49 protein-coding genes and 1 tRNA gene (1 of these 50 cut by a window edge) are annotated in these 55,713 nt (G+C 64.4%); 29 read left to right on the forward strand and 21 right to left on the reverse strand.

The window, feature by feature from the left end; translation table 11 throughout:
* Positions 1-65, reverse strand: the start of a protein-coding gene (locus tag A0U87_RS00795; RefSeq protein WP_048937102.1) for an SDR family oxidoreductase. Its footprint begins 670 nt before the window's first position; only the first 65 of its 735 coding nucleotides appear in the window; it begins with the start codon at positions 63-65; its stop codon lies beyond the left edge, outside the window.
* A gap of 136 nt (positions 66-201) precedes the next feature.
* Between A0U87_RS00795 and A0U87_RS00800 the strand changes: the two genes are divergently transcribed.
* The 15 genes from A0U87_RS00800 (at position 202) to A0U87_RS00865 (ending at position 18,518) form a co-directional block, all read left to right on the forward strand.
* On the forward strand, positions 202-1,107 hold the full coding sequence (locus tag A0U87_RS00800) for a dihydrodipicolinate synthase family protein (protein ID WP_048937101.1): 906 nt from the start codon (positions 202-204) through the stop codon (positions 1,105-1,107).
* 14 nt (positions 1,108-1,121) lie between these two features.
* Positions 1,122-2,297, forward strand: a complete 1,176-nt coding sequence (locus tag A0U87_RS00805; protein WP_048937246.1) for a mandelate racemase/muconate lactonizing enzyme family protein — start codon at positions 1,122-1,124, stop codon at positions 2,295-2,297.
* Positions 2,298-2,343: 46 nt separating this feature from the next.
* Positions 2,344-3,066: a helix-turn-helix domain-containing protein gene (locus A0U87_RS00810; RefSeq protein WP_048937100.1), complete on the forward strand. Its 723-nt coding sequence runs from the start codon at positions 2,344-2,346 to the stop codon at positions 3,064-3,066.
* A 169-nt stretch (positions 3,067-3,235) separates the two neighbouring features.
* Complete coding sequence (locus A0U87_RS26545) at positions 3,236-4,141, forward strand: TonB-dependent receptor plug domain-containing protein (protein WP_240700488.1); 906 nt, start codon at positions 3,236-3,238, stop codon at positions 4,139-4,141.
* On the forward strand, positions 4,142-5,881 hold the full coding sequence (locus tag A0U87_RS26550) for a TonB-dependent receptor (protein WP_276609677.1): 1,740 nt from the start codon (positions 4,142-4,144) through the stop codon (positions 5,879-5,881).
* Positions 5,882-5,888: 7 nt separating this feature from the next.
* Positions 5,889-6,839 (forward strand): 2-dehydro-3-deoxygalactonokinase, encoded by a 951-nt coding sequence (locus A0U87_RS00820; RefSeq protein ID WP_234415566.1) that lies wholly within the window; start codon positions 5,889-5,891, stop codon positions 6,837-6,839.
* Entirely contained in the window at positions 6,836-8,071 is a 1,236-nt protein-coding gene (locus tag A0U87_RS00825; protein WP_048937097.1) for an MFS transporter, read from the forward strand. The genes A0U87_RS00820 and A0U87_RS00825 overlap by 4 nt, the downstream gene beginning before the upstream one ends.
* Positions 8,072-8,090: 19 nt before the next feature.
* Complete coding sequence (locus tag A0U87_RS00830) at positions 8,091-9,512, forward strand: BNR-4 repeat-containing protein (protein ID WP_048937245.1); 1,422 nt, start codon at positions 8,091-8,093, stop codon at positions 9,510-9,512.
* 12 nt (positions 9,513-9,524) lie between these two features.
* Positions 9,525-10,481, forward strand: coding sequence for an alpha/beta hydrolase (locus A0U87_RS00835; protein WP_048937096.1), 957 nt, complete (start codon positions 9,525-9,527; stop codon positions 10,479-10,481).
* 122 nt (positions 10,482-10,603) lie between these two features.
* Entirely contained in the window at positions 10,604-12,823 is a 2,220-nt protein-coding gene (locus tag A0U87_RS00840) for a S9 family peptidase (protein WP_048937244.1), read from the forward strand.
* 157 nt (positions 12,824-12,980) lie between these two features.
* Positions 12,981-14,006 carry an aspartate-semialdehyde dehydrogenase gene (locus A0U87_RS00845; RefSeq protein ID WP_004207185.1) on the forward strand — a complete coding sequence of 342 codons (1,026 nt, stop codon included), beginning with the start codon at positions 12,981-12,983 and terminating at the stop codon, positions 14,004-14,006.
* Between the two features lie 8 nt (positions 14,007-14,014).
* Positions 14,015-14,698: a DUF2238 domain-containing protein gene (locus A0U87_RS00850; protein ID WP_048937095.1), complete on the forward strand. Its 684-nt coding sequence runs from the start codon at positions 14,015-14,017 to the stop codon at positions 14,696-14,698.
* Complete coding sequence (locus tag A0U87_RS00855) at positions 14,695-15,456, forward strand: alpha/beta fold hydrolase (protein ID WP_122928053.1); 762 nt, start codon at positions 14,695-14,697, stop codon at positions 15,454-15,456. Before A0U87_RS00850 ends, A0U87_RS00855 begins: the two co-directional genes overlap by 4 nt.
* A 58-nt stretch (positions 15,457-15,514) precedes the next feature.
* Positions 15,515-17,338 (forward strand): M2 family metallopeptidase, encoded by a 1,824-nt coding sequence (locus tag A0U87_RS00860; protein WP_137405181.1) that lies wholly within the window; start codon positions 15,515-15,517, stop codon positions 17,336-17,338.
* A 31-nt stretch (positions 17,339-17,369) separates the two neighbouring features.
* Positions 17,370-18,518: a GGDEF domain-containing protein gene (locus A0U87_RS00865; RefSeq protein ID WP_048937092.1), complete on the forward strand. Its 1,149-nt coding sequence runs from the start codon at positions 17,370-17,372 to the stop codon at positions 18,516-18,518.
* Between the two features lie 36 nt (positions 18,519-18,554).
* Here the strand turns inward: A0U87_RS00865 and A0U87_RS00870 are convergent, their stop codons facing one another.
* Together A0U87_RS00870 and A0U87_RS00875 are read right to left on the reverse strand one after the other, a co-directional pair.
* Positions 18,555-20,009 (reverse strand): AMP nucleosidase, encoded by a 1,455-nt coding sequence (locus A0U87_RS00870; RefSeq protein WP_010338771.1) that lies wholly within the window; start codon positions 20,007-20,009, stop codon positions 18,555-18,557.
* 93 nt (positions 20,010-20,102) lie between these two features.
* On the reverse strand, positions 20,103-20,585 hold the full coding sequence (locus tag A0U87_RS00875) for a peroxiredoxin (protein WP_048937091.1): 483 nt from the start codon (positions 20,583-20,585) through the stop codon (positions 20,103-20,105).
* Positions 20,586-20,729: 144 nt separating this feature from the next.
* Between A0U87_RS00875 and A0U87_RS00880 the strand changes: the two genes are divergently transcribed.
* The 10 genes from A0U87_RS00880 (at position 20,730) to trxA (ending at position 35,012) form a co-directional block, all read left to right on the forward strand.
* Complete coding sequence (locus A0U87_RS00880) at positions 20,730-21,290, forward strand: YqgE/AlgH family protein (protein ID WP_048937090.1); 561 nt, start codon at positions 20,730-20,732, stop codon at positions 21,288-21,290.
* A gap of 170 nt (positions 21,291-21,460) precedes the next feature.
* Positions 21,461-22,066, forward strand: a complete 606-nt coding sequence (locus A0U87_RS00885; protein ID WP_048937089.1) for a hypothetical protein — start codon at positions 21,461-21,463, stop codon at positions 22,064-22,066.
* Positions 22,067-22,185: 119 nt separating this feature from the next.
* Positions 22,186-23,604 (forward strand): adenosylhomocysteinase, encoded by a 1,419-nt coding sequence (gene ahcY, locus A0U87_RS00890; protein ID WP_010338767.1) that lies wholly within the window; start codon positions 22,186-22,188, stop codon positions 23,602-23,604.
* Between the two features lie 179 nt (positions 23,605-23,783).
* Positions 23,784-26,132 carry a PAS domain-containing sensor histidine kinase gene (locus A0U87_RS00895; protein WP_048937088.1) on the forward strand — a complete coding sequence of 783 codons (2,349 nt, stop codon included), beginning with the start codon at positions 23,784-23,786 and terminating at the stop codon, positions 26,130-26,132.
* Positions 26,125-26,583, forward strand: a complete 459-nt coding sequence (tsaE, locus tag A0U87_RS00900; RefSeq protein ID WP_048937087.1) for a tRNA (adenosine(37)-N6)-threonylcarbamoyltransferase complex ATPase subunit type 1 TsaE — start codon at positions 26,125-26,127, stop codon at positions 26,581-26,583. The genes A0U87_RS00895 and tsaE overlap by 8 nt, the downstream gene beginning before the upstream one ends.
* The gene (locus tag A0U87_RS00905) at positions 26,580-27,566 is read left to right on the forward strand and encodes a phosphotransferase (protein WP_048937086.1); all 987 of its coding nucleotides are present in this window, start codon (positions 26,580-26,582) and stop codon (positions 27,564-27,566) included. Before tsaE ends, A0U87_RS00905 begins: the two co-directional genes overlap by 4 nt.
* A complete protein-coding gene (locus A0U87_RS00910; protein ID WP_048937085.1) occupies positions 27,563-28,270 on the forward strand; it encodes a nucleotidyltransferase family protein in 708 nt (235 codons plus the stop codon). The genes A0U87_RS00905 and A0U87_RS00910 overlap by 4 nt, the downstream gene beginning before the upstream one ends.
* Positions 28,263-31,241 (forward strand): double-strand break repair protein AddB, encoded by a 2,979-nt coding sequence (addB, locus tag A0U87_RS00915; RefSeq protein WP_048937084.1) that lies wholly within the window; start codon positions 28,263-28,265, stop codon positions 31,239-31,241. The genes A0U87_RS00910 and addB overlap by 8 nt, the downstream gene beginning before the upstream one ends.
* Entirely contained in the window at positions 31,222-34,632 is a 3,411-nt protein-coding gene (gene addA / locus A0U87_RS00920; protein ID WP_048937083.1) for a double-strand break repair helicase AddA, read from the forward strand. The genes addB and addA overlap by 20 nt, the downstream gene beginning before the upstream one ends.
* Positions 34,633-34,664: 32 nt before the next feature.
* A complete protein-coding gene (gene trxA, locus A0U87_RS00925; RefSeq protein ID WP_257011054.1) occupies positions 34,665-35,012 on the forward strand; it encodes a thioredoxin TrxA in 348 nt (115 codons plus the stop codon).
* A 52-nt stretch (positions 35,013-35,064) separates the two neighbouring features.
* Here the strand turns inward: trxA and A0U87_RS00930 are convergent, their stop codons facing one another.
* Genes A0U87_RS00930 through A0U87_RS00945 form a run of 4 tightly spaced genes read right to left on the reverse strand, consistent with a single transcriptional unit; the run spans position 35,065 to position 39,299 of the window.
* Positions 35,065-35,676 carry a glutathione S-transferase family protein gene (locus A0U87_RS00930; protein WP_048937082.1) on the reverse strand — a complete coding sequence of 204 codons (612 nt, stop codon included), beginning with the start codon at positions 35,674-35,676 and terminating at the stop codon, positions 35,065-35,067.
* A gap of 17 nt (positions 35,677-35,693) precedes the next feature.
* Positions 35,694-36,491, reverse strand: a complete 798-nt coding sequence (locus A0U87_RS00935; RefSeq protein ID WP_048937081.1) for an inositol monophosphatase — start codon at positions 36,489-36,491, stop codon at positions 35,694-35,696.
* Positions 36,492-36,503: 12 nt separating this feature from the next.
* Positions 36,504-37,730, reverse strand: a complete 1,227-nt coding sequence (gene argJ / locus A0U87_RS00940) for a bifunctional glutamate N-acetyltransferase/amino-acid acetyltransferase ArgJ (protein ID WP_048937080.1) — start codon at positions 37,728-37,730, stop codon at positions 36,504-36,506.
* A 51-nt stretch (positions 37,731-37,781) separates the two neighbouring features.
* Positions 37,782-39,299, reverse strand: a complete 1,518-nt coding sequence (locus tag A0U87_RS00945) for a glycosyltransferase family 39 protein (protein WP_234415564.1) — start codon at positions 39,297-39,299, stop codon at positions 37,782-37,784.
* A 254-nt stretch (positions 39,300-39,553) separates the two neighbouring features.
* On the opposite strand from A0U87_RS00945, the gene secA reads away from it, so the two are divergent.
* Entirely contained in the window at positions 39,554-42,286 is a 2,733-nt protein-coding gene (gene secA, locus A0U87_RS00950) for a preprotein translocase subunit SecA (protein WP_048937078.1), read from the forward strand.
* A gap of 160 nt (positions 42,287-42,446) precedes the next feature.
* Positions 42,447-42,959: a glycine zipper 2TM domain-containing protein gene (locus A0U87_RS00955; protein WP_164488868.1), complete on the forward strand. Its 513-nt coding sequence runs from the start codon at positions 42,447-42,449 to the stop codon at positions 42,957-42,959.
* A gap of 252 nt (positions 42,960-43,211) precedes the next feature.
* On the opposite strand, the gene A0U87_RS00960 is transcribed toward A0U87_RS00955, so the two are convergent.
* From A0U87_RS00960 to A0U87_RS01005, 10 genes are read right to left on the reverse strand one after another with little or no spacing between them, the layout of a single operon-like run.
* Positions 43,212-44,516: an MFS transporter gene (locus A0U87_RS00960; protein ID WP_080993537.1), complete on the reverse strand. Its 1,305-nt coding sequence runs from the start codon at positions 44,514-44,516 to the stop codon at positions 43,212-43,214.
* A complete protein-coding gene (locus tag A0U87_RS00965) occupies positions 44,513-45,172 on the reverse strand; it encodes a TIGR02281 family clan AA aspartic protease (RefSeq protein ID WP_137405182.1) in 660 nt (219 codons plus the stop codon). Before A0U87_RS00965 ends, A0U87_RS00960 begins: the two co-directional genes overlap by 4 nt.
* Positions 45,172-45,960: an MBL fold metallo-hydrolase gene (locus tag A0U87_RS00970; protein WP_048937075.1), complete on the reverse strand. Its 789-nt coding sequence runs from the start codon at positions 45,958-45,960 to the stop codon at positions 45,172-45,174. Before A0U87_RS00970 ends, A0U87_RS00965 begins: the two co-directional genes overlap by 1 nt.
* Positions 45,957-46,745, reverse strand: a complete 789-nt coding sequence (locus A0U87_RS00975) for a TatD family hydrolase (protein WP_048937074.1) — start codon at positions 46,743-46,745, stop codon at positions 45,957-45,959. The genes A0U87_RS00970 and A0U87_RS00975 overlap by 4 nt, the downstream gene beginning before the upstream one ends.
* Before the next feature lie 4 nt (positions 46,746-46,749).
* Positions 46,750-48,318 (reverse strand): methionine--tRNA ligase, encoded by a 1,569-nt coding sequence (gene metG / locus A0U87_RS00980; RefSeq protein WP_048937073.1) that lies wholly within the window; start codon positions 48,316-48,318, stop codon positions 46,750-46,752.
* Positions 48,319-48,361: 43 nt separating this feature from the next.
* The gene (locus A0U87_RS00985) at positions 48,362-49,333 is read right to left on the reverse strand and encodes an AAA family ATPase (RefSeq protein WP_048937072.1); all 972 of its coding nucleotides are present in this window, start codon (positions 49,331-49,333) and stop codon (positions 48,362-48,364) included.
* A complete protein-coding gene (gene tmk, locus A0U87_RS00990; RefSeq protein ID WP_048937071.1) occupies positions 49,330-49,956 on the reverse strand; it encodes a dTMP kinase in 627 nt (208 codons plus the stop codon). The genes A0U87_RS00985 and tmk overlap by 4 nt, the downstream gene beginning before the upstream one ends.
* Positions 49,953-51,116: a D-alanyl-D-alanine carboxypeptidase family protein gene (locus A0U87_RS00995; protein WP_048937070.1), complete on the reverse strand. Its 1,164-nt coding sequence runs from the start codon at positions 51,114-51,116 to the stop codon at positions 49,953-49,955. The genes tmk and A0U87_RS00995 overlap by 4 nt, the downstream gene beginning before the upstream one ends.
* A 47-nt stretch (positions 51,117-51,163) precedes the next feature.
* A complete protein-coding gene (locus tag A0U87_RS01000; protein ID WP_048937069.1) occupies positions 51,164-52,135 on the reverse strand; it encodes a septal ring lytic transglycosylase RlpA family protein in 972 nt (323 codons plus the stop codon).
* Positions 52,119-53,171: a lytic murein transglycosylase gene (locus A0U87_RS01005; protein ID WP_137405183.1), complete on the reverse strand. Its 1,053-nt coding sequence runs from the start codon at positions 53,169-53,171 to the stop codon at positions 52,119-52,121. Before A0U87_RS01005 ends, A0U87_RS01000 begins: the two co-directional genes overlap by 17 nt.
* Positions 53,172-53,469: 298 nt before the next feature.
* Here A0U87_RS01005 and A0U87_RS01010 point away from each other — a divergent pair.
* Together A0U87_RS01010 and A0U87_RS01015 are read left to right on the forward strand one after the other, a co-directional pair.
* Positions 53,470-53,559 (forward strand) — tRNA-Ser (locus A0U87_RS01010).
* Positions 53,560-53,576: 17 nt separating this feature from the next.
* Entirely contained in the window at positions 53,577-54,239 is a 663-nt protein-coding gene (locus tag A0U87_RS01015) for a DUF6602 domain-containing protein (RefSeq protein WP_137405184.1), read from the forward strand.
* Positions 54,240-54,242: 3 nt separating this feature from the next.
* On the opposite strand, the gene A0U87_RS01020 is transcribed toward A0U87_RS01015, so the two are convergent.
* The 4 genes from A0U87_RS01020 to A0U87_RS01035 are packed head-to-tail and all read right to left on the reverse strand — an operon-like array spanning position 54,243 to position 55,526.
* Complete coding sequence (locus tag A0U87_RS01020) at positions 54,243-54,476, reverse strand: hypothetical protein (protein ID WP_048937067.1); 234 nt, start codon at positions 54,474-54,476, stop codon at positions 54,243-54,245.
* A gap of 4 nt (positions 54,477-54,480) precedes the next feature.
* Positions 54,481-54,810: a hypothetical protein gene (locus A0U87_RS01025; protein WP_048937066.1), complete on the reverse strand. Its 330-nt coding sequence runs from the start codon at positions 54,808-54,810 to the stop codon at positions 54,481-54,483.
* Positions 54,800-55,216 carry a hypothetical protein gene (locus A0U87_RS01030; protein ID WP_048937065.1) on the reverse strand — a complete coding sequence of 139 codons (417 nt, stop codon included), beginning with the start codon at positions 55,214-55,216 and terminating at the stop codon, positions 54,800-54,802. Before A0U87_RS01030 ends, A0U87_RS01025 begins: the two co-directional genes overlap by 11 nt.
* Positions 55,217-55,226: 10 nt before the next feature.
* On the reverse strand, positions 55,227-55,526 hold the full coding sequence (locus A0U87_RS01035; RefSeq protein ID WP_137405185.1) for a hypothetical protein: 300 nt from the start codon (positions 55,524-55,526) through the stop codon (positions 55,227-55,229).
* Positions 55,527-55,713 lie beyond the last annotated feature (187 nt).

Genomic DNA, 55,713 nt, shown 5'->3' on the forward strand with positions numbered 1-55,713 from the left:
ATGGCCGCGCCGATGCCGCCGGCGGCACCGGTGACGAGAGCGATCTTACCGGACAGGCGGGGCATATCTTCTCCATTCGTATTTATAAAAGCAACATATCATCTAGAGATACGCTCGCAATGGCATAATTCTGACAATTTCAGATTGACGTGTTGCTAAATGAGCGATAATTGAAGCGGAAACAGGAGAGGAAGGGGTTCCATGAAGGTCAGTGGCGTATATCCGGTTCTGCCCACGCCGTTCGATGCGTCGGGCGCTATCGACGATAGCGGCATGGATGCGATTGTCGATTTCGTCGTCGATTGCGGTGTCGATGGCGCAGTCTTTCCGGGCCTCGCCAGCGAATATGACATGCTCTCGCTCGACGAGCGGATCGACCTGATCGGCCGGATCTCCGCGCGTATCGATGGCCGCATCGGCTTCATCATCGGCGGGTCCAGCCCGGACGTCGAAGAAAGCCTGGCGCTGATCCGTGCGGGCAAGGCGGCGGGTGCCGCCGGCGCGATGGTGATGACGCCGGGCGCGCTGGCCGGCGACAATGACGCGCTGGCCGCCCATTATCGCAAACTTGGCGAGGCTGGCCTGCCGTTGATGCTGCAAAATGCGCCCCGACCGATGGGGGCGGGCCTGAGCGCCGAGGATGTCATCGCCGTCGTCGGTGCCGTCCCCGCCATCCACTGGGTCAAGGAAGAGAATATGCCCTGCGGCCAGCGGATCAGTGCGATCCGCGCGGCCGCGCCCGATCATCTGCTGGGCGTGTTCGGCGGTGCCGGTGGCCGCTACATCACCGACGAACTGGCGCGCGGCGCGATCGGCACCATGCCGGCGGCCGAACTGCCCGAGGCGCATGTTGCGCTGATGGCCGCCCATCTGGCCGGCGACGGTGATGCGGTGCGCACCCATTATGAACGGATGTTGCCGCTGCTGATGATGCAGGCGGTGTTCCGCTGGCGGCTGACCAAGGAAGTGTTGCGTCGGCGCGGCCTGATCGCCGACGCCTTCACCCGCGCGCCCGGCCCGGAACTGGACGAGGGCGACCAGCGCGAGCTTGACCGCATCCTCGCGCGGATCGACGATTGGACCGGAATCGGCGTGGTGCAGGGCTGAAGGATATGGGCGCGATGGACGATGTGATCGAGCGGCTAGACGTCTTCACCGTCACCATACCCCGCGACGTGCCCTATCTGGGCGCGCTGGGGCCGGGCGAGGAAGTCAACGCGGCCGGCTATATCGTCCGGCGCCGCAATGGCACCATCTATCCGACGGTCGACCGATCGGTGGTGGTGCGCGTCACCAGCCGGTCGGGACTGGTCGGCTGGGGCGAAACCTATGGCCTGGTCGCGCCGGGCGCGATCCACGAACTGGTCGACGATGTCATCGCGCCGATCCTGATCGGCCGTTCGGCCCATGATGTCGAGGTGATCTGGGAAGATCTTTACGACCTGATGCGGGTGCGCGGCTATCAGGGCGGTTTCTGGCTGGATGCGATGGCGGCTGTCGACATCGCGCTGTGGGATATCCATGCCCGCGCCGTCGGCCTGCCGCTCTGCCGCATGCTGGGCGGGCAGCGGCGCGAGACCATTCCAGCCTATGTCTCCGGCCTGCCCGAACCGACATTGGAGGCGCGCTGCGCGCTGGCGAAGCGCTTCGTCGACCAGGGGTTCGACGCGATCAAGTTCGCCGGCGTGGTCAGCTTTGACGGGATCGAGGCGGAAGCGAAGGCGTTGCGCGCGGCGATCGGCCCGGACGTCAAGCTGATGGTGGATCTTCACTGGATGTATTCGGCGGCCGAGGCGGTGGCGCTTATCCGCCGGCTGGAACCGCACGACCTTTATTTCGCCGAAGCGCCGGTCAAGCCCGAGGATGTCGCGGGGCTGGCCGATGTCGCCGCCCGCGTCGCGACACCGATCGCGGCGGGCGAGGAATGGCGTAGCGTGTTCGATGCCCGCCCCCGGCTGGAAGCGCGGGCAGTGTCGATCGTGCAGCCCGAAATGGGCCATACTGGCATCACCCAGTTCATGCGCATCGCTCGTCTGGCCGAGGCGCATCATGTCCGGGTGATGCCGCATGCGACCATCGGCGTCGGCATCTTCGCGGCGGCCAGCCTGCATGCCGCCGCGGCGGTGCGCGACCTGCCCTATCATGAATATCAGCATTCGATCCTGCCGCGTTCGGCGCAACTGCTTGACGGGCGCCTGTCCTGCACGGCCGGCGCCTTTGCCTTGCCCGAAGGGCCGGGGTTGGGGGTGGCGCCGAACGCAGCCTTCTGGAACCATGTAACGCGGGGGCGGCAATGAAAGATCTGGGCTGGCTAAACGCCATGGTCGGACGCTAGAAACGGCCATGCGCACGAAAATCAACGCCCAGCCCAACCAGAGCCTGATCGACGGGATCACCACGCTTCAGGCGCTCGCTTCCTCGCCCGAGCCGATCGGCTGTCGCGAACTGGCGCGACAGCTGGATTCCGATCCGACCAAGATCAACCGCCTGCTCAAGACGCTGGCCTATCTGGGCATCGCGCGACAGACCGCGAACCGCAAATATACCGCCGGGCCGGGCATGCATGTGCTGGCGGCGCAGAGCCTGTTCGCGTCGGGCCTGATCCGTCGCGCCCTGCCGGAACTGGAGCAGCTGCGCCGCTACGGCCATACGGTGGCGATGGGCGTGCTGTGGAATGACAGTGTCTCCTATCTCTTCCACGCCCCGCCGGGGATCGAGGCGTCGCGCGGCCTGGGCCGTATCGGCCTGTTGCCCGCGACGACCAGCGGCATCGGCATCGCCCTGCTCGCGGAACTGGAGGATGCCGATGTGCGCGAACTGTATGAAGGGCGCGACATTCCGATGTTCCCCGACGGCATCGACAGCCTGCTCGCCAAGCTGAGCGAGGTTCGTGCGCTGGGCTATGCGCGCGTCCATGTGGCGGATGAGCGCGACCATCATATCGTGTCCGTGTCGATGGGCGATCCGGTCCATGCCGGCATCGCCATGTCGGGCTGGATTCCCGAGGGGGCGACGGCACCGCTGGTCGAGGCCCTGCGCGAGGCGGCGCAGCACATCGGGGAGTAAGTGTTGCTTCATGTGATACAAATATGGCGTGCTATCGATTTTATTCCGCAAAATTGGCCAATTAAATCGATATAGAAGCAACAAATTTCAGATTTCGGGATTGACACGTCGCTAATTGTGCAACAATTTCCCTCTCAGAAGCACAATGCTCGCACAGGAGGGGATGAAGATGCGCAAGGTAGCAAAATGCGCGAGCCTGTTGGTACTGGCCACTACGGCCGCGTTTCCGACGATCGTAGCCGCCCAGGAAACTGCAGAGCCGCAGCCAGCCCAGGCGGCCGACAGCGCGGTCGCCGATATCGTCGTCACCGGCATTCGCCAGAGCCTGAGCAAGGGCATCGAGACCAAGCGCCAGGCTGTCACCTTCGTTGACTCGATCGTGGCCGAGGATGTCGGCAAGCTGCCCGACCAGAATATCGCGGAATCGCTCCAGCGCGTGTCGGGCGTGCAGATCCGCCGCTCGCTGGGCGATGGCACCAGCGTGTCGATCCGCGGCCTGCGTCAGAACCGGACCGAGGTGAATGGCCGGTCGCTGGTCAGCCCCTTTGGTCGTGGTCCCGGTGTGCCGGCCGATGCCGATTTCAATCCGCTGTCGCTTTATCCCGCCGAACTGATCAGCCGCCTGGAAGTCACCAAGCTGCTGTCGGCCGACCAGATTGACGGGTCGCTGGGCGGCACGGTCAACATCATCACCCGCAAGCCGCTCGACGCGCCGAACACGATGGTCGCCGGCCGGATCGAGGGCAGCTATGCCGACATGCTCGACCGCAAGGGTGTCAGCGGTTCGCTGCTCTATTCGCGCAATTTCGATGACCGGTTCGGCGTGCTGGTGAATGTGACCGCGTCCGACCGGCCGATCCAGGAAGACAGCTTCAACAGCTTCGCCGGCTTCCTGCCGCTGACCGGCGCGTTCGACCCCAATGGCGATGGCGTGGCCGACAATGATCCCAATGGCGACGGCCTGGCCGGCACCTATATTGCCGACCTCCGCTATCAGCGGCTGCGCGAACGCCGCAAGCGACTGGGCGCCAATGTCGTACTGCAATGGCGGCCGACCGACGAACTGGAGCTGTAGCTGGACACCGTCTATGCCGCCGGCAAGGCCAAGCGTCGCCGCAACTGGTTCGCCGTCGCGCTGACCAGCAATGGCGCGGACTATGTCGACTACAGCTTCTCGCCCAATGAGGTGCTGGTCGCGGGTACAGTCCGCCGGCCGCTGCAGGGCAATGACGAGCGGCTGACGATCAAGGATGACTCGCTCTCCAGCGCGCTCAACCTGCGTTATGAGAAGGGGCCGTGGACGATCAAGGCGGAGGGCAGCTATTCGGACGCCCAGCTCAATTACAACCAGACCTATGTCCGCACCCAGACGCGGGCATCCTATCTGACCTCGTTCGATTTCACCGGTGGCGGCGTGCCGCAACTGACCCTGCCGTCGGGCGTCGACCTGCTCGATCCGTCGCTCTACAATTATTCCAACTTCTTCGATAACCGCTTTGAATCCAATGCGAAGGAATATGCCGGCCGGGTTGACCTGCGCTATGCGATCGAAAGCGGCGTGCTCGACTCCTTCGAGGTCGGCGGCCGTATCGCCAAGCTCAAGACCGCGCGCAATTCGCTGCTGTCACAGCTCACCTCCTCGGTCCGCCTGACCGATCGGGATGCGGCGCTCTATGAGGTCGGCAGCTTCCCCGATCTGCTCGGTGGCAAGGCGCCCTTCGCCCAATCCTATCTGGTCGGCAATCCGTTTGGCACCGGCGCGGACTTTGCCTGCGAGGCAATATTGGGCAGTTGCACACCGCGCGTGCTGGACCCCACCGCCTCCTACAAGCTCGATGAAGTAACCAAGGCGGGCTATGTGAAGCTCAATCTGAAGGGTGACCTGGGCAGCATTCCCTTCTCCGGCAATATCGGCCTGCGTTACACCCGCACCGATCGCGATGCGGTATCCGCGCTGCGCCGCGCCGACGGGACGTTCCAGCCGGTCACTGCCTCGCCCTCCTATGAGGACTGGTTGCCGAGCGCGGTGCTGAAATTCGACCTGACCGACAAGCTGGTCGCCCGTGTCGGCGCGGCCAAGGTCGTCGGCCTGCCGGACTCGCAGGATCTGAGCCCCGGCTTGCTGCTCAACCGCATCGTCTACACCGGGACCGGCGGCAATCCGAACCTCAAACCCTTCCGCGCGGATCAGTATGACGTGTCGCTGGAATGGTATTTCCGCCAGGGCTCGGCGCTGACGGTCGGCCTTTTCTACAAGGATATCGGCTCCTTCCTGACCACCCGCTCGACCTTCGAGGATGTGCCGGGCGAGACCCAGCAATTCCTGGTCACCCGCAAGGTCAATGGCGAGGGCGGCAAGCTCAAGGGCGCGGAAGTGATGCTGCAGTTGCCGTTCAACTTCCTCGATGGCTTTGCCAGCGGCTTCGGCATCCTGGCGAATTACAGCTATATCGACAGCAGCACGCCGTTCGTGAATGCCCGCACCGGCGCTACCCTGCCGCTGGAAGGGCTGTCCAAGCATAATGCCAATCTGGTCGGCTATTATGAAAAGGACGGGTTCGGCCTGCGCGTCGCCTATAATTATCGCTCGGGCTATCTCGACAGTGTGACGGCGGGTGGCGAAGGCTCCTTCTTCAAGCCCTATGAGACGATCGACGCATCGATCCGCTATGATTTTGGCGCCTTTGGTATCTATGCCGAGGCCGGCAACCTGACCAACGAGAAGCAGATCCGCTATACCGGCGCGCCCGAAGCGATCGCCCTCTATGCCGAGCAGGGCCGCCGCTTCGCCATCGGCGCCAACTTCAAGTTCTGAGGACGGGATGACTATGCTGATCGCGGGCGATTGGGGATCGAGCAACATGCGCCTCCACCTGTGTCGGGTGGAGGAGGGGCGGCTGATCCCGGTCGAGACGGTGCGTGGCAAGGGCGCCAAGGATGTGGCCGATCATGAAACCGCCTTCCGCGCGGCGGCAGGGGACTGGATCGATCGTCATGGTCCGATGCCGGTGCTGCTGTCGGGCATGATCGGGTCGACCATCGGTTGGCGTGAGGCAGCCTATCTGCCTTGCCCGGCCGGGCCAGAGGCGATGGCCGGCGCGCTGTTGCGGTTCGAGGTGGCGGGATGCCCTATCGCGATCGTGCCGGGCCTGTCCTGTCGCAACATCTTCGGCCAGCCCGATGTGATGCGCGGCGAGGAAGTGCAATTGTTCGGCTGGCTGGCGGGCGTGACGGATGATGACACCGAACGCCTGATCTGCCTGCCGGGCACCCATGCCAAATGGGTGCGGACACAGGGACGGACGGTGCTGGATTTCGTTACCTCGATGCAGGGGGAAATGCGCGAGTTGCTGCTCGCTCATGGCCTGCTCGGGCGGTCGTTGGCAAAACCCTATGATCCGGCCGCGCCGACGGACATCGCCGCCTTCGATGTCGGTGCCGGGCTGGTGATCGAAGATCCGACGCTGGCGATCGAACATGCGCTGTTCGCGCTGCGCAGCCGCATCCTGATGGGGGAATTGACCAGCGAAACCGCGCCATCCTTCCTGTCCGGATTGATGATCGGTGCGGAGGCCCGCGACGCGGTCGCCGCCCATCGCGCGCGCGGCATGGCGGTGGAAACGATCGTCCTGGTCGGCGCGGAACTGCTGGTCGATCTCTATGGCCGGGTCTGCGATCGGCTGGGGATCGCGACCGAAAAGGCGGCGGGCGATGGCACCGCGCTGGCCGGTCTGTCGGCGATCGCCGCGCGCATGGAGGCTGCCGCCGCATGATCGAGGGGAAGGCCCGCAAGATCAGATGGGCGATCCTGGCGATGCTGTTCGCCTCGACCGTGATCAACTATCTCGACCGGCAGGCGCTCTCGATCCTGGCGACGACGGTGCAGCAAGACCTGCATATGGATGACATCGCCTATGCGCGCGTCGTCCAGGCTTTCCTGATTGCCTATACCTTCGCCTATCTGATGGCCGGCCGGGTGACCGACTGGCTGGGCACGCGCCTGTCTTTGGCGCTGTTCGTGGGCTGGTGGTCGCTGGCGAACCTGCTGACCGGCTTCGTCCGGTCGGCAGGGGAACTGGGCGCGACGCGCTTCGCGCTGGGGCTGGGCGAGGCGGGCAATTATACCGCCGGTCCCAAGGCGGTTTCGGAACATTTTCCACCCAGGGAACGCGGCATTGCGCTTGGCATCTATACGGCCGGCGCGATGATCGGCGCAACGCTGGCGCCACCGCTGATCGCCGGCATCGCGCTGCATTTCGGCTGGCGCGCGGCGTTCATCGCCACCGGCGCGGCGGGCCTTGCTTGGCTGGTCGTCTGGTTGACAATCTATCCGCGCAGCGCGCCGGAAGCCAAGGAAGAGCGGATCAGCGAAGGCACGCTGTGGGGCCGTATCCTGCGCGACCGGTCGGTCTGGCTGCTCGCCGGCGCCCGCGCGGTCGCCGATCCGGTCTGGTATTTCTACCTCTTCTGGTTCCCCAAATATCTGACCGATATCTATGGCCTGACCCTGATCGCGGTCGCCTCCATGGCGTGGATCGTCTATCTCGCGGCCGACCTTGGCAGCATTGGGGGCGGCTTCTTCTCCAGCCGGTTGATCGCGCGCGGCGTGGCGCCGGCAACCAGCCGCATCATCGTGATGGGCGCGGCCGCGCTGGTGGCGCCACTGGGCGCGATCGCGGCCAGCCATCCGGCTCTGCCGATCCTGTTCGCGCTCGCCTCTGCCGTGGCCTTCGCCCATCTGGTGTTCCAGATCAACATCAGCACGCTGATCGTCGATCTCTATCCCACCCGTATCGTCGCCACCGTGTTCGGCGTGGTGGCGGCGGGCAGCGGGCTTGGCGGCCTGCTCTCGACCCAATTGGTTGGCCAGCTTGTCGCGGGCGGCGCGTTCGAACGCAGCTTCCTGCTGATGGCGCTGCTTCATCCGATCGCCTTTCTGCTTGCCTTCCTGGCGCTGCGCAGTGCGCGCCGATCCAATGGGGAAGGCCAACTCGTCCACGCATAACAACAAGTGGGAGAGGAAGATGAAGCGTTTCTATGGACTGGCAGGGGGACTGGCCCTTGCCGGAACGGCGTCGGCCGCGCTGCTGCTGAGCGATGCGACAACGACGGGCACGGGTACGGCGGCGACCAGCGCCATCGCCAACTGGGTCAGCCTGGGCAGCCCGCTCCAGGCAACGGCGGAAGAACCCATGGCCGCTGCGCTCGCCGCCAGCATCAGCGTCGAGCGGGTACCGCGAGACGCGGATTCCTCCAACCAAGCCGCCTGGTGGGTGCCGATTGCGCTGGCCCCCGACGGCACGCTCTATGTCGCCTTCGACAGCCCGCCCGCGTCCGGCGCGGCCGGCAGCCACGAGGTCAAGATCGGCAAGCGCGACACGAGCGGCATCTGGACCTTCGCCGTGCTGCGCAATCCCGATGGCACGGTCTGGACCGAGGCGGACGATATCGGGCACAAGCAGCCGACCATCGCGGTCGACGGCGCGGGCGTGCTGCATGTCTGGGCCGACATGCACAATCTGTCGGATGGCATGCGCTATTTCCGCGCCGATGCGCCCGGTGGCATGAGCTTCACCCGCCAGACCGATATCCCCGCCACCGGCCTCTATACCTATCCGGTCGCCAAGCGGGCGCCCAATGGCGACATCTATCTGATGATCCGCAGCTATGACGCGGCAACCTATGATGGCGAGGGTGAACTATATCGCTGGGCGATGTCGGGCGGCAGCGGCGCTTGGAGCCATGTCGGCACCTTTGCCGCCGCCAATGATGCGGTCGTCTATCCCGACGACATGACATTCGGCAGCGACGGCAGCGTTCATCTGCTGTGGGAATGGGCCAAGTCGCTGCCCCGGTCGCTGCGCCATTATGGCAGCTATCTGCGCTATTCGCCGACCGGCGGCGGCTGGAGCTATGCCGATGGCACAGCAGCGACGCTGCCGGTGGGCCTCGCCAATGCCAAGCTCTTCTTCCTGCCGCTCCAGTCGGGCGAGGTCTTCACCACCGACCAGACGCTCAAGGGGTTGCAGAGCGCTAAGCTGGCGCTTGACGATTATAATCAGCCGACCATCGCCTATCGCTATCGCCCGACCGATGGCAGCGGGGACGCCAATTTCGACGTCTGGCGCGTGCGCTGGAGCGGCACCGGCTGGACCAGTCGGGAAAAAATCTTTGCCGCCAGCAACAATGTGCCCGCGGCGCTGGGCATATCGCGCACGGCGGCGCAGGTCCGCGTCTATTTCGCCACCACCGGCGAAGGGCTGCGCCAGGGGCTGAAGACATCGACGGCGTCGGGCTGGACGATTACCGACCTCGCGCCCGGCAAGGCGATAACCCGGCTTGCCACGGTGCCGCTGTCGGCCGACACCGACATCATCTATGGCGCCGCGCCGACCGATGTGAACAGCACCACCGGCAGCGTCTATCTGACGCAGGTCACGAACTGAAAGGGAGACGGGATGATCGGCAGTCGACGCGAATTTCTGGCGGCGGTGGCAAGTTCACCGTTGTTTGGCCGCTTTTCTGCGGCCACCGACGAGCCGACGCAGATCATCCCGCTCTGGCCCGACGGCGTGCCGGGCGGCAAGATACCGGCCATCACCGAAGTGGTGGACGACCAGATCGACACGCTGGGCTATCGCTATCGCGTTGGGATCCATGTGACGCGGCCGACCCTGTCTTGGTTCGCGGCGGCCAAGCCCACGGGCGCGGCGGTGCTGATCATTCCTGGCGGCGGCTATTCGCGAGTCGGCATCGATCGGGAAGGCTATGAATGTGCGCGCTGGATGGCCGACATGGGCATCCATGCCTTCGTCCTGCGCTATCGCCTGCCGGCCGATCGCTGGGCGGCGGGAGCTGATGTCGCTCTACAGGATGCGCAGCGGGCGATGCGGCTGATCCGGGCCGGGCGCAGCGGCGGCTGGACCGTCGATCCGCAGCGCGTGCTGGTGCTGGGGGGCTCCGCCGGCGGCCATCTGGCCGGCAGCCTGTGCATGCGGCCCAACGACCGCATCTATCCGATGGCGGAAAGTGCGGACCATCTGTCGGCCCGGCCGGACGGGGCGATCCTGCTCTATCCGGTAGTGACGATGGCCGGCGCCACCAATGGCGGGAGCCGAAGGTCGCTGATCGGCGACGATCCGACTGAAGCGCAAATAGCTGCCTATTCGCTGGACAAGATCGTGGCGTCGACCACGCCGCCGATGATCCTGTTCCATTCGGTCCATGACCGCACCGTACCGGTCGACCAGTCGCTGACCTTGTTCGGCGCGGTGCGCGCGGCGCAGGGGGCGATCGACATGCATTTGTTCGACGAGGGCAGTCATGGCGTCGGCCTGCGCGGCGACCCGGCCCAGCCCTTCGCCGACTGGCCGGTGATCGTGCGCAAATGGCAGGTGCGGAGCGGGCTGGTCTGAGTGTCAGGGGCTCCCGCGGAAGGGGGACATATTCTTCCAACCGATTGATCTTTTCCGTCGCATCGCGCTAAGCCCGGCCGATATTGTGGCGCCCGATCGGGTGCTGCCCGGAAAGGATGAGCATGTCCCCATATCTGAAGGCCGGCGCTGCGTTGGGCGCCTTGCTGCTGTTTCCCGTCACAGCCGCGCAGGCGCAGCAAAAGCTGACGCTGGAGCGGGTGTTCGCAAGCCCCGACCTTGCCGGCCCGCAGCCGCGTGCGCTCAAGCTCTCGCCCGACGGCAAGCTGGTGACCCTGCTCAAGCCGCGTGCCGACGAGAAGGAGCGGCTCGACCTGTGGGCGATCGACACCGCAACCGGCGCCGAACGCATGCTGGTGGATTCGAAGAAGACCGGCAGCGGCGCGGAACTGAGCGAAGCGGAAAAGATGCAGCGCGAACGCGACCGCTCGGTCGCTGGCAGCACCGGCATCACCAGCTATGACTGGTCGCCCGATGGCAAGACCATCCTGGTGCCGGTCGATGGCGATCTCTATCTCGCCGCGCTCGACGGCAAGGTCACCCGCCTCACCGACACGCCGGACGGCGAACTCAATGGGGTAGTCAGCCCCAAGGGCGGCTTCGTGTCCTTCGTGCGCGGCGGTAACCTGTTCGTGCAGCCGATGAACGGCAGCGAGAAGCAACTGACCCAGGGCGCCAGCGATACGGTCAGTTGGGGCGTGTCGGAATTCGTCGCGCAGGAGGAAATGGATCGGCGCACCGGCTATTGGTGGTCACCGACCGACGCGATGATCGCGGTCGCGCGGGTTGATGAAAGCCCGGTCGGGATTGTCACCCGCACCGCGATTGGCGGGGAGGGCACCAAGGTTTATCAGCAGCGCTATCCGGCTGCCGGCACGCCCAACGCCATCGTAGACCTTTTCGTCATGAAGGCGGACGGCTCAGGCCAGGTCCAAGTCGATCTCGGCGCGGACAAGAACGTCTATCTCGCCCGTGTCGACTGGTCGAAGGATGGCAAGACCCTCTATGTCCAGCGCGAAAGCCGGGACCAGCAGCGCCTCGACCTGCTTGCGGTCGATCCGACGACCGGCAAGGCCAAGATCGTCCTCACCGAAACGTCGAAAAGCTGGATCAACCTCAGCAACAATTTCATGCCGCTGAGTGACGGCAGTTTTCTGTGGTGGTCGGAAAAGACCGGCCATGGCCATCTCTATCATGTGCGGGGCGGCAAATGGACTGCGCTGACCAGCGGCGAATGGGAAGTACGCGATATCGTTGGTGTGGATGAGGGCAAGAGCCTGGTCTATTTCACCGGCAATCGCGAGACGCCGCTGGAGCAGCAGCTCTATGTCGCGTCGCTCGCCAAGGCCGGTCCACTCAAGGCGCTGACTGCCAAGGGCTGGTGGAACGATGCGGTGATGGATGGTGCGGCGAGCCGGATCGTCGTCTCGCGCCAGAATGCCGACCAGCCCAAGCAGGTCTATCTGGCTGATAGCAGCGGCAAGCAGTTGCAGTGGATTTCGGAAAATGCGCTGAAGGGCGATCATCCCTATGCGCCCTATCTGGCGAGCCATGCCAGGACCGTTTTCGGCACCGTCAAGGCGGCCGATGGCAGCACCCTCTACACCAAGATGCTGACCCCGCCGATGCAGCCGGGCAAGCGCTATCCCGTCTTCATGATCCATTATGGCGGTCCGGGTGCCGGGCGCCAGGTGACCAACACCTGGAGCGGCGCGCTCAACCAATATCTGGTCGACCGGGGCTGGATCGTCTTCTCGATCGACAATCGCGGCACGCCCGATCGCGGCAAGGCGTTCGAGGACCAGATCCATCGCGCCATGGGCACGGTCGAGGTCGACGATCAGTTGAAGGGCGTCGAATGGCTGAAGGCCCAGCCCTTCGTCGATCCCAAGCGGATTGCTACCTATGGCTGGTCCTATGGCGGCTATATGTCGCTCAAGCTGGCGGAAAAGGCGCCGGGCACCTTCGCCGCGATCGTCTCGGGCGCGCCGGTGACGAAATGGGAGTTTTACGACACTCATTATACCGAACGCTATCTGGGTCAGCCGCAGGACAAGCCGAGCGCCTATCCGGGGTCGGATGCGGTCGATGATGCGGTGAAGATCAAGGATCCGCTGCTGCTGATCCACGGCATGTCGGACGACAATGTCGTGTTCGATAATTCGACTGCGTTGATGGCCAGGATGCAGGGCGCGGCCGTGCCGTTCGAACTGATGGTCTATCCGGGGCAGACGCACCGCGTCGGCGGTCCCAAGATCAGCGTTCACCTCTGGACCACGATCGAGAATTTCCTGCGCGATCAAGGTGTCGATCCGGCCAAGTGAAGGCCGGGCGTGAGGAGTAAGGGATGGGTGGCGTCGGCCGTGCCGGCGCCACCTCCCACCCCGTGACTATCGCTGGCAATAGCCCTTCTTTCTGGACAAATCGCGCCACTGCGCTATGCGCCACCCCGCAATACTGCATGGAGTGGAGTGTTAAGTCATGGGTTATAAGGTCGTCGTCGTTGGTGCCACCGGTAATGTGGGCCGCGAGATGCTGACCATTCTCGCCGAACGCGAATTCCCGATTGACGAGATCGCGGCGGTTGCATCGCCCCGGTCGCAGGGCACCGAAATTGATTTCGGTGACACTGGCAAGACACTCAAATGCAAAAATATTGAACATTTCGATTTCACCGGCTGGGACATTGCCCTGTTCGCGGCCGGCTCCGGCCCGACCGCCGAATATGCGCCCAAGGCGGCGGCGGCCGGCTGCGTCGTGATCGACAATTCGTCGCTCTATCGCATGGACCCGGACGTTCCGCTGATCGTGCCCGAAGTGAACCCGGACGCGATCGATGGCTATGTGAAGAAGAACATCATCGCCAACCCCAACTGCTCGACCGCGCAGATGGTCGTGGCGCTCAAGCCCTTGCATGACGCCGCCAAGATCAAGCGCGTCGTCGTCGCCACCTACCAGTCGGTGTCGGGCGCCGGCAAGGAAGGCATGGACGAGCTGTTCGAGCAGTCGCGGAACATCTTCGTCGGCGATCCGGCCGAGCCGAAGAAGTTCACCAAGCAGATCGCCTTCAACGTGATCCCGCACATCGACGTCTTCCTGGACGATGGTTCGACCAAGGAAGAATGGAAGATGGTCGCGGAAACCAAGAAGATCCTTGATCCCAAGATCAAGCTGACCGCGACATGCGTGCGCGTGCCGGTGTTCGTCGGCCATAGCGAAGCGATCAACATCGAGTTCGAGAATGAGATTTCGGCGAAGGAAGCGCAGGACATCCTGCGTGAGGCGCCGGGCATCATGCTGGTCGATAAGCGCGAGGACGGTGGCTACATCACGCCGATCGAATGCGTCGGCGATTTCGCGACCTTCATAAGCCGCGTGCGTGAGGATTCGACCATCGAGAACGGCATCAACCTGTGGTGCGTCAGCGACAATCTGCGCAAGGGCGCGGCGCTGAACGCGGTGCAGATCGCCGAACTGCTGGGCCGTCGCCACCTCAAGAAGGGCTGAGCCCGAAGATGATCTCCGGCGCTGTCGCGGCATGGAAGGCCCTTCCTGTCGCTCAGCGCCGGATGATCGCCGCCTTGCTGGTGGCAATCGGGCTGGCCAATGTCACGCAGCCCTTTCCCGACCTTGCCCCGTTGCAGCATGGGCCGACATTGCTGCTGACGCTCACGGCGCCCTGGCTGCTGCGGCGCTGGCCGCTCTCGACCGGATCGGTCGGCTGCATCTGGCTGTTCCTGCTGCTCCACACCTTCGGCGCGCGCTGGATCTATTCCTATGTGCCCTATGATGACTGGGCTCGGATGCTCAGCGGTCATGATATTTCCAGCCTCCTCGGGCTGCAGCGCAATGCTTATGACCGGCTCGTCCATTTCGCCTTTGGGGCTTTGCTGACCGCACCGGTGGCGGAGATTGCGCGACGCAGGGGCGGCCTATGCCATGGCTGGAGCCTCGCCTTCGCCTTTGCCGCGATCGGCCTCGGCAGCGCGCTTTACGAGATATTCGAATGGCTGCTGACGGTGATCGCCGCCGGCGAGACGGCGGACTATTATAATGGCCAGCAGGGCGATGTGTGGGATCCGCAGAAGGACATGGCCGCCGCGCAGATCGGCAGCGCCCTTGCCCTGATCGCGCTCTTGCGCCGGCGCGGCGGAGATCCTATCGGCGAGGCCCCAAGCCCCGAAGGACCAGCGCAATGACCGACCTGCAGATCGAACGCCATGATATCAAGGGCCTGGACGGCCTGCCGATCGCGGTGCATGTCGTGGGACAGGGGCGCGATTTGGTGCTGATCCACGGCTATTTCTCCAACGCCTGGACCAACTGGATCCGCTACGGCCATGCCGCCAAGTTGGTGGAGGCGGGTTTCCGCCTGATCATGCCGGACCTGCGCGGTCATGGTGAAAGCGGCAAGCCGCATGACGCTGCGGACTATCCGGCCGATGCGCTGACCGACGACAATCTGGCGCTGGTCGAGCAGATGGGGCTCACTGACTATGATCTTGGCGGCTATTCGCTTGGCGCGCGTACGACCGTGCGGATGCTGGCGCGCGGCGCGACGCCGAGTCGGGTGATCCTGGCTGGCATGGGACTGCGCGGGCTCACGAAGACGCTCGACAAGGGCGGCTATTACAAGAAGGTGCTGACCAATCTGGGCACGTTCGAGCGCGGTACGTCGGAATGGATGACCGAGGCGTTCCTCAAGACCACCAAGGGCGACCCGGTGGCGATGCTGCATATCCTCAATACCTTCGTCGATACCGACGAGGCTACCATTGCCGGCTTCCAGCAGCCGACCGAGGTGATCTGCGGCGCTGACGATCAGGACAACGGCATCGCGCAGGAACTGGCCGATGCGCTGCCCAATGGCCGCTATGTCGAGATTCCGGGGAATCATATGAACGCGGTGACCCGCAAGGAACTGGGCCAGGCCATGGTCGATTTCTTGACTGCTTGACTGTCTCGCCCGCCTAATCCACCTTGGCCCCATAAGAAGACCTGAGGGGCCAAGTTCCATGAAAATCGCCATTTCGATCGCCGCGCTTGCGGCTGCCCTTGTTGCATCGCCGGTGCTGGCGCAGCAGGCGCCGACCACGCAGCAGCCGACCGCTGCCGAGGCAGAAGCCTTCCTGACCAAGGCGGAGAAGGCGCTGTTCGATCAGTCGCTGATCAGCAGCCGGGCCGCCTGGATCAACGCGACCTACATCACCGACGACACCGACGCGCTCGCATCCTATTTCGGTGCGATCGATACGACGATGCGGGTCGACTATGCGCTGGAGGCCGCCAAGTTCGCGACCGCGCTGGGCCTGAGCGAAGAGACCAGGCGCCGCCTGACGCTGCTGCGCACCGCGCTGACCTTGCCCGCGCCGACCACGCCGGGCGCCTCGCAGGAACTGAACGATCTCGCGACCAAGCTCCAGTCCACCTATGGCAAGGGCAAGGGCACGCTGAACGGCCAGCCGATCAACGGCAGCGACATTGAAGAGAAGATGGGCACGGACCGCAACCCGGACGAGCTCAAGGAAATGTGGGTGAGCTGGCACGACAATGTCGGTGCACCGATGCGCGGCGACTATGCCAAGCTGGTGACGATCGCCAACCAGGGTGCCAAGGAACTGGGCTTTGCCGATACCGGTGCGATGTGGCGGTCCAAATATGACATGCCGGCCGATGACTTCGCCAAGCTGACCGACAAGATCTGGGCCGAGGTGAAGCCGCTCTACGATGATCTGCACTGCTATACCCGGACCAAGCTCAACGAGAAATATGGCGATGCGGTCCAGTCCAAGACCGGGCCGATCCGCGCGGATCTGCTCGGCAATATGTGGGCACAGGAATGGGGCAGTATCTATGACATCGTCGCGCCCGCCGGTGCCGGTGACCTCGGCTATGACATCACCGACCTGCTGACGGCCAAGAATTACGATCCCATCAAGATGGTGAAGACGGGGGAGGGCTTCTACAGCTCGCTCGGCTTCGCGCCGCTGCCCCAGACCTTTTGGGACCGTTCGCAGATTACCAAGCCGCGCGACCGCGAAGTGATCTGCCATGCCTCCGCCTGGGATCTGGATAACAAGGACGATATCCGCATCAAGATGTGTACCAAGGTGAATGGCGATGATTTCGTCACCATCCATCATGAACTGGGCCATAATTATTATCAGCGCGCCTATAATATCCAGAAGCCGCTTTATCTGGACGGCGCAAATGACGGCTTCCACGAGGCGATCGGCGATTTCATCGCGCTGTCGATCACGCCCGACTATCTGGTGAAGATCGGCCTGCTCGATCCCGCCAAGGTGCCGGGCACCGACAAGGATCTGGGCCTGCTGCTGCGCCAGGCGATGGACAAGGTGGCCTTCCTGCCGTTCGGCCTGCTGATCGACAAATGGCGCTGGGGCGTGTTCGACGGATCGATCCCGGAATCCAAATATGAGTCGGCCTGGACCGACCTGCGCCGTCAGTATCAGGGCATCGTCCCGCCGGTGTCCCGTGACGAGACGAAGTTCGATGCTGGCGCGAAATTCCATATCCCCGGCAATACGCCCTATACCCGCTATTTCCTGGCGCGCGTGCTGCAGTTCCAATTCTATGAGGCGGCCTGCCGCCAGTCCGGCTGGAAGGGGCCGCTCCACCGCTGCTCCTTCTATGGAAACAAGGCGGTAGGCGAGAAACTTGATGCCATGTTGAAGATGGGCGCATCCAAGCCCTGGCCCGATGCGCTGCAGGCCTTCACCGGCAGCCGTGAGATGTCGGGCAAGGCGCTGGTCAATTATTTCGCGCCGCTTCAGACATGGTTGAAGACGCAGAATAAGGGCAAGTCCTGCGGCTGGTAAGTCGCCGTAAAAATTGGTAAATGGCCGGCGCATGAGCGCGCCGGCCGTTATTCTTTCCCTGCTTTTCGGTACTGCCCTGGTGATGACCATCGCCATGGGTGTTTCATGGCTGCATTTCGGCCGCCAGAGGCATGTGCTGACCTGGACAGCGTCCTATGCGGTCGCCATCCTCCAATGGATCGCCAATGCAGGTGGCTATTTCCTGCACAGCCGCTGGCTGTTCATCCTGACCGGCATCGGCCTCATTGTAAGCGCGTCGTTACTGGCGATCGGCATCCGTCAGCGTTCTGGCCGCCCCTTGCAGTTGCTGGCCTTTGCCGTCCCGGCTGTCCTGGTGAGCCTGGCAATGGCGATTGCGATCGGGCCAGTGGGTAGCCAGATCATGCAGGGGATGATCATTCCCGCCTATGTCGGTCTGCTCATGGCGGTCAGTGCGCTGTCGCTCTGGCCGCGCAACCGGTCCTTCACGCCGCCCGAACTGGCCTTCTTTGCCGCGCTGCTTGCCTTTGCCCTGGGCCAGCTGGCGTTGGCCGCATCGGCAGCCCTGATCCGCGGCCCGGAGGACGGCAAGGAACTTTATCGCGCGATCCTCGGGCTGTTCATGCCGACCGTCTATGTCGGCACGGCGGTCACGGCCGTGCTGGTGGTGGCGGGCGATCTTGCCCAGCAGCTTCGGCAGCAGATGATGCATGACCCGCTGACCAACGTCCTCAATCGACGCGGTATCGAGGAAGCGGCCGAACGGGCGATCGCCAACGCCCGGCGGCAGGGGCGACCGGTCGCGCTGGTCATCTGTGACCTGGATGGCTTCAAGGGGCTGAATGACGGCTATGGTCATATGGCGGGCGATGCAGCGCTGCGCGGCTTTGCCCATCTGCTGACCAATGCGGTGCGGCGCGGCGACGTCGTCGGCCGGCTCGGCGGTGACGAGTTCGGTTTGCTGATGGTCGACACCGGCGCAGAAGTCGCGGCCGACGCCATGGAGCGCGTGCGCGCCGAAATCAGTTGCCTGCGCCTTGGTGAAGCGCCGCACGCGCTGCTGCGGGCGAGCTTTGGCGTTACTGATTTGCGACCGGATGATCGGGAACTGGACGACCTGGTCGCGCGAGCGGATGCGGCGCTCTACACCGCGAAGCGAGAGGGCAAGAACCGGGTCACGGTATCCCGCGCCGCCGCCTGATCCGTCGGATCGGGCGACAGCGCGGACATTTCTGCCTTACCGGAAAGGCGGCTCGTTGAAGGCGCGCAGCTTGCGGCTGTGCAGCTTTGGACCTTCCTGACGCAACAGTTCGCAGGCCATCAGGCCGACACGCAGATGGCCGGCAATGGCTTCCTCATAGAAGCGGTTGGCCTGGCCGGGCAGCTTCAGTTCGCCATGGATCGGCTTGTCCGAGACGCAGAGCAAGGTGCCATAGGGGACGCGGAAGCGATAACCCTGCGCCGCGATCGTGGCGGATTCCATGTCGATGCCGACCGCGCGTGACAGGCTGAAGCGCAAGGCGGAGCTGGAATAGCGCAATTCCCAGTTGCGATCGTCGGTCGTGACGACCGTGCCGGTGCGCAGGCGGCGCTTGAAATCCTCCGGATTGCCGCCGCCCAATATCGCTTCGGCGGCGCTCGCCATCGCGACCTGAACCTCGGCGATCGCCGGCACCGGGATTTCCGGCGGCAGCATTTCGTCCAGCACATGGTCGTCGCGCAGATAGGCGTGGGCCAGCACATAGTCGCCGATCCGCTGGCTGGGGCGCAGGCCGCCGCAATGGCCAATCATCAGCCAGGCTTCCGGGCGGACCACGGCCAGATGGTCGCAGATGGTCTTGGCGTTGGACGGGCCGACACCGATGTTGACAAGGGTGATGCCGCTGCGATCCGGCGCGATCAGATGATAGGCCGGCATCTGATGCTTGCGCCAGGCGCTGTCGGCGATCATCTGGGCCGGGTCCGCCGTTTCAGGCGTCACGAAGACGCCGCCGGCACCGGACAGCGCGGTGAAGCGGCTGTCAGGACGCTGCAGTTCCTTGCACGCCCAGTCCACGAACTCGTCGACATAACGATGATAGTTGGTGAACAGGATATAGCGCTGCACATGCTCGGCCGGGGTGCCGGTATAGTGCTTCAGACGCGCCAGCGAGAAGTCGGTTCGCAGCCCGTCGAACAGGGCGAGCGGGCGGTCGCCTTCGGCATCCGGCGTGAACAGTCCGTCGGCGATCTCGTCGCCGATCTCGGCCAGTTCCGTTGCCGGGAAGTGGCGCGCCAGCTCGGTCGGCGGTGTGCCGTCGAGCGCATTGATGTCGAGCCCGTCTAGGACGTAGGGGAAGGGGATCTGCTGATCCGACAGGCCCGTTTCGACCTCCACGCCATAGTCGCGAACCAGAAGGTCGATCTGTTCGGCGAGATAATCGGCGAACATGGCGGGCCGGGTGACCGTGGTCACATAGCGGCCGGGCTTCGACAGGCGGGCGAAGGAGCGGCCCGGCGGCGGCGCCTGGCTGTCATCCTGATAGGTGACCCGCAGTTCGGGATAGCAGAAGCGCCGGTCGGCCCGCGCCTCGGGCGGCGGGATGCTTCCGTCGCGGGCATAGGCACGCATGGCCTCCCGCAGATTTTCAATGGATGTCTGATAGATGGCGTCGAGTTGCGCGACGATCGCTGTGCCGATGCTCTGTGTCATCACCTCTTGCTACCGCACTTGTGTGACGGAAGGAAGATGCCAGCGAAACAATCGCACGCCCGACCGATCCGGCCGGGCGTGCGACCCGAAAATTCAGAGCTGTTCGAGCATGAAGTCGGCCGAGGAGACCTTGAAGTCGCCCGGTGCTTCGACGTTCAGTTCCTCGACCACGCCGTCCTTGACGATCATCGAGAAGCGCTGGCCACGCTCGCCAAGGCCGAACTTGCTGCCGTCCATGGTCAGGCCCACGGCCTGCGCGAAGCTGCCATTGCCGTCTGCCAGCATCGTCACCTTGTCATCGGCGCCGGCCGACTTGCCCCACGCGCCCATGACGAAGGCGTCGTTGACGGCGGTGCAGGCGATCTCGTCGACGCCCTTGCCCTTGAGGGCATCGGCTTTTTCGATGAAGCCGGGCAGGTGCTTGGCCGAGCAGGTCGGCGTGAAGGCACCGGGCACCGAGAAAAGGGCAATGGTGCGGCCTGCGAAATATTCGTCCGAAGCAACCTGTTCGGGGCCGTTTTCGGTCATCTTCGTGAAGGTCGTGCTGGGAAGGCGATCACCCTTGGCGATGGTCATATCTTGTCTCCTGGCCTGTGGCGTCGCGGAGTTCGTTGCTCGCGCCTTCGCTGTCAAGGGTGCGGGCGCGGAATATGGCACGATGCCCCTTTGTCGCGACGGTCGCCGATTGGCATTGGCGCGTTTCTGCCTATATTCGGCAGCATGACCGATCCGCGCTTTTTTGGCGGCCGCTTCCTACTGGCATTGCCGGGCATGGAAGATGAGCGCTTTGACCATTCCGTGATTGCGCTGTGCGTGCATGACGAGGATGGGGCGCTGGGCATTTCTCTGAGCGAGGAGGTCGAGGGGGTCGGCTTGCGCGACCTGCTCCAGAGTTTCGATATCGACGCTTCGGCCATTCCTGACCAGCCTGTTCTGAAGGGCGGGCCGGTGGAGCCGCGGCGCGGCTTTGTGCTGCATTCGCTCGACTGGGCCGGGCAGGACATGGTGCAGTCCGGGCCGGACTGGGGCCTTTCCGGCTCGCTCGACATATTGAAGGCCATTGCCGAAGGGCGCGGCCCGAGCCGCTATCTTGTCGCACTGGGCTATGCGGGCTGGGGCGCGGGCCAGTTGGAACGGGAAATGGCGGGCGAAAGCTGGTTCCTGGCCGAGGGCGATGCGGCCCTGCTGTTCGACACGCCTGCGCACCGCAAATGGCGCGCCGCCTATGCCGCTGCGGGGGTCGATTCGGCCCATCTGGTGAGTGGCGGCGGGTCGGCCTGACTTTTTGATCCGTTGCGCTGTCGATTTTTGGCCGTTTCAGGGACAGAACAACAACAGCCATTGGCCGCTTGTTCTGTCATCGTAACTGAACCGTTTAGGGTAAATTCGCCTTAACCATAATGCGATAGAATACGGCAATCGGTCCCGCCCATTCTCTGTCTCTGGGGAATATGCGGGGTTATTTCATGAAGAAGATTATCTGTGCGGCGCTTGCCGCAGCGATGCCGCTCGCGCCGGCGTCGGCAGCGACCTGCTGGAAGAAGGATCATGTCGAGGCGGCGCAGGTCCGCAATTTCGAGATGATGCTGATGGTGTCGGCGCTTCGCTGCAACACGAGCGCCTATGATTTCCTGCCGGCCTATAACCAGTTCGTGCGTGAAAAGCGGACGGCCCTGGTCGAGGTTAATGACGCGCTGCGCAGCCACTTCGCGGACGTTGCAGGGCTGGAGGGCGGCCTCGACGCCTATGATGATTATGTCATCATGCTGGCGAACAGCTATGGCGCGGGTGCTGGCGGCCTCGAATGCCGGGATCTTCAGGCGATCCAGGCGGCGGCCAATGCGGTCCCGGCCAATCGGGCTGCGATTTGGAAATTGTCGGAATCTGCCGGCATCGCGCCGCGGATCGATGCGCCCCAGTGCGACATGGCGATCGCCCTCGCCAATGATCTGCTGGCCGACGAAGGCGTGAGTGGCGGCTCTGTGGGCCGATCCATCGCCATGGCCGAAGGGGCTGCACGCCTGCCGTCCGCGCAGGTTCGGGGCCCGGCCAATTAACACATAAAGAAAACTTTATATTGAGTTGCCATGCTTGGCGGCGATTGGTAAAGCCCGACCATCGCCGCCGCCTTCCTTATGCCGGCGGCCGGTCAATTTCTAATGATGGAGACAGGCTCGTGGCCACCGTACCCGCTGACAAGGCGCAGGATTATGTGATCGCCGATATCGGCCTTGCCGCCTTTGGTCGCAAGGAAATCGAGATCGCCGAAACCGAAATGCCCGGCCTGATGGCTCTGCGCGCCGAATTCGGTGCGTCGCAGCCGCTCAAGGGCGCGCGCATCACCGGCTCGCTGCACATGACGATCCAGACCGCCGTGCTGATCGAGACGCTGACCGCGCTGGGCGCGCAGGTCCGCTGGGCGACCTGCAACATCTATTCGACGCAGGACCATGCCGCCGCCGCGATCGCCGCGTCGGGCGTGCCGGTCTTCGCCGTCAAGGGTGAAAGCCTTCAGGAATATTGGGACTATGTCGAGCGCATCTTCGACTGGCACAATGACGACAGCGGCGTCTGCAACCTGATCCTCGACGATGGCGGCGACGCCACCATGTTCGCCCTGTGGGGCGCCCGCGTCGAAGCTGGCGAAGAGCTGTTCACGCCGTCGAACGAGGAAGAGGAAATCTTCTGCGCCGTGCTGAAGCGCGTTCTGGCCGAGCGTCCGGGCTTCCTGACCAAGACCGTCCAGTCGATCAAGGGCGTGTCGGAAGAAACCACCACCGGCGTTCACCGCCTGTATGAACTGTCGAAGAAGGGCAAGCTGCCCTTCCCGGCGATCAACGTCAACGACAGCGTCACCAAGTCGAAGTTCGACAACCTCTATGGTTGCAAGGAATCGCTGGTCGACGCCATCCGTCGCGGCACCGACGTCATGCTGGCCGGCAAGGTCGCCTGCGTCGCCGGCTTCGGCGACGTTGGCAAGGGTTCTGCTGCCTCGCTGCGCAATGGCGGCGCCCGCGTCCTCGTGACCGAGGTCGATCCGATCTGCGCCCTGCAGGCCGCGATGGAAGGTTATGAAGTCGTGACGATGGAAGAAGCCGCCCCGCGCGCCGACATCTTCGTTACCGCCACCGGCAACGAAGGCGTCCTGACCGTCGATCATATGCGCGCCATGAAGAATATGGCGATCGTGTCGAACATCGGTCATTTCGACAGCGAGATCGAAATCGCCGGCCTCGCCAACATGAAGTGGACCGAGATCAAGCCGCAGGTCGACGAAGTCGAGTTCCCCGATGGCAAGAAGATCATCGTCCTGTCGAAGGGCCGTCTGGTCAACCTGGGCAACGCCACCGGCCACCCGAGCTTCGTGATGTCGGCCAGCTTCACCAACCAGACGCTGGCCCAGATCGAGCTGTGGACCAAGAGCGAGACCTACGGCAACGACGTCTACGTCCTGCCCAAGCATCTGGACGAGAAGGTCGCCGCGCTGCACCTGGAAAAGCTGGGCGTGAAGCTGACCCAGCTCAGCCAGCGTCAGGCCGACTATATCGGCGTGCCGGTGGAAGGCCCGTTCAAGCCGGACCACTACCGCTACTAAAAATTGGAAAGGGGGAGGGCCATCCTCCCCCTTTTACCTTATCCGATGCTCGGACCATGCTGTGCCGGGCATTCATCATATCTGAGCGCTTTCCGCCGGCGCCAAGTTGCGTTAGGCCCGTGGCCATTGGTCTGTATGAACGATAAACAACTGGTCGCGAACGGGATGGGAATGGCGCAATGGGGTCTATGAGCCCGCTTGCCACTTTGTTGCTGGGCACGGTGATGGCCGGCTGGCTGGGGGCTGCGATATGGGCGCTGATCACGGGGCAGCGCATGCGCCGCGCGGGGATGCAGGCGCAGGGCAAGCTTGATCGGCTGACGACGCTGCTGGCGTCGGCGCCGGCTGCGCCCGTCATCATTCATCCTGACGGCCGGATGGAGGCCGCCGACCGGCTGGGCAAATGGCTGGGCCGGGACCGCGTGCCGACCTTCGTGTCCGAACTGACGGCGCCCGATGGTGGGCTTGAGCCGGCCGATGCCGCCGCATTGGGGCGCGAGATCGGCGCCGCACAGAAAGCGGGCAAGAGTTTTTCGCTGCCGATCCGGGGCAGCGGTTCGTCGCGCACGCTGCTGGTTCGCGGTGCGCCCGCCGGGCCGGCGCTGGCCGCCAATGGCGGTGTCGTGCTGTGGATCTTCGACGCGACCGACAGCCAGGCGGAAATCCAGGCGCTGAGCGCGACCGTCGGGCAATTGCGCGAGGCGCTGGAGGCGCTCGCCGGACTGGTCGAGGCCGCGCCCTTCCCGATGTGGCACCGCACGCCCGACCTGCGGCTGAGCCTGGTCAACAGCGCCTATGTCCGCGCCGTCGACGGCGCCGGTGCCCATGACGTGATCATGAACGGCACCGAACTGGTCGAGAATGTGAACGGCTTCAGCCCGCAGGACGCCGCGGCACAGGCGCTCGACGAAGGCAATTCGCTTGCCCGTATCGTTCCGGCAACGATCGATGGCGAACGGCGGACGATGCGCGTCGTCGACGTGCCGCTGGGCGCGGCCGGGGTGGCAGGTTTCGCGATGGACCAGCATGAGCTGGAACAGGCGCGGGTCGAGCATCGTCGGCTGGAAGCGGCGCAGCGCGATCTGCTCGATCGTCTGTCGGCTGGTGTTGCGCGCTTTGGTCCCGACCGGGCGCTGCGCTTCTGGAACCAGCCCTTCATCAGCCTGTTCGGCCTGAAGCAGGAAGCGCTGACCGATGCTCCGCTGTTCGAGCGCGTGCTGGATCAGATGCGCGATGCCCGCCGCCTGCCGGAAAATCGCGACTTTCCGGCCTGGCGCGCGGAGCGGCGCGACTGGTTCCTGTCGCCGGATCCGCTGGAGGAAAACTGGCTGCTGGTCGATGGCACGCATTTGCGCGTCTATGCCCAGCCGCTGCCCGATGGTGGCCTGTTGCTGATTTTCGAGGATCGGACCGAACAGGTGCAATTGTCGAGCGCGCGCGACACGCTGCTGCGGGTGCGGACAGCGACCTTCGACAATCTGTTCGAGGCGATCGGCGTCTTCTCGTCGGATGGGCGCCTGCATCTGTGGAACAGCCGTTTCCGCACCATCTGGGACATTAGTGAAGAGGCGCTGGGCAAGCATCCCCGCATCGACGAGTTGATGCGTGCCGTGCAAAGCCGCCTTGCCAAGCCGCAGCAGAGCAATCTGGTGCGCGAACTGGTCCGCGCGGCGACGGTCGAGCGCAAACAGCGTGTCGGCCATGTCGGCTTTGCCGACGGGCGTATCTTCGAATTTGCCGCCATTCCGCTGCCGGACGGCAATGCGCTGTTCACCATGCTGGATGTCACCGACAGCCGGCGGGTCGAGCAGATGCTGCGCGACCGCAACGAGGCGCTGGAACAGGCCGACAAGGTGAAGACCGCCTTCGTCACGAACATGAGCTATGAGTTGCGCACGCCGCTGACGACCATCGCTGGCTTTGCCGAGATGATGAGCGCGGGCTATGCCGGCGAACTCAGCGACAGCGCGGTCGAGTATGTGAACGGTATCCTGCAGAGCACCGGGCGCCTGTCGATGCTGATCGATAATGTGCTCGACCTGACCCAGGGCGAGGCCGGCACCTTGCCGATCGAGCGCAGCGAGGTCGATCTGGCGGCGCTGGTGCGCGCCAGCGTTGCGCGCATCGACGCCGAGGCGAAGGCCAAGGGGATCGATCTTGCCGTCACCCTGCAGGATACGCTGGGGGTGATCCAGGGCGATGCGCGGCGGATCGGCCAGGCGGTCGATCATCTTCTGGAAAATGCGGTGCGCTATTGCGGCGCGGGCGCACGGGTGCTGTTGCATGGCGATGGCGGCCCCGATCTCGCCCGCCTGGTCGTGTCGGACAATGGCCCCGGTATCGATGCCACCCGGCAAGCCACGATCTTCGATGCGATCAGCCGCGCCGAGCAGAACCGCAAGGGCGCGCGCGCGACGATCGGCCTGCCGCTGGTCAAGCAGTTGGCACAGGCCCATGGCGGCACGTTCGAGCTGGTATCGGAGCCCGGTCAGGGAACGATGGTGGTGATCGAGCTGCCCCGTGGCTGAACTGGATATGATCCTGGAGGGCGAGGGCGCCCAGCTCGATCTGGGCCGACGACTGGCGGGCCATGTCCGCATCGGTGACGTCATCGCGCTGGAAGGCGGACTGGGTGCCGGAAAGACGACGCTAGCGCGCGGCCTGCTGGAGGGGCTTGGCCTGGAAGGGGAGGCGCCCAGCCCCAGCTTCGCGATCGTCCAGCCCTATGACATTCCCGATGTCCGCCTGCCGGTCGCCCATGTCGATCTCTACCGGCTTGATGATGCGGAGGAAGCGGCCGAGCTGGCGCTGGACGAATATCTGCAGGACAGCCTGCTGATCATCGAATGGCCCGACAGGCTGGGCGATGGGCTCTGGTCGCACGCCCTGTTTCTGACCATCATGATCGAGCCGGATGGCGCACGGCGCTTGACAGCGCGCGTGCCCGACGCTTGGACGGATCGATGGTCACAGATATGATCCCCCCCGCAACCGCACCCGCTTTCCTCACGCAGGCGGGCTGGGATGGCGCCGCCATCGTTCCGCTCGCCGGCGATGCGTCTTTCCGTCGCTATTTCCGCGTGGTCGACGGCGGTCGCCGCGCCGTGCTGATGGACGCGCCGCCGCCGCATGAAGATCCGCGTCCGTTCATCGCGATTGCTCAGCATCTGCTGGGTCAGGGCTTTGCCGCGCCGGCGATCCTGGCGCAGGATCTGACGCAGGGCCTCGTCCTGATCGAGGATTTCGGTGACGAGCGCCTGAAGGAGCATGTCGAGGAGGATCCGGCGGGCGAACTGGCGGTCTATCGCCGCGCGATCGATCTGCTGGCCGACCTGCACAAGCTGCCCGCAGCGGATGTCCCGCCCTACGACCGCGCGGTCTATCAACGCGAAGTTGGCCTGCTGACCGAATGGTATTGCCCGGCGCTGGCGCTGGACGTCGATGCCGACGCCTATCATGCGGCCTGGGACGCGGTGCTGCCGATCGCAGAGCAGTCGGCAAGCCCGGTCGTCACCGTACTGCGCGACTATCATGCCGAAAATATCATGCTGATCGACCGCCCCGAAGTGCGCGGCCTTGGCCTGCTCGATTTTCAGGACGCGCTGGCCGGCCACCCGGCCTATGATCTCGTTTCGCTGCTGCAGGACGCCCGGCGCGACGTGTCGCCGGAATTGGAGCTGGCAATGCTGGCCCATTATCATGCGGTCGCCAATCCGCCGGCCGATTTCGACGCCGCCTATGCGGTGCTGGGCGCCCAGCGCAACGCGAAGATCATCGGCATCTTCACCCGCCTGTGGAAGCGTGACCACAAGCCGCGCTATCTGTCCTACCTGCCGCGCATGTGGGGGCTGCTGGAGCGCGACCTGGCCCATCCGGCGCTGGCGCCGGTCAATGCCTGGTTCGACGCCAATATCCCTACCGACAAGCGTCATCATGCGCTCGCGGAGTTTGCCCAGGCATGATCGATACCGCCATGCTCATGGCAGCAGGACTCGGCAAGCGGATGCGCCCGCTGACGGCGACCCGTCCCAAGCCGCTGGTGAAGGTCGCCGGCAAGGCGCTGATGGACCATGCGCTCGATCGCCTGGCGGCCGGTGGCATCAAGACCGTGGTCGTCAACGTCCATTATCTCGCCGATACGGTCGAGGCGCATCTCAAAACGCGCAAGGACATGGACTTCCGCATTTCCGACGAGCGGGCCAAGCTGCTGGAGACGGGCGGTGGATTGATCCACGCCAGGCCACTGCTCGGCGACAAGCCGTTCATCTGCGCCAATAGCGACAATCTCTGGATCGACGGGCCGGCCGAGACGCTGGGCATGATGCAGCGGCTATGGGATTCCGAACGGATGGATGCGCTGCTGCTGCTGGTGCCGCTGGCGCGGGCCAATTGCCATAGCGGACCGGGCGATTTCCATATGGATGCCAATGGCCGTCTGACCCGGCGCAAGATCGCCCATGTCGCGCCGTTCGTCTTCACCGGCGTTCAGATCCTGTCGCCCCGCCTGCTGGTCGATCCGCCGGCGGATGTCTTTTCGACCAATATCTTCTGGAACCGCGCGATCGCGGCCGGACGCCTCTATGGCGCGGTGCATCAGGGGCTGTGGTTTGACGTGGGCACGCCGCAGGCCATTCCCGTCGTGGAGTCGATGATCGCCCATGGGTGATCGGGCCAAGCCGGCGCTGTACACCATCCCGGCGCATCGCGCCTTCGCCGACGCGCTGGTCGCCGGCATCTTGGCGCAGCAGGGAAGCGATCCCGTCCGTCTGGCGCAGGGCATGATCCTGCTGCCCAGCAATCGCGCCGTCCGGGCCGTGAGCGACGCCTTTGTCCGCCGGGCCGAAGGCGGCCTGCTGCTGCCCCGCCTGGTTGCGCTGGGCGATCCGGAACTGGGCGAGGAAGTGGGCGGTGCGCTCGATCCGCTGTGGGAGGGCGATGCGGTTCCCGCCGCCATCCCGCCGATGCGGCGGCAGATGATCCTGGCGCGTATGGTGCAGGATGCGGGCGGCGCGGCCGATGCCGGCCAGGCGCTGCAACTGGGACAGGCGCTCGGCGCCGTGCTCGACCAGATGCAGGTGGAGCGGGTGCCGCTCGATGCGCTGTCGAAGCTCGACCTGATCGAGGGGCTGTCGAGCCATTGGGAAAAATCGCTCGACCTCTTCTCCATCCTGATTGCGCGTTGGCCGGCCGAGCTGGCGCGGCTGGGCTTCATCGACCTTGCGGATCGGCGCAACCGGTTGTTCGATCGGGTTGCCGCGCGCTGGGCGGAGGCTCCACCGCCGGGCTTCATCGTCGCGGCCGGCATCAGCGCAACTGCGCCGGCGATCGCCGGGCTGCTGCGGCGGATCGCCGAACTGCCCAATGGACAGGTGGTGTTCGCCGGCCTCGACCAGAATTTGGACGAGGACGCCTGGGCCGCGATCGGTCCGTTCCCGCCCGATCCCGTCACCGGCCGCAGCGCTGCGGGACATGAGACCCATCCCCAATATGCCTTGAAGCGCCTGCTCGACCGGATGAGCGCCAGCCGCGAGGATGTCGCCCAGTGGCGCTGGGGCAGCGAACATGATGCCCGCGCCGTGCGCGGCCGCAATATTTCCAACGCGATGCTGCCGCCGCGCCTGACCAGTCGTTGGCGCGACCTCAAGACCGCCGACCGCTCGCTCGCCGGGGTCGAAGCGCTGGAGGTGGCGACGCCCGGTGAAGAGGCGCAGGCCATCGCCATCGCATTGCGCGAAGCGCTGGAGACGCCCGAGCGCACCGCCGCGCTGGTGACGCCCGATCGGCAACTGGCCGTGCGCGTTTCCGCGCATCTGCGGCGCTGGGGCATAGAGGCCGACGACTCCGCCGGTCAGCCGCTCTCCCGTCTGCCGCCCGGTACCTTGCTGATCGCCATGGCGGAGGCGGCGGCCGAGCGTTTTGCGCCGGTCGCGCTGCTGACCCTGCTCAAGCATCCGCTGGTGATGCGCGGCGAAATGCGTCTCCCCTGGCTGGAGGGCGTGCGCCAGCTCGACCTGCTGCTGCGGGGGCCGCGGCCGCAGGCGGGGCTGCGGGGCATCGACCTGCTGCTGGATCCGCGCGAGGGCGAGGACCGACAGAAGGATTTGCGTGCGCAGGCCCGCGCCTGGTGGCCATGGGCGCGCGATCTGCTCGAACCGCTGGAGGCCGCCTTCGCGCTCGCGCCCGATCTGGCCGGGCAATTGGCGGCGGTGCGCGAACAGGCCGGGGCGCTGACCAATGACGCGCTCTGGGCCGGGCATCAGGGTCATGCCGCCGCCGACCTGTTCGCCGAGATGGAGGCGGCCGCCATCGAAGGTCCGCGCCAGGCCGATATCCGGTCGTTGCCGGCACTGCTCGACCATATGCTGGGCGTCGTGTCGGTGCGCCCGCCACAGGGCGGCCATCCGCGCATCGCCATATTGGGACTGGTCGAGGCGCAGCTGGTGCAGGCGGACCTGATGATCCTGGGCGGCCTCAACGAAGGCAGCTGGCCGGGTCTGCCGTCGCCCGACCCCTGGCTGGCGCCGCGCATTCGCCGTGAACTGGGTCTGCCGGGCCTGGAAACCCGGATCGGCCTTGCCGCGCATGATTTTGCGAGCGCGCTCGGCGCCCCGTATGTCCTGATCACTCGTGCCCGGCGCGGCAGCGGTGGGCCGGCGATCGCTTCGCGCTTCTGGCTGCGGCTGAAGGCGATGGCCGGGCCGCAATGGAAGACCGCCGATCGCTATCGCCTGCTGGCGGACGCGCTGGACCTGCCACCCAGCCACCGGCCGTCCGCGCGTCCCGCGCCGGTGCCCCCTCTCGCCGCCCGGCCGACCCGCATTCCGGTTACCGATGTTGACCGGCTGAAGGCCGATCCCTTCGCCTTCTATGCCCGACGCATCCTGAAGCTCAATCGGCTCGACCCGGTTGATGCCGATGCCGGACCGGCCTGGCGCGGCACCGTCGTGCATGAGATATTGGAGCATTGGGCGCAGGGTGGCAGCCGCGATCCGGCCGATCTGGAGGCGCGCGCCCGCGCCATGTTCGCCCGGCCCGATGTTCATCCGCTGCTCCGCGCCCTGTGGCAGCCGCGCCTGATCGAGGCGATCCGCTGGATCGCGGCCGAAGTGGCGAAGGATCAGGCCGCTGGTCGCCATATCCTGGCGGTGGAGACCGAGGGCAAGGCGGAGATTGCCGGCGTGCTGCTCACCGGCAAGGCAGACCGGATCGACCGGATGCCCGACGGCAGCATCGGCATCGTCGATTACAAGACCGGCAAGCCGCCCAGCGCGCGACAGGTGCGTGGCGGTTATGCGCTGCAATTGGGCCTGCTCGGCCTGATCGCGGAGTCCGCCGATGGCGCCTTTCCCGGCGTTGCCGGCGCGCGGGTCGCGGGGAGTTTCGAATATTGGTCGCTGGCCAAGAAGGGCGACGCCTTTGGCTACCGCGAGAGCCCGGTCGATCCGGTGGGTAAGCGCGACAAGATCGTCACCGCCGATTTCACCGCCTTCGTCTATGACCAGTTCCGCGACGCGGCCGAAACCTGGCTGACCGGCACCGCGCCCTTCGCCGCGCAGGTCAATCCGGAAGTGGCCAATTATGGCGATTATGACCAGCTGATGCGGCTGGAGGAATGGTATGGGCGCGACGATGGCTAAAGGCTCCAGCCCGCTGCAACCGCTAGCCGGCGCGCAGGCGCTGGCCGCTGCGCCCGATGCCCATGTCTGGCTGTCGGCGTCCGCCGGCACTGGCAAGACCCATGTGCTGACCGCGCGCGTCTTCCGCCTGCTGCTCCAGGGCGTGCGGCCGGAAAATATCTTGTGCCTGACCTTTACCAAGGCGGGCGCGGCGGAGATGGCCGACCGTATCCATGACCGGCTCGCCACCTGGGTGCAGGCCGAGGAACGCGACCTGTTCAACGATCTGGAGGCACTCGGCGAAGAGAGCGGGCCGGAAGCGCGCGATCGCGCCCGGCGCCTGTTCGCCGAAGTGCTGGAATCGACCGGCGGCGGCCTGCGCATCCAGACCATTCATGGTTTCTGCCAGCAATTGCTCGCCTCCTTCCCGCTGGAGGCGGACCTCGCCCCCGGCTTCCGCCCGCTCGACGCGCGCGAACAGGGTGTGCTGGCCCGCCAGACGCTGGCCGACATGGTTATCCGCGCCGAGGAACTGGGCGATGCCGAACTGATCGATGCCTTGCAGGCTTTGAGCCTGCGACTGGGAGAGGGGGCGGCCGAGACTTTCCTGCTGCGCTGTGCCGCCCGCCTTTCTGCGCTGGCAGAACTACCCGGCGATATCGGTCCCTGGCTGGCGCGCGAACTGGGCTTGCCCGAAGGCGATATCGACGCCTGGCTGGCGGACCAGTGCAGCGATGCCATGTTCGACATGCGTAGTCTGGCCTGGGTGGCGCAGGCCAATGCCGACTGGGGCACCGGCCGGGCCCTGGAGCGCTGCGACCGGATCGCCGCCTGGCGCGGACGCGATCCCGCAGCCCGCGCTGCGACCCTGACCGACCTGCATAGCGCCTGGGCCAAGGCGGACGGCGACATCCTCTCCGCCAAGGGCTGGGTGCCGCCGATCGACGGCTATGGCGAGGCGACGGCGCGGCTCCATGCCCGCTGCGCCGAACTGATCGGGGTCAAGCTGCAGGCCGATTATGCCGCGCTGCTGGCCCGCGCGCTCCATGCCGGGCGTGCCTATGCCCGTGCCTATGATGAAGCCAAGCGGCTCGCCGGCGCGGTCGATTTCGACGATCTGATTGAACGGGCGTCTGGGCTACTGCAACAGGACGGGATTGCCGAATGGATCCGCTACAAGCTGGATCAACGGATCGACCATATCCTTGTCGATGAAGCGCAGGACACGAACATCCGGCAATGGCGGATCGTGCAGGCCTTGACCGAAGAGTTTTTCACCGATGAGTGGGAACCGGAGGCAAAGGTTCGGACGCTATTCACTGTCGGCGACTTCAAGCAGGCTATCTTCGGATTTCAGGGCACCAGTCCCAAGGCATTCTCCGATGCACAGTTGGTGTTTGGTCATTATGCCAAGCAAGCCAAGCAATCTTTCCATGACCTGTCGCTGGATCGCAGCTTCCGTTCGACCCCGCCGGTGCTCGACCTGGTCGACCGGACGATCGCCACCTTGCGGGCGCAATCGCTGGGCCTTGCCGAGGGCGAAGTCCGCCATATCAGCGCCAATCGCCATCCCGGCGACGTGCTGCTGTGGAAGCCGACGATCGCGGGCCTGGCCGACGAGGTCGAGGGCGAGGAAGATTGGGTCGCCGATCAGGAACGGGAACTGGCCGGCAAGATTGCGCGCCAGATCCGGCAATGGATCGACGACAAGATGATGCTGGAGGCGCGTGGGCGCCCGGTCCGCCCTGGCGACATCATGATCCTGGTCCGCCGCCGCAGCGAACTTGCGCGCCTGATCGTCGCGCGCCTCTATGAGGAAAAGGTCGCGGTTGCCGGCATCGACCGCCTGCGCCTCAATGCGCCGCTGGCGGTGCGCGACCTGCTGGCCGCGCTGCGCTTTGCGACGCAGCCCGACGATGACCTGAACCTTGCCGCCCTGCTGGTGTCGCCGCTGATCGGCTGGACCCAGAACGAACTGATGGAGCGGGCCATCGGGCGCAAGGGTGGTCTCTGGCGCCATCTGCTCCAGCGGCTGGACGACGCGCAATTGCTGCCGCTGCGCCAATTGCTTGGGCAGGCGGATTTCACCACCCCCTATCGCTATCTGGAGGCGATCCTGTCCGGCCCGATGGACGGGCGCCGCCGGCTGATCGAGCGGCTGGGCGCGGAAGCGGCCGACCCGATCGAGGAATTGCTGAACGCCGCGCTGGGCTTCGAGGCGGACGACCATCCCTCGCTCCAGCGCTTCATCGACTGGTTCGATCGCGGCGAAGTCGAAATCGTCCGCGACGCGGCGGCGCAGGGCGATGCGCTGCGGTTGCTGACCGTGCATGGCGCCAAGGGGCTGCAGGCGCCGATCGTCATTCTCGCCGATGCCTGTCTTGATCCCGACGCCGGCAACCGCATGGATTCGCTCGAATGGAATGGCCTGCCGATCCTGGCCCCGCGCAAGGGCGAGCGACTAGGACCGATCGGCGAGGTCGCGGCCGATGCCGCGGCAATCGAGCGGGAGGAGCATTGGCGCCTTCTCTATGTCGCCCTGACCCGCGCCGAGGAGAAACTGATCGTCGCCGGATCGCTCGGGCCAAGGGCGAAGGGTGAGGTCAAGCCGCAAAGCTGGTATGGCGCGGTCGATGCGGCGATGGTCGACATGGGCTGCGACTGGGAAGCCGATCCCCTCTGGGGTGCCCGCCGCCGCTGGCGCGGGACCGAGGTACTGACGCCCAAGGCGGCACAGCCGGAAAGCGCCGAAGACAAGCCGGTAGTGGTCGAGCCGGACTGGCTGCGCGCGCAGGCGCCGGCGGAACAGCGTCCACCCCGGCCACTGGCGCCCTCCGCGCCGGTCGAGGATGACGTGCCCAATCCGCCGCCCACCGCCGCGATGCGCCAGGCAGCCGAGCGCGGTCGCTGGCTCCATGCCCTGTTCCAGCGCCTGCCCGACCTGCCGGCCGAGCGGCGTCGCGAGGGGGCGGGACGCTGGCTGGAGCAGCAGGGGGCAGGGGATGCCACTCTGCGCCGGGATGTGATCGATCATGCGCTGCGGGTGATCGAGGATCCACATTTCGCCGCCCTGTTCGCGCCGGGCGCGCTGGCCGAAGCGCCGATCGCCGCGGTGGTCGGCGAAGCGGTGATTGCCGGCACGGTTGACCGGCTGCGGGTCGAGGCGGACCGGGTCCAACTGGTCGATTTCAAGACCGGACGGATGACGCCGCGCGATGCGGAGGAGGTGCCGGTCGCCCATGTCCGGCAGATGGCGGCCTATGTCGCGGCGCTGGAAGTGATCTTCCCCGGCCGCACGGTGGAGGCGGCCTTGCTCTATACCAGCGCGGGGCGGCTCATCGCGCTGCCGACGGCGCAATTGGCGCCCTACAAGCCGGGCTTTTCGCCCACGCAGCAATATTTGCTGCTGTGACCCGTTGAGCCACGGGCGCAGCCATCCTAGATATCGACCAACTTAAGGAGTTTGCAGTTATGGCCACCAAGGCAGTTACCGATGTCAGCTTCAAGCAGGACGTAATCGACGCCGACAAGCCCGTGCTTGTCGACTTCTGGGCCGAATGGTGTGGCCCGTGCAAGATGATCGGCCCGGCTCTGGAAGAGATTAGCGAGGAGCTGGCCGACAAGGTCACGATCGCCAAGATCAATATCGACGAAAATCCCGATGCGCCGGGCCAGTATGGCGTGCGCGGCATCCCGACGATGATCCTGTTCAAGAATGGCGAAGTCGCCGCGACCAAGGTCGGCGCCGCGCCCAAGAGCGCGCTCAAGGGCTGGATCGAAAGCGTCCTCTAAGTCGCTGGTAAATCTAAAAAAGGGACGGCAGCCGGGCTGCCGTCCCTTTTTATTAGCTGAGCGGGATCATTACCAGTTCGGCATAGGCCGGCTTTTCGCGCAGCCGATCATACCAGGCGCGCAGATGCGGCAGGTCGGGCCGCGGCATGTCGAGCGTGAAATAGGTGTGGGCGTAGACGCCCATTGGCACATCCGCGACACCGAAATTGACACCCGAAAGCCATGCTTGATCGGCCAGCGCCCGGTCGAGGATCGCCATCGCCGCGCCCGACGCCTGCGCCGACTTCTCGATGACCTGTAAATTTCGCTGTCCATCTTGGCGTCGCACCAACTGGATGAAGGCGTCGCGCTGGGCGTCGGCAAAGCTGAATTGCCAGTCCATCCATTTGTCGCCCTGCGCCCGCAGCGCCGGGTCGGTGGGATAGATCTCCTCCGGCGCGTAGCGATGGGCGAGATAGCGCAGGATCGCGTTGGACTCCCACAGTATGACATCGCCATCCTCGATCGTCGGGATCAGGCGATTGGGGTTCATCGCCAGATAGGCGTCGGACATGCCATGTTCCATGCCGACATCATGGCGGACGAAGGGCAGGCCGATTTCCTGCGCGAACCAGGCGACCTTCTTCACATTATGCGAATTGAGGCGGCCCCAGATCGTCAGCATGTTCGGTCTTCCTTCGGTCAGGCGTAATAGGTTTTGGCCGCCAGATCCCACAGGCGCGGGGAGGATGCGCCCATCAGGCCCCGACGCTGTTCACCGACCCGATAGGTGCTGCCGTCGAGCCGTTGGCAGCAGCCCCCCGCCTCATTGACGAATAGGGTGCCGGCCGCATGATCCCACGGCAGGACGCGCGCGAAGATCGACACGTCATTCTGCCCCAGCACCAGCCGGGGATATTGCTCGGCGGCGCAGCGGGGAATGTCCACCATGGTGAAAATGGCCTGCGACTTGCGCTCCATCTCGGCCCGTTCCTCCGCCTCCATGAAGATGGTGGAAATGGCAGCAATCGGCAGATCGCCGCTACTTTCCTTCGCCATTATCCGTTCGCCATCGACATGGCTGCCGCCGCCCAGGGTCGCATGACACAACCGTCCGGTCAGCGGATCGAGGATCCAGCCGGCCAAAGTGGCGCCATTGTCGGCCAGCGCAATCATGATGCCGAAGGGCGGCTTGCCCGATGCGAAATTGCCCGTGCCGTCGATCGGGTCGATAATCCAGTTGAGGCCGTCGCCGGCGCGGTCGAGGATCGACGGGTCTGCGGCGCAGGCTTCCTCGCCGATGACCCCGGCTTCGGGCAGGATCGAGGCCAGTCCTTCGGCCAGCCGGATCTCGCTTTCCTTGTCGGCGATGGTGACGAAGTCGTTCGCCGCCTTCTCGCTAATCTCTTCCGCCGCCAGATTCTGGTAGCGGGGCATGACGATGTCGCGCCCGACCTGCCGCATCAGCGCGACGACGGGATCATGCAGTTCCACCATCATGCGCCGGTCCCCTTAGCTGCGATAGTCCGCGTTGATCGAAATATAGCCGTGGGTCAGGTCGCAGGTCCACACCGTGGCGCGGCCTTCGCCCAGGCCGATATCGACGCCGATGACGATATCCTGCCCCTTGAGATGGGCAGCAACCGGCGCCTCGTCATAGCCGTCGAGCGCCAGGCCGCCGGCCGCCACCTGGGTCGCGCCGAAACGGATGGCGAGCTTGTCGCGCTCGGCCGGTTCGCCCGCCTTGCCGACGGCCATGACGACGCGGCCCCAATTGGCGTCCTCGCCGGCGATCGCGGTCTTCACCAACGGGGAGTTGGCGATGGAGAGGGCAATGCGGTGGGCGCTGGCATCGCTCTCCGCACCCTCGACTGTGATCTCGATGAACTTGCTGGCACCTTCGCCGTCGCGCACGACCAGATGGGCGAGTTGGCGGCACAGGTCGGACAGCGCCGCAGCAAAGGCATCCGCACCGGCATCGTCCATCGATGCGAGCGGCGCATTGCCGGCCTTGCCGGTGGCGAAGGCCAGCACCGTGTCGCTGGTCGAGGTGTCGCTGTCGACGGTGATGCAGGAAAAGGTCCGCTTGTTGGCGGCCGAGAGCATCTGTTGCAGCAGTGCCGGATCGATCGCGGCGTCGGTAAAGATATAGCCCAGCATCGTCGCCATGTCGGGCGCGATCATGCCCGACCCCTTGATGATGCCGACCAGGTCGACGCGGGTGTCGCCGATCATCGCCGAGACATGGGCGCCCTTGGCATAGGTGTCGGTGGTGCCGATCGTGTTCGCCGCATCCTCCCAGCCGCAGGGCGCGGTAGTGAAGGCTGCTTCCAGACCCGCCTCGGCCTTGTCTATGGGCAGCGGCACGCCGATGACGCCGGTCGAAGAGACGAAGATATCGGACGGCTGGCACGACAAGTGATTAGCGACCTTGGCGGCGATCGCTTCTACCGCCGCGCGGCCACGATGGCCGGTAAAGGCGTTGGCGTTGCCGGCATTGACGACGACGGCGCGCGCCTGGCCCATCGGGATGGCGTCGCGGCACCATTCGACCTCAGGCGAGGGGCATTTGCTCTGCGTCGTCACGCCTGCGACCGCCGTGCCCGCATCCAGCTCGACATAGGTAAGGTCGCACCGGTCCCAATTCTTGTATCGCGCCTTGGCGACACGCAACGTCACGCCAGCAATGGCGGGAAGGGCGGGGAAGGCGGCGGGGGCGAGGGGGGAACGGTCGGTCATGGGGCGCGGCATGAGCGAAATCCCCCTTTGCGTCAATGGCTCGATCGGGCGCTAGTCCCGCAGATAGAGGCGCCCGACGCCATCGGGCATCGGGACCATGCGATAGCCATGGCCACGGGCATAATTGTCCAGGCTGTCGTCGGGCCGCAGCGGCAATTTCCGTGTGCCATGTTCATAGCCGGTAAGGATCGCCGCCGGCATGGCGCGATCCAAGCCTGGCAGGGTGGCAGGCGTCAGCGCATGGAGCCGGCGCGCCTGCTCGGGGCGGAGCGTCCAGCCGGTGCGATAGACGAACGGGCCGGTTGCAAGGCGCGGATCGAGCGCCAGGCCGCTGTCGATTGCGAGATGCGGGGAGAGGGTGAGGATATCGGCGCCGCCCGCGGCGCGCACCGTCCTGCCCAGCCAATCGGCATTGGCCTGCACGGCCAGCAGCGGCGATCCGGCACGGGCGGCCGTTACCAGATCCCGGATCGAGGGAATGAGACCGGGGATCGCTGCCAGGCAGAGCAGCGCCAGCATCGCCTTGCGCCGCAGCGGCCGCCAGTGACGGGCATCGTCGAACAGATAGCCGAGGGCGAGGGCAAGCGGCGGCAGCAACGGCATCAGATATTGCAATTGCGTCGGGGTCGGCAGCGCGGCGCCGATCAGGGCGCCGGCGGTCATCCATATCGCCAGCCGGCGCCCGGATGAGCGCATGCGGCCACGGGTCGCGATCCAGTTGGCGATGAGCAGCAGCAAGGCGACAAGGGCAGGGCCCTTCCAGAGATATTTGAGAAGGTCGCGCAGCTTTTCGGCCGTCGCCAGCTCCTGCGCGGCGCCGTTGGCGGCATACCAGGCGTGGGGCGCGGTCATGCCATAGGTCAGGACGCCGTAGAGAAAGCCGTCTGGCCCCGATGCCCAGGCGATGGCCATGGGCGCCATGCCCAGCAGCGCGCCGAGCGACAGGCACAGGGTCGCGCGAATAGCCGGCCGGCAGCCGCTGGCGATGACGAACAGGCCCACGGTCGCGCCGAGCGGAGCGAAATTGAGCTTTGTCGCGATCGCAAGGCCATAGAGGATGCCGGCCCCAAGCCAGTGGCGGTCCGAGCGATGACGCAGGCCAAGCAAGGTCAGCAGCATTGCGGCGGAGGCCAGCAGGGTTGCCAGCATATCGTTGCGGACCACGGAGCCGCTGAACTGGAACGCGGCTGTTGCCGCCATCAGTGGCATGGCCAGGGTAGCGCTGGAGCGCGATATGCCTGCCGCACGCTGGGCCGCCCAGATGAGCGCAAGCGTCGCGAGCGCCATGACGGCGGTGGCAAGGCGCATCGCCAGTACCATATGGCCCGATGCGATCAGGCTCAGCGGTGCCAGCCCCCAGGCGTGCAGCGGCGGCTGAAGATAAAGAAAATCGCGAAACATGACCGCATGCCCGCTGAAATAGGCACCGGCGACATATTGGCTTTCGTCATGATCGAAGGGCGCCGCAATCGCGGCGATCAGGAACCAGCCGATCAATGCGCTGACCAGCAGCGCCGCCAGAGGCAGGCGCAATCGGCGCGACGGCGCCATGGAAATGGAACGATACACCCTGTTTGCGACCCTTGTTGTCGTGGCGCTCTTGCGGCGGCGTGCGCCCAAACGCAAAATATTTTCGGCGGCGCGTCGCGCCTGCACGACGGCAGGACGGCGCGGCTACGGCAAAACCGCATCGGGCAAAGCCGTTACAGCCGTGCGACAGTCCGTCGCATTGATTGACTATCGGCTGTGCCGTGCCTAAATCGCGGCGCACATCTGCCCATGTGTCCGTTGGACCCATGGCCCCCTCATTGTCAGGAATTTGCATGTTCGGCGCACTCGCCAAGTCTATCTTCGGATCGTCCAACGAACGTTATGTGAAATCGCTGGGCAAGGTCATCGACCAGATCGCCGCCTTTGAACCGACGATCCAGGCGATGAGCGATGAGGAACTGGTGAACCAGACGGCGCGCTTCCGCGAGCGCCTGGCCAATGGCGAAACGTTGGACGGCCTGCTGCCCGAAGCCTTTGCGACCGTCCGCGAAGCGTCGGTCCGCGTGCTCGGCATGCGTCACTTCGACGTCCAGATGATCGGCGGCATCGTCCTGCATCGCGGCGAGATCGCCGAAATGCGCACCGGTGAGGGCAAGACGCTGGTGGCGACGCTCGCCACCTATCTGAACGCGCTTGAGGGCAAGGGCGTCCATGTCGTCACCGTGAACGACTATCTGGCCAGCCGTGACTGCGAATGGATGGGTCAGGTCTATCGCTTCCTGGGCCTCACCACCGGTGTGATCGTGCCCAACCTGTCGGAAGACCAGCGCCGCGAGGCCTATAATGCCGACATCACCTATGCGACCAACAATGAACTCGGCTTCGATTATCTGCGCGATAACATGAAGTTCGATCGCGGTGCGATGGTCCAGCGCCCGTTCAACCATGCGATCGTCGATGAAGTCGATTCGATCCTGATCGACGAGGCGCGCACGCCGCTGATCATTTCCGGTCCGACCGACGACAAGTCGGAGCTGTATGTCGCGGTCGACGCGATCGTGAAGCAGCTGGTCGAGGAGGATTATGAGAAGGACGAGAAGCAGCGCACGATCACGCTGACCGAAGACGGCACCGAGAAGATCGAGCGCCTGCTGGAGGCCGCCGGCCTGCTCCAGGGCAATAATCTCTACGATTTCGAGAACACCCAGGTCGTTCATCACGTCAACCAGGCGCTGCGCGCGGTGGTGATGTTCCGCCGCGACATCGACTATATCGTCAAGGACGGCAAGGTTGTCATCATCGACGAATTCACCGGTCGCATGATGGATGGTCGTCGCTGGTCGGATGGCCTGCACCAGGCAGTGGAAGCCAAGGAAGGCGTCCAGATCGAGCCGGAAAACCAGACGCTCGCATCGATCACCTTCCAGAATTATTTCCGCATGTACCCCAAGATTTCGGGCATGACCGGCACCGCGTCGACCGAAGCGACCGAATTCTACGAAATCTACAAGATGAACGTCGTCACCATCCCGACCAACCGGCCGGTGCAGCGCGTCGACGAGGAAGATACGTTCTACAAGAATCTGGAAGACAAGTTCCGGGGCATCGCGCGCACCATCAAGGAACATGCCGAAAAGGGTCAGCCGGTGCTGGTCGGCACCGTGTCGATCGAAAAGTCGGAAATGCTGTCGGAATTCCTCAATCAGGAAGGCGTCAAGCATGCGGTCCTGAACGCGCGCTTCCACGAGAGTGAAGCCCATATCGTTGCCCAGGCAGGCCGCAAGGGCGCGGTGACGATCGCCACCAACATGGCTGGCCGCGGCACCGACATCAAGCTGGGCGGCAATCTGGAGATGCGGGTCGAGGACGAACTGCGTGATATGCCGGAAGGCCCCGAGCGCGAGGCGGCGATCGCCCGTATCGAGGTCGAGATCGAAGCGGAGAAGCAGGAAGTGCTAGCCGCCGGCGGCCTGTTCGTGCTGGCGACCGAGCGGCACGAAAGCCGTCGTATCGACAATCAGCTGCGCGGCCGTTCGGGCCGTCAGGGCGATCCCGGCCTGTCGCGCTTCTACCTCAGCCTCGACGATGACCTGATGCGCATCTTCGGCCCGGACACGATGTTCGCCAAGATGATCCGCTCCAACCTGGAGGATGGCGAGGCGCTGCCCCCGTCCAAGTGGCTGAGCAAGGCGATCGAGACCGCCCAGCGCAAGGTCGAGGCGCGCAACTACGACATCCGCAAGCAGGTCGTCGAATATGACGATGTCATGAACGACCAGCGCAAGGTGATCTACGAGCAGCGCAGCGACATCATGGACGCCGAAACGGTGGACGATGTCGTTACCGACATGCGCCATGAGACGGTCAACGACCTGGTCGGTGCATCCTGCCCGCCGGGCACCTATCCCGAACAATGGGATATGGAGCGGCTGAAGCTGCGCACCGCCGAAGTGCTGGGTCTGGAGCCTGATTTCGACGCCTGGCTGGCTGAAGACGCCGTCGATCCGGAAATGATCGAGGAGCGGCTTGCCGGTCTGGCCGACGCGGCCATTGCCGAGAAGACGCAGGAAGTCGAAGCGGCCGACTGGCACATGATCGAGAAGAGCATCATGCTCCAGAGCCTCGACCATCACTGGAAGGAGCATCTCTCGACGCTCGACGCGCTGCGCCAGGTGGTGCATCTGCGCGCCTATGCGCAGAAGACGCCGATCAACGAATATAAGCAGGAAGCCTTCGCCCTGTTCGAGCGCATGCTGGAGAATATTCGCGAGGACGTGACCAGCTCGATCGCGCGGGTGCAGTTCCGTATGGAAGCGCCGCAGCCGCAGTTCGACCTGCCGGTGCTGCCGGACTTCATCACCACGCATATCGACCCCTTCTCGGGCGAGGATAATAGCGCAGATATCGATGGCAGCCAGCTGGCGGGCATCACCACCACCATTCCGCGCGCACCGGTGGACAATGTCGCGCCGGGCGAGTTCGCCAATCTCGACATCAGCCGCAACGCGCTTTGCCCCTGCGGTTCGGGTCAGAAATACAAGCATTGCCATGGTGCGCTAAGCTGAGGCGCGACCACAGGCGAAAAACAGGGAAGGGCGTTGCCGATGGCAGCGCCCTTTTTTTGTTTTGATCCTGCAATGAAAAGGCGGAACTCTTGCGCTGACAGGCCGTTGCGCATTGCGCCTATGCGATGCGGACCGGATGTTCCGGCGGAAGGAGAAGGGCATGAGGAAATTTGCGATGGTGCTGGCCTTGGCTGTGATGGCCGCCCCGATGGCGGTAACCGCCCAGCCCCCCGGCCACGGACAGAACAAGCCTTCGCACAATAATGGCAATGGTCCGGGTAATCGGCCGTCGGGCCATGATGGCGGACCTGGCCATGGGGCATCGCACGGCAAGCCGTCGCACAATAATGGGCGTCCGCCGTCAGCGGGCAGACCGTCGCATTCCGCCTCCCACGGCGGAAAATTTTATCCCGACCAGCATTATCGCCCCGGTTCGTCGCGCGATCGCTATCGCATCGATCGGAACACGCGGGTCTATCGCGGTGGTAATGGGCGCTATTATTGCCGCCGTAATGATGGCTCGACCGGCCTGATCGTGGGCGCCGCCGTCGGCGGCCTCCTGGGCAATGCGCTGGGTGACGGCGATTCCGGCGTGCTGAGCACGATCCTGGGCGCAGGCGTCGGCGGCGCGCTGGGCCGCGAGATCGACCGCGGCAACGTCTATTGCGAATGATCGATCACCAGAATGCGGAGTGCCGCCGATCGCGTGATCGGCGGCACTTTTCGCGGGCGGGGCCGGTGACGGGAGGCCATTTATTGAACGCCTGTGATGTCGGCGCGGCGCGGCGCGGCGCTCCGCTGATGGGGCTCAAGCGGCTTGAGACGCTTCGATTAGTGATCCCTCACTTCGCAGATTTAAGTTCGATAATATATATTATGTTAAATCACGGGTTGGACGGATGGGAGGTCTTCCTCCTCATCCATCTCAATCCTCCAGGATGCGGCTATGGGCTTTGGTGTCGCGCATGCGGACATAGACCGTCAGCGAGATCGCGATCATGATGCTCACATAAATATAGAAAGCGGATTCCCTCCCGGACTGTTTGAACCAGAGCGCGACGAACTCGGCCGTGCCGCCGAACAAGGTGTTGGCCAGCGCATAAGGCAGCGCTACGCCGAGCGCACGAATATGTGCCGGAAACAGTTCGGCCTTCACCACCGCGTTGATCGACGTATAGCCGGTGACGATCACCAGGCCCGCCATCACCAGCAGTCCGGCGACCAGCGGATCGCGCGTTACCGCCAGCGTGGCGAAGATCGGATAGGTGCAGAGCACGCCCATGATACCGAAGCCGATCATCAGCGGCTTGCGCCCGATCCGGTCAGACAAGGCACCAGCCAACGGTTGCAACAGCATGAAAATAAACAATGTTATCCCATTGATTTCCGACGCTGTTTCACGACCAAAACCGGCCGTGTTGACGAGGAATTTCTGCATGTAGATGGAATAGGCATAGAAGGCGATCGTGCCGCCGGCGGTCAGCAGCATCACCGTCAGCGTTTCGCGCGGATGATTGGTGATGAGTTCGATGAAACCGGACTTGGGTGCGCCTTCGGCTTGCGCCACTTGATAGCTTTGCGTTTCGGCGAGGCCGCGCCGCAGCCAGAAGACGATCACCGCCAGCGCCCCGCCAATGGCGAAGGGAATGCGCCAGCCCCAGGCGTCAAGCTCTGCCTCGGTCAGGATCGACTGGAGCAGCAGCAGCACGCAGATCGCCACCAACTGCCCGGCAATCAGCGTCACATATTGGAAGCTGGAATAGAATCCGCGCCGGTCCTTGCCGGCCATTTCGGTGAGATAGGTCGCGCTGGCACCATATTCACCACCAATCGACAGGCCCTGCATCAGCCGGGCAAGAACGAGCAACAGCGGCGCGCCGACGCCGATCACCTCATAGCCCGGCGTCACCGCGATCAGCAGCGATCCGGCACACATCAGCGAGACCGACAGGGTCAGGCCACTCTTGCGGCCATGCCGATCGGCATAGACGCCCATCAGCCAGGCGCCGATCGGTCGCATCAGGAAGCCCACGGCAAAAATGCCGGCCGCGCTCAGCAACTGGGCGGTGCGATCCTCGCTCGGGAAGAAATGCGGGGCGAAGTAGAGGGTGAAAGCGGCATAGGCATACCAGTCATACCATTCGACCAGATTGCCGGTGGAACCGCCGATGATCGCCTTGAGCCGGGCGCGTTTGTCGGGTGCCGCCCCCTGCCCCTCATGTGACATCATGGCGTCAGCACCATTTCACCATTTTCAACGCTCCAGCTCTTGAGACGGGACAGCATGTTCATGCCGATGACATTGACGTCGCCCAGCGCCGGCGAGACGACGACCTCGACATCATTGGCGCGCAGCGGCCCGACCGTCAGCGTCGAGATGCTGGCGCGGCGCGCGTCGATCTTGCCATTGGCGGTGTTGAGCGGGATCGGGGGCGCATTCATGTCGATATTGAGGCCAGTGGCGCGGGCGGTATTTTCCGAAAGGGCGGTGATGGTCGCGCCACTGTCGATCAGGAAGCGCGCGGACATGCCGTTGACCATGCCCTCCACCCAATAATGGCCGTCCGGCGCGACCGGAATGCGCACCACCTGACCATCGGACTGGATCGGCGGTGGGGCCGGCGGCGGCGCGGGCTGTGATATGGACCCGGCACTGTTCTGCGGCTGGAGCAAGGCCCCATCCTCCGCCGCGAACCGTGCCGGCATCAGCCCCGCCTTCTGGGCGAAGGTGAAGAGGCCGAGCAGGGCGCCGAAGATCAGCACCCAGAGCAGCGCCATCCGCACGAAGCTGCCCAGCGCGATGCGACGGCCAATGAGCGCAGAGCCAACCAGGACCAGGGCGAGCAGATACCAGATGCTGGACATCGCCTGATCCGTGCCGTCCATCAGTGGGGTGCTCCGTCGTTGAGGTCGATGACCAGCCCGTCATAGCCCGGCTCCACCCCTTTGGGGAGCGTGGCGCACAGGGTGGCATAATCCATGCTCTGGTCCATATGGGTGAGGATCGCGCGCCAGGGCCGGGTTGCCATGATCCCTGCCAATGTCATCTCCAGATGGGCATGGGTGGGATGCGGCCGGGCGCGCAGCGCATCGACCACCCAGATGTCGAGATCGTCGAAGAGCGCCAGCATATCCGGCGTTATTTCATGAAAATCCGTGGCATATCCGACATGACTATCATCATGACTGAAGCGAAATCCAGTCGAATAAATGTCGCCATGGGGCATGTCGGTGCAGGCAATGTCGATATCGCCGATCCGCAGCCCATCGGGCAGATCATGCGGGACGATGATCGGCGGATAGCCCCCCCTCCCCGCAAAGGCATAGGCAAAGCGGGCCTGGAGCAGGCGCATCGTCTGGGCACGGGCATAGCCGGGGATCGGGCTGCCGCGATGATGGAACAACTGGCGAACATCGTCGATGCCATGGCTGTGATCGGCATGGTCATGGGTCCACAGGATCGCATCGATGTCGATCACGTCGGCCGCCAGCAACTGCGCCCGCATGTCGGGCGAGGTATCGACCAATATCCGTGTCGTCGCGCTCTCCACCAGGATCGAGACGCGGGTGCGGCGGTTCCTGGGTTCCTTGGGGTCGCAGGCGCCCCAATCATTGCCGATCCGGGGAACGCCGGAGGAGGTGCCGCTGCCAAGGATGGTCAGCTTGAGGCTCATGCCTGCGGCCGGCCCTCAATCTTGGCGAATAGACGCAGGAAATTGGCCGATGTGGCCGCCGCCAGATCCTCGATGCTCTCACCGCGCAGATCGGCAAGGAAGCGGGCCGTGTCGGCAACGAAGGCCGGTTCGCACGGCTTGCCGCGATGGGGCACCGGGGCGAGGAAGGGCGAGTCCGTTTCCACCAGCAGCCGGTCGAGCGGCAGGCGCGCCGCCGTTTCCTGCAGATCCTTCGCGCTCTTGAAGGTCACGATGCCCGAAATGCTGATGCAGAAGCCAAGGTCCATCGCCGCGTCGGCGAAGGCACCGCTGGCGGTGAAACAGTGGATGACGCCGCTATAGGCCCCCTTCCCCATTTCGTCCCGCATGATCGCCAGCGTATCCTCTTCCGCTTCGCGGGTATGGACGATCAGCGGCAGGCCGGTCTCGCGGCAGGCGGCGATATGGCTGCGGAAGCTCTTCTGCTGCCGCTCGCGATCGCTATGGTCGTAATAATAATCGAGGCCCGTTTCGCCGATGCCAACGACGCGCGGATGGGCCGCGCGCTCGACCAGCTTGGCGGTGTCGACATGGGGATGCTCGTCCGCCTCATGCGGATGAATGCCCACGGTCGCCCACACATCCGCCTCGCGCACCGCCGTGCCCAGCACATCGTCCCACTCGCTCTCGCGGGTGGCGATGTTGAGCATCAGGTCGACGCCGCGTGCGCGGGCGCGTTCCAGCACATTCTGCTGATCCTCGATCAACCCCTTGTAATTGAGGTGACAATGGCTGTCGATCAACATGGGTTCAGGCGTCCGCTTCGGTCAGTTCTAGGCGCGGGAAGAGCGGCTTGGGCGCGGCCAGCACGAAATCGCTTTCGGCCAGGTCGCTATACCAATGATCGCCGATCGCGCCATAGCTGCGCTTGTCCGCCGGCACGCCCATATGGTCGAGCAAGGCCGTGGCGCTCGCCGGGATCACCGGCTGGATCGCGACCGCCAATTGGGCGATGGCGATATAGAGCGTCGCCAGCACTGTCTCCATCCGCTCGGGATCGGTCTTGCGCAGCGACCAGGGTGCCTGCACGTCGATATATTGGTTACAGGCAAAGGCGGCGCGCAACCAGGCATCAATCGCCACCGACGGCGCCAGATCGGCCATGGCGGCGGGCAAATCACCGCGCACGACCTTGTCGATCAGCGCGAACAGCTCCGTATCGGCGGCGTCATGGCCATTGAATGCCGGCAGGCGGCCTTCAAGATTTTTGGCGATGAAGCTCAGCGTGCGCTGGGCGAGATTGCCGAACGCATTGCCAAGGTCGCTGTTGGAACGCTGGACGATCGCTTCCGCGCTATAGCTGCCATCATTGCCAAAGGTCACTTCGGACAGCAGGAAATAGCGCAGCTGGTCGACGCCGAAGCGTTCGGCCAACTCCATGGGGTCGGCGACATTGCCGACCGACTTGGACATCTTCTCGCCCCGGTTCAGCAGGAAGCCATGGCCGAACACCTGCTTAGGCAGCGGCAGCTTCGCGCTCATCAGGAAAGCCGGCCAGTACACCGTATGAAAACGCACGATATCCTTGCCGATGATATGGGTGATATCGCCACCCTTCGCCCAATAGCGCGCCATCCGCTCGGCATCGTCAGGATAGCCGCAGCCGGTGATATAGTTGGTCAGCGCATCGACCCAGACATACATGACATGGCCGTCGGCGCCGGGCACCTGGACACCCCAGTCGAAGCTGGTGCGCGAGATGCTGAGATCGGACAGGCCGCCCTCGACGAAGCGCAGGATTTCGTTGCGCCGGCTTTCCGGGCGGATGAAATCGGGCTGGCTGTTATAGAGGTCGAGCAGCTTGTCCTGATATTTGGACAGGCGGAAGAACCAGCTTTCCTCGACGGTCCATTCGACCGGCGTTCCCTGCGGCGACAGCTTGACGCCGCCTTCGCCCTCGGTGATTTCCTTCTCATCATAGAAAGCTTCGTCGCGGACCGAATACCAGCCCTCGTAACGGCCCAGATACAGGTCGCCATTGGCCTCCATCGCCTGCCAGATCGCCTGGCTGGCGCGGTGATGATCCGGTTCGCTGGTGCGGATGAAACGATCATAGCTGATATTCAGACTATCGTTCATCTGCTTGAAATAGGATGACATCTCATCGGCCAGTTCGCGTGGCTCGATCCCACGGTTGCGCGCCGTCTGGGCCATTTTCAGCCCATGTTCGTCGGTTCCGGTCTGGAAGAAGACATCGCGGCCCATCATCCGCTGGAACCGGGCGATCGCGTCGGTGGCGATCACCTCATAGGCATGGCCGATATGCGGACGGCCGTTGGGATAGGAGATGGCGGTGGTGATGGTGTAAGGCTGCGACATGCAGCCTCCCTAGCGGCTGTTCGCGTCGCCGCAAAGCCGCTTTTCAGGTCGCCGCCTCAGCCAGTGCCGCGACATGGCCGCCCAGCTCGAAAACGACCGAGGCCGGGTCAAGCGACAGGATCACCGCGCCACCCGCCAGATGGCGGGCCGCTTCCCAATGATCGAGCGCGCTGCCGAGTGCCGGGCCATGGCGAGTCCGGGCGGCCTGGGCGATGAAGGCGGGCGCGCGCTCCAGAAAGGCTTCGTAACGCGGCTTGGCCGCCTTGCCCGCCAACGCCTTGGCCAGGCGCAAGCGCTCCCGATTGCCGGGATCACCGTCGGCAGCGATCGCGAGCAGCGATTTTTCGAGGCCCGCAAGATCGAGGCCCGCATAGCGCAGCGCGCGACCGGGCGAGCCCTCCCCCGCGCGCAGCAGCGCGTCAAGTTCCGGCCCGGACAGGCTTTCATCCTCGCGCCGGAGCACCGTCGCCATGGCACCGTCCGGCAGCGGATCAAAGCGCATCGTGCGGCAGCGCGAGCGGATGGTGGGCAGCAGCCGGCCGGGCGCATGGCTGACCAGCAGGAAGATCATGTCCGCCGGCGGCTCTTCCAACGTCTTGAGCAGGGCGTTGGCGGCGCCGCGCTCCAGATCATCGGCGCTGTCGATCACGACGATGCGACGGGAGGAGAGCGAGGGCGCCGACTGGATCAGCCGCTGCAGGCCGCGCACCTGATCGACGCTGATGTTGCGCGCGGTAACCCCATCTTTCTCCAGCGGCGCCAGTTCGGCATAGTCGGGATGCGCGCTCGCCTCGATCAGGCGGCGGATTGGGTGGCTTTCGGGAACAGCGAGCCCCTCACCCTCTATCTTCGGGCCGGCCGCATCCGCCAGCAGGCGCATCGCCATGGCGCGGGCGAAGCTGGCCTTGCCGATGCCCCGCGGGCCGCTCAAGATCCAGCCATGATGCATGCGCCCGCTGCTTGCCGCCGCAAGTAGGGTCTGCGCCTCGGCGTCATGCCCGACCAGTGACGTCATGACAGCAGGTCGTCCAGTGCCGCGAGCAGTCGGGCAGTGACCCCCTCCGCCGCGCCGGAAGCGTCGATCGCGCGGACCCGTGCCGGCTCATCGGCGGCAAAGCGGACGAACGCATCGGCCACGGCACGGTGGAAGCTGCGGTCGCGACCGCCGATCCGGTCCGACACGTCGCCGTCACGGGCATGGGCGCGCGCTTCCGCTTCCGTTTCGGGGAGGGTCAGAAACAGGGTGCGGTCGGGCAGGAAGCCGGCGCTGCCGATCTGGTGCAGCGCCAATATGTCGGCATCGCTAAGTTCGCCCTGTCCCTGATAGGCACGGCTGCTGTCGAGGAACCGATCGGACAGCACCCAGGCGCCACGGGTCAGCGCCGGGCGGATCGTCTTCTCGATATGGTCGGCGCGCGCGGCGGCGAACAGCAGAGCTTCGGCGCGGGCATTCCAGCGGTCCGCACCGCCAGTCAGCAGCATGGCACGGATCGCTTCCGCCCCCTCGCTGCCGCCCGGCTCGCGGGTCTCGACAACCTCCAGCCCGCGCGCGCGCAGAGCCGCCGCCAGCGCACGAATCTGGGTCGACTTGCCGGCGCCCTCGCCGCCTTCGAGCGTGATGAAACGGCCTGTGATCACCCGAAGAAGGACTTCAGACCATTCCACAAACGACCGAAAATGCCCGCTTCCGCGACATCTTCACCAGCGACCAGCGGCAGCACCTGGGGCGGCGTATCCGGGGTCTGGACAATGAGCTGGGCGATCTGCTGGCCCTTGGCAATCGGCGCCTTGATCGGGCCAGTATAGACGACCTTCACCTTCACATTGGCCGACGCGGTGCGCGGCATGGTGACGGCCATATTCTGCGGCGCGACCAGCGACACAGTCGATGCGCTGCCCAACTGAACCGCGGCGGTCTCGACCGTCTGCCCCTTCTTGAACAGCGGCTGCGCCTTCCAGGCGCGGAAGCCCCAGTCCATGAAGCGGACGGATTCGGCGATACGGCCGTTGAAGCTGGTCAGGCCCGCAACCACCATCACCAGGCGGCGGCCATCCTGTTCGGCCGAACCGGTGAAGCCGAAGCCGGCTTCCTCGGTGTGGCCGGTCTTGAGGCCATCGGCGCCCGCGATCTTGCCCAGGATCGGATTGCGATTGGCCTGCGCAATGTCGGAGCCGCCCATGGTCTTGCCCCAGGTGAAGGAGCGGGTGGCGTAGAATTTCTTGTAGAGATCCGGCGTCTCTACGATCGTGGCTTCGGCAAGCTTGGCCAGATCTTCGGCGGTGACATAGGTCACGCCCTCGTCAGGCCAGCCGTTGCTGGTGCCGAAATGGCTGTTCTTGAGGCCCATGCGCTTGGCCTCCTCGTTCATCAGTGCGACGAACGCCTGCTCGGTGCCGGCAATGCCCTCAGCCAGCACGACGCAGGCGTCATTGCCCGACAGGGTGACGATGCCGTGCAGCAGATTTTCAACCGACACCTGCTCGCCCACCGACAGGAACATGGTCGATCCGGCCTTGGGGCCGTGCCATTGCTGCCAGGTTTCCGGACGGACCGTGAATTTGGTGTCGAGCTTGAGTTCACCCTTCTGGATCAGGCGGAAGGCGACATGCGCCGTCATCATCTTGGCCATCGAGGCCGGCGGCATCCGGGTTTCGCCGCCCTTGTCATAGAGGACGGCGCCCGAGGAAAGATCCTTGAGATAGGCGATCGGCGCCTCGCTCGTATAGGGCGGGGCCGCGGCAACCAGCGGCTGGGCCAGCAGACCGACGAAGAGAGTGGCGGCAACGGTTTTCTTCATGAACTCAAGCCTTCGACTGGATAGATTCGCTGGACGCATCGCTATGATTAGCGCGCGTCATTAGCCATGACACGGACATTCGCAAAGCCCTTCGCTGCCGCCGCCTTCACGCCGGCCTGCGCCGCCTCCTGCGAGGGATAAGGACCATAGCGCACCCGCCAGACCGGACCGGCCGCCACGGCGTGCGCGCCGATCTGCCTGGCCAGCGCCTCGGCCCGGCTTTGGGAAGAAAGCGCTGCAACCTGAACGACATAGCCGCCGGACACCGGTTTTGTCGGCGCTGTGGTCTTCGGGGCCGACCTGGGAGTGGGCGACGCGGGCGCATCGAAGGATACGCCGGGACGGCTGGAGTTGCCCGCGGCAGGGATGGCCTGAACGACGGGACGCGCGGTCTGAACCTGCACCGGCTGGCTTGCCGGCACTTGCGCCAGGCGCCCGCGTAGCACCTTCAGCAGGGGTTGCGGCGTCTCGATCCGCTCGGGCGCGCGTTGATGGGCGCGCAGCAGCGCCTTTTCCTGCTCGGGCGGATTGACCCGGCGGACGCGAACGGCCGCGGCGCCATCACCGGTAATGCCCAGTTGCTCGGCCGCGCCGCGCGACAGGTCGATGAGCTTGTCGTCGCTGAACGGGCCGCGATCGTTGAGCCGGACCAGGATGGTGCGACCGCTATCCAATGCCGTCACCTCGACATAGCTTGGCAGGGGCAAGGTCTTGTGCGCGCCGCTGATCGCCGACGGCACGAAATCCTCGCCATTGGCCGTCGGCTTGCCAATCGCCTCCTCGCCATACCAGCTGGCATAGCCGACCTCGTCATAATTGACCGGATCGGCCGGGACATAGGTCTTGCCGCCCACGCTATAGGGTTCGCCGATCTTGACCGGTTCGTCCGCAACCGCTGGCGCCGTTACAGGTGTCGCGGGGCGCGGGGCCGGCGGCGCAACGGCCTGCTCGCCGCCGCAGGAGGCCAGCAGAGACGCCGCGCCGCCCAGCGTGAGCCAGTTCCTATTGCTTGACCGCATCGGCCAGCAACCCCACGGAAAGAGCGTAGAAATTGGAGCAATTATAGTCGAGGATCGCGCGATAATTGCTGGTCAGCAGATAGGCGGTCTTGCCCGGCCCATCCGGCTCCAGGAGGGTCGCCATGACAGTGTCCGCTGGCCAGATGCCGCTGGCCGGGAACAGGCCCAGCTTGCGCCACTCGGCCATGCTCAGCCAGCGGCTGTGGCGGTTGAAGACCCGCGGGCAGCGCGGCGCCGTCGTGCGCGCCGCCACCGAGGCGCGGTTGAAGCTGGTCGGCACGCTGACCGCTACGCCCCAGGGCTGGCCCCGCCGCCATCCGGCCGCAACGAAATAATTGGCGATCGAGGCCAGCGCATCCGCCTGGCTGGTCCAGATGTCCGCCCGGCCATCGCCGTCGCCATCCTTGGCGAGCTTGAGATAGACCGAGGGCAGGAATTGCGGATAGCCGGTCGCCCCGGCCCAGCTGCCGACCAGCCGGCTGCGCGGCACGCCATCGTTCAGCATCTTGAGCGTCGCCAGCAATTCCGGCTCGAACAAGGTGCGTCGGCGCCCTTCATGCGCGAGCGTGGCCAGCGACCGGATCAGGTCGAAATCGCCGGTATAGGAGCCATAATTGGTTTCGTGGCCGAAAATGGCGACCATGATTTCCTCGGGCACGCCGGTTTCCGCCTCGATCCGGGCCAGCCGTGCGCGATTGGCGTAATAGACCGCGCGTCCGCGACTGATCCGCGCGGCATCGACATGCTTGACCCGATAGGGCTCGAAATTGGGAATGGGCGAATAGGCGCCGCCGCCCGGCTGGCTCTGATCCAGCGCCACGACGCGCGGGTTGATCGTCAGGGTCGGGAAGACAGCGTCCAGCGTCGCGTCGCGAATGCCCATGGCGCGTGCCTTGGGGCGCAGGGATTCCAGATAGGCGCGAAAGTCCCCATCATCCTGCGCGATCGCGACCTGTGGCGCAGCCAATCCTGCCACAACCGTCGAAAAACCCATCATCAGCGCAATGGCCAGCGAATTGAACCGAGAATCTGCCATGACCTTTTGTGGCACAGCCAGGGCGACCGGCGAAACCCCTATCCGATACGAAGTCGCGAATGGACGACCATTCCCTTCAATATTGTCATTTTTGCCCTTGGCTTGTTCGCCCGCTTCGCTAGGAAGCGTCGCAACGGAAGTGTGGCCGAGTGGTTTAAGGCAGCGGTCTTGAAAGCTACTGGAGCTTGCGACCCGTGTGCGGAATTAGGAGTGTGGTTACAAGGGGTTAGCATGGTTCAGGTTTGCCGGGAAATTTCACCCGTAAGCCTGTCGTAAGTTGCCAACCCTAAAAACGCAAGGAAGAGTGTCCGAGTGGTTTAAGGAACCGGTCTTGAAAACCGGCGACGGGGCAACCCGTCCGTGGGTTCGAATCCCACCTCTTCCGCCAGTTGCAATGGGGGACGAATGCCAAATCAACATGTTCTGCAACGCCTCACAGGTTTGCAATCCATTCTAAATGGCGTGCATCAGAGCAGCGTAGGATTATCGTCAGCGACGATTGGGCAAGAGCGGGCCGCGTTTGTTGATGAGTTTCTAAGCAAGGTGCTTCCCCCCATCTATCGGTTCGGAACAGGTGATGCGACTGATGCTGCTGGAGCCAAAAGCGGACAACTGGATGTAGTCGTTGAATATCCATTTGCGCCTTCCCTGCCGATGGTAGGAGCCGGACAAAGTCGTCTTTACCTTGCAGAATCTGCTGCGGCAGTGATTGAAGTAAAATCGAACCTATCCAACCAATGGAACGACGCCGTTAATACCGCCAAGGCTCTTGCACCTCTCAAGAGATCGTTTGGTGCGACTATGAGTTTTGGTGCTGGGCCGCAGCCTCAAATTCCCATGTTTGCCGTCGGTTATACTGGCTGGAAGACAATGCCACCGCTTCAATCAAATCTGAACAATTGCCCAGATATATTTGGGGCATTGGTGATTGATGCCGGCCTATATGCTTCGAAGAGCGGTCTTGTTGCAACTGGACCCTGGGCACTATGGGGCTTAATTATTGATCTCCATTTTGTGACCAACTCGCTTCAAAGCGCGTCAACTAGCCCTCTTGACTATGCGAAGTAATTTTTAGCGCATTACCTGAACGGCGCTCCATGTCCCGTCATGCTCCCAATTGCGGAGGGCAGCGACGACCGCCACCATGTCCCGCCGGTCCAGCGCTCCGCTCTCAATGCCAGGCAGCACCTCATGCTCGACCCAAGCATCGAACGAGCCAAACATGACCGTGAAGGGCGACGGCTTCGGCTTCTCCGCTTCCTCTATCCGCTTGATGCGGCGTTGAAGGGCGCGGATGCCTGCCATGTGGTTATTTCAATCCGAGGTGGAAACGCAGATCAAACGGCATGTCGGGCGCGCCAGAGCGCACCACCGGCACGGATGCAGGCGGTGGAGTGGGTTCGAGCATGACCACAGGTTCCGGCGCTGGTGCAGCGGGAACAGCCTTGCGCCCCATCGCTGCATAGATGGCAGGCGCGGCTTCAATGAGGGCTTCGCATTCCAAGCGTTGCATCACCGCATCAATCGCCATCTGCTCCCGCATGGTAGCAAAGTGACGCGGTGCCAGCATGGCGCGAATCTCCGCCTGCTGCTCGCGTTCAATACGGCGGCGCTCCGCCAACGGTATGTCAGCTTTCATATGTCACCTTCAGTTGGACCAGAATGTCATAGGCATCGGCGCGCACGCGCCAGTCGTCGCAGTCGCGGAGCACTTCGATCATGCTCTTGATGATGCCCCGCCGCATCTGCCCGCGCTCCTGATCGGTCATGCGCGCGACCGCTTTGCAGAGGGGGTCAAAGCGCCCTGACACGAGCATGTCGTCATAGCTGAACGGCACGACATAGAGCGGATGTGCCATGCGGTCCGCCATGCTGACCGCCCAGTCCACTTCCGCCTGATACTCCTCTATCCCGCGATAGGGCATGTGGTGCAGCACGCGGTTGCCCGCCTCGTCGTATCCAAAGAACGACGCACGCACGAACACATCGTCGTCGCCAATGGCGTGGGCATGGACGTAGTTTCGTTCGGTTCGGATGATCGGCATCAGGGTGCCCCTATGAGTGGATTTTCGAAGCCGCCGCCATCGCCCTGAACCTGTGGCCAATTTCGCCGCTCACATTCACAAAGCATTGGTTGTGCACGCAAGCCTTAATCAGGGCGGGTCCAGATGCGTATTCCGTGAAATCAGCAAAGTTCCCTGCGACCGGGCAGAACGGCAATGCGGCGGTAATTAGGTCCGAAATGCCATCATGCATCGCTTCCTTGCCAATACCGGAACGGGCGACGAGGACGATGTAAAGATTCAAACCGCTCTTGGGAATCACCCAAACCTTACCGCAGATCCCCGCCATCAAGCCCAGCGCCGCCGTGATCGCTACTTCGGGAACCGGGAGCAGCGCGCTCTGATAGACATACTGTGTGAGTAGCCCCTAGTTTTCTAGACGCCTTCTGCTTTCAGAATCTGCTGCCGTTCGAACTGGTTGGGTGACAGCATCCCGTTCCTGATCTGCTTGCGCACCGGGTTGTAGAACATCTCGATGT

Origin of the sequence: Sphingobium sp. MP9-4, from assembly GCF_005281675.1 — a bacterium.
GTDB lineage: Bacteria > Pseudomonadota > Alphaproteobacteria > Sphingomonadales > Sphingomonadaceae > Sphingobium > Sphingobium yanoikuyae.

What these genes read in the sequence shown, in the direction of transcription:
- A0U87_RS00800 (WP_048937101.1), top strand. Translation starts at nt 202, where the DNA reads ATGAAGGTCAGTGGCGTATATCCGGTTCTGCCCACGCCGTTCGATGCG.
- A0U87_RS00805 (WP_048937246.1), top strand. Translation starts at nt 1,122, where the DNA reads ATGGACGATGTGATCGAGCGGCTAGACGTCTTCACCGTCACCATACCC.
- A0U87_RS00810 (WP_048937100.1), top strand. Translation starts at nt 2,344, where the DNA reads ATGCGCACGAAAATCAACGCCCAGCCCAACCAGAGCCTGATCGACGGG.
- A0U87_RS26545 (WP_240700488.1), top strand. Translation starts at nt 3,236, where the DNA reads ATGCGCAAGGTAGCAAAATGCGCGAGCCTGTTGGTACTGGCCACTACG.
- A0U87_RS00820 (WP_234415566.1), top strand. Translation starts at nt 5,889, where the DNA reads ATGACTATGCTGATCGCGGGCGATTGGGGATCGAGCAACATGCGCCTC.
- A0U87_RS00825 (WP_048937097.1), top strand. Translation starts at nt 6,836, where the DNA reads ATGATCGAGGGGAAGGCCCGCAAGATCAGATGGGCGATCCTGGCGATG.
- A0U87_RS00830 (WP_048937245.1), top strand. Translation starts at nt 8,091, where the DNA reads ATGAAGCGTTTCTATGGACTGGCAGGGGGACTGGCCCTTGCCGGAACG.
- A0U87_RS00835 (WP_048937096.1), top strand. Translation starts at nt 9,525, where the DNA reads ATGATCGGCAGTCGACGCGAATTTCTGGCGGCGGTGGCAAGTTCACCG.
- A0U87_RS00840 (WP_048937244.1), top strand. Translation starts at nt 10,604, where the DNA reads ATGTCCCCATATCTGAAGGCCGGCGCTGCGTTGGGCGCCTTGCTGCTG.
- A0U87_RS00845 (WP_004207185.1), top strand. Translation starts at nt 12,981, where the DNA reads ATGGGTTATAAGGTCGTCGTCGTTGGTGCCACCGGTAATGTGGGCCGC.
- A0U87_RS00850 (WP_048937095.1), top strand. Translation starts at nt 14,015, where the DNA reads ATGATCTCCGGCGCTGTCGCGGCATGGAAGGCCCTTCCTGTCGCTCAG.
- A0U87_RS00855 (WP_122928053.1), top strand. Translation starts at nt 14,695, where the DNA reads ATGACCGACCTGCAGATCGAACGCCATGATATCAAGGGCCTGGACGGC.
- A0U87_RS00860 (WP_137405181.1), top strand. Translation starts at nt 15,515, where the DNA reads ATGAAAATCGCCATTTCGATCGCCGCGCTTGCGGCTGCCCTTGTTGCA.
- A0U87_RS00865 (WP_048937092.1), top strand. Translation starts at nt 17,370, where the DNA reads ATGAGCGCGCCGGCCGTTATTCTTTCCCTGCTTTTCGGTACTGCCCTG.
- A0U87_RS00870 (WP_010338771.1), bottom strand. Translation starts at nt 20,009, where the DNA reads ATGACACAGAGCATCGGCACAGCGATCGTCGCGCAACTCGACGCCATC.
- A0U87_RS00875 (WP_048937091.1), bottom strand. Translation starts at nt 20,585, where the DNA reads ATGACCATCGCCAAGGGTGATCGCCTTCCCAGCACGACCTTCACGAAG.
- A0U87_RS00880 (WP_048937090.1), top strand. Translation starts at nt 20,730, where the DNA reads ATGACCGATCCGCGCTTTTTTGGCGGCCGCTTCCTACTGGCATTGCCG.
- A0U87_RS00885 (WP_048937089.1), top strand. Translation starts at nt 21,461, where the DNA reads ATGCGGGGTTATTTCATGAAGAAGATTATCTGTGCGGCGCTTGCCGCA.
- A0U87_RS00895 (WP_048937088.1), top strand. Translation starts at nt 23,784, where the DNA reads ATGGGGTCTATGAGCCCGCTTGCCACTTTGTTGCTGGGCACGGTGATG.
- A0U87_RS00905 (WP_048937086.1), top strand. Translation starts at nt 26,580, where the DNA reads ATGATCCCCCCCGCAACCGCACCCGCTTTCCTCACGCAGGCGGGCTGG.
- A0U87_RS00910 (WP_048937085.1), top strand. Translation starts at nt 27,563, where the DNA reads ATGATCGATACCGCCATGCTCATGGCAGCAGGACTCGGCAAGCGGATG.
- addB (WP_048937084.1), top strand. Translation starts at nt 28,263, where the DNA reads ATGGGTGATCGGGCCAAGCCGGCGCTGTACACCATCCCGGCGCATCGC.
- addA (WP_048937083.1), top strand. Translation starts at nt 31,222, where the DNA reads ATGGGCGCGACGATGGCTAAAGGCTCCAGCCCGCTGCAACCGCTAGCC.
- A0U87_RS00930 (WP_048937082.1), bottom strand. Translation starts at nt 35,676, where the DNA reads ATGCTGACGATCTGGGGCCGCCTCAATTCGCATAATGTGAAGAAGGTC.
- A0U87_RS00935 (WP_048937081.1), bottom strand. Translation starts at nt 36,491, where the DNA reads ATGATGGTGGAACTGCATGATCCCGTCGTCGCGCTGATGCGGCAGGTC.
- argJ (WP_048937080.1), bottom strand. Translation starts at nt 37,730, where the DNA reads ATGACCGACCGTTCCCCCCTCGCCCCCGCCGCCTTCCCCGCCCTTCCC.
- secA (WP_048937078.1), top strand. Translation starts at nt 39,554, where the DNA reads ATGTTCGGCGCACTCGCCAAGTCTATCTTCGGATCGTCCAACGAACGT.
- A0U87_RS00955 (WP_164488868.1), top strand. Translation starts at nt 42,447, where the DNA reads ATGAGGAAATTTGCGATGGTGCTGGCCTTGGCTGTGATGGCCGCCCCG.
- A0U87_RS00960 (WP_080993537.1), bottom strand. Translation starts at nt 44,516, where the DNA reads ATGATGTCACATGAGGGGCAGGGGGCGGCACCCGACAAACGCGCCCGG.
- A0U87_RS00965 (WP_137405182.1), bottom strand. Translation starts at nt 45,172, where the DNA reads ATGGACGGCACGGATCAGGCGATGTCCAGCATCTGGTATCTGCTCGCC.
- A0U87_RS00970 (WP_048937075.1), bottom strand. Translation starts at nt 45,960, where the DNA reads ATGAGCCTCAAGCTGACCATCCTTGGCAGCGGCACCTCCTCCGGCGTT.
- A0U87_RS00975 (WP_048937074.1), bottom strand. Translation starts at nt 46,745, where the DNA reads ATGTTGATCGACAGCCATTGTCACCTCAATTACAAGGGGTTGATCGAG.
- metG (WP_048937073.1), bottom strand. Translation starts at nt 48,318, where the DNA reads ATGTCGCAGCCTTACACCATCACCACCGCCATCTCCTATCCCAACGGC.
- A0U87_RS00985 (WP_048937072.1), bottom strand. Translation starts at nt 49,333, where the DNA reads ATGACGTCACTGGTCGGGCATGACGCCGAGGCGCAGACCCTACTTGCG.
- A0U87_RS00995 (WP_048937070.1), bottom strand. Translation starts at nt 51,116, where the DNA reads ATGAAGAAAACCGTTGCCGCCACTCTCTTCGTCGGTCTGCTGGCCCAG.
- A0U87_RS01000 (WP_048937069.1), bottom strand. Translation starts at nt 52,135, where the DNA reads ATGCGGTCAAGCAATAGGAACTGGCTCACGCTGGGCGGCGCGGCGTCT.
- A0U87_RS01005 (WP_137405183.1), bottom strand. Translation starts at nt 53,171, where the DNA reads ATGGCAGATTCTCGGTTCAATTCGCTGGCCATTGCGCTGATGATGGGT.
- A0U87_RS01015 (WP_137405184.1), top strand. Translation starts at nt 53,577, where the DNA reads ATGCCAAATCAACATGTTCTGCAACGCCTCACAGGTTTGCAATCCATT.
- A0U87_RS01020 (WP_048937067.1), bottom strand. Translation starts at nt 54,476, where the DNA reads ATGGCAGGCATCCGCGCCCTTCAACGCCGCATCAAGCGGATAGAGGAA.
- A0U87_RS01025 (WP_048937066.1), bottom strand. Translation starts at nt 54,810, where the DNA reads ATGAAAGCTGACATACCGTTGGCGGAGCGCCGCCGTATTGAACGCGAG.
- A0U87_RS01030 (WP_048937065.1), bottom strand. Translation starts at nt 55,216, where the DNA reads ATGCCGATCATCCGAACCGAACGAAACTACGTCCATGCCCACGCCATT.